The sequence below is a fragment of the Dolichospermum sp. UHCC 0259 genome, assembly GCF_009711935.1.
Taxonomy (GTDB): Bacteria; Cyanobacteriota; Cyanobacteriia; order Cyanobacteriales; family Nostocaceae; genus Dolichospermum.
In genome coordinates this window covers 1-42,033 of sequence record NZ_VIKX01000220.1, presented here as the reverse complement: position 1 = coordinate 42,033, position 42,033 = coordinate 1, and the positions used below count along the sequence as shown (strand labels likewise).

General features: G+C 37.7%; 41 protein-coding genes and 2 tRNA genes. 28 read left to right on the top strand and 15 right to left on the bottom strand.

The features are described from left to right. Positions 1-10: 10 nt before the first annotated feature. The 5 genes from FJR05_RS18750 to bioB all read right to left on the bottom strand — a co-directional run bounded on the left by FJR05_RS18750 (position 11) and on the right by bioB (position 4,157). Positions 11-136: an Rpn family recombination-promoting nuclease/putative transposase gene (locus FJR05_RS18750; RefSeq protein ID WP_254446978.1), complete on the bottom strand. Its 126-nt coding sequence runs from the start codon at positions 134-136 to the stop codon at positions 11-13. Positions 137-165: 29 nt separating this feature from the next. Beyond that, complete coding sequence (locus tag FJR05_RS18745; protein WP_168645519.1) at positions 166-1,173, bottom strand: DUF4435 domain-containing protein; 1,008 nt, start codon at positions 1,171-1,173, stop codon at positions 166-168. A gap of 1 nt (position 1,174) precedes the next feature. Then, positions 1,175-2,596, bottom strand: a complete 1,422-nt coding sequence (locus FJR05_RS18740) for an AAA family ATPase (protein ID WP_168645518.1) — start codon at positions 2,594-2,596, stop codon at positions 1,175-1,177. A 160-nt stretch (positions 2,597-2,756) separates the two neighbouring features. Next, positions 2,757-3,074 carry a hypothetical protein gene (locus FJR05_RS18735; RefSeq protein ID WP_168645523.1) on the bottom strand — a complete coding sequence of 106 codons (318 nt, stop codon included), beginning with the start codon at positions 3,072-3,074 and terminating at the stop codon, positions 2,757-2,759. An 81-nt stretch (positions 3,075-3,155) separates the two neighbouring features. Continuing rightward, positions 3,156-4,157 carry a biotin synthase BioB gene (bioB, locus tag FJR05_RS18730; RefSeq protein ID WP_371416913.1) on the bottom strand — a complete coding sequence of 334 codons (1,002 nt, stop codon included), beginning with the start codon at positions 4,155-4,157 and terminating at the stop codon, positions 3,156-3,158. 77 nt (positions 4,158-4,234) lie between these two features. Here bioB and FJR05_RS18725 point away from each other — a divergent pair, with 77 nt between their 5' ends. From FJR05_RS18725 to FJR05_RS18710, 4 genes are all read left to right on the top strand, one after another. Then, entirely contained in the window at positions 4,235-4,807 is a 573-nt protein-coding gene (locus FJR05_RS18725) for a GNAT family N-acetyltransferase (protein WP_168645517.1), read from the top strand. 70 nt (positions 4,808-4,877) lie between these two features. Further along, positions 4,878-5,729: a DUF6671 family protein gene (locus FJR05_RS18720; protein ID WP_168645516.1), complete on the top strand. Its 852-nt coding sequence runs from the start codon at positions 4,878-4,880 to the stop codon at positions 5,727-5,729. Positions 5,730-6,019: 290 nt separating this feature from the next. Beyond that, positions 6,020-7,477: a YdiU family protein gene (locus FJR05_RS18715; protein WP_168645515.1), complete on the top strand. Its 1,458-nt coding sequence runs from the start codon at positions 6,020-6,022 to the stop codon at positions 7,475-7,477. Between the two features lie 81 nt (positions 7,478-7,558). Further along, entirely contained in the window at positions 7,559-7,768 is a 210-nt protein-coding gene (locus FJR05_RS18710; protein WP_168645514.1) for a type II toxin-antitoxin system HicB family antitoxin, read from the top strand. A gap of 68 nt (positions 7,769-7,836) precedes the next feature. On the opposite strand, the gene FJR05_RS18705 is transcribed toward FJR05_RS18710, so the two are convergent. Together FJR05_RS18705 and FJR05_RS18700 are read right to left on the bottom strand one after the other, a co-directional pair. Next, a complete protein-coding gene (locus FJR05_RS18705) occupies positions 7,837-8,874 on the bottom strand; it encodes a glycerate kinase (protein WP_168645513.1) in 1,038 nt (345 codons plus the stop codon). Positions 8,875-8,878: 4 nt separating this feature from the next. Further along, the gene (locus FJR05_RS18700; protein WP_168645512.1) at positions 8,879-9,211 is read right to left on the bottom strand and encodes a DUF565 domain-containing protein; all 333 of its coding nucleotides are present in this window, start codon (positions 9,209-9,211) and stop codon (positions 8,879-8,881) included. A gap of 229 nt (positions 9,212-9,440) precedes the next feature. On the opposite strand from FJR05_RS18700, the gene FJR05_RS18695 reads away from it, so the two are divergent. Both FJR05_RS18695 and FJR05_RS18690 read left to right on the top strand, forming a co-directional pair. Next, entirely contained in the window at positions 9,441-9,908 is a 468-nt protein-coding gene (locus FJR05_RS18695; protein WP_371416912.1) for a hypothetical protein, read from the top strand. 184 nt (positions 9,909-10,092) lie between these two features. Next, entirely contained in the window at positions 10,093-11,928 is a 1,836-nt protein-coding gene (locus FJR05_RS18690) for a glycosyltransferase family 39 protein (protein ID WP_168645510.1), read from the top strand. A gap of 158 nt (positions 11,929-12,086) precedes the next feature. On the opposite strand, the gene FJR05_RS18685 is transcribed toward FJR05_RS18690, so the two are convergent. Beyond that, a complete protein-coding gene (locus FJR05_RS18685) occupies positions 12,087-15,263 on the bottom strand; it encodes an ATP-binding protein (RefSeq protein WP_168645509.1) in 3,177 nt (1,058 codons plus the stop codon). Positions 15,264-15,891: 628 nt separating this feature from the next. On the opposite strand from FJR05_RS18685, the gene FJR05_RS18680 reads away from it, so the two are divergent. The 8 genes from FJR05_RS18680 to FJR05_RS18645 all read left to right on the top strand — a co-directional run bounded on the left by FJR05_RS18680 (position 15,892) and on the right by FJR05_RS18645 (position 22,853). After that, complete coding sequence (locus FJR05_RS18680; protein ID WP_168645508.1) at positions 15,892-16,467, top strand: KaiA family protein; 576 nt, start codon at positions 15,892-15,894, stop codon at positions 16,465-16,467. Between the two features lie 112 nt (positions 16,468-16,579). Beyond that, positions 16,580-16,894 (top strand): circadian clock protein KaiB, encoded by a 315-nt coding sequence (kaiB, locus tag FJR05_RS18675; RefSeq protein WP_168645507.1) that lies wholly within the window; start codon positions 16,580-16,582, stop codon positions 16,892-16,894. Between the two features lie 186 nt (positions 16,895-17,080). Continuing rightward, on the top strand, positions 17,081-18,637 hold the full coding sequence (gene kaiC, locus FJR05_RS18670) for a circadian clock protein KaiC (RefSeq protein ID WP_168645506.1): 1,557 nt from the start codon (positions 17,081-17,083) through the stop codon (positions 18,635-18,637). A gap of 109 nt (positions 18,638-18,746) precedes the next feature. Further along, entirely contained in the window at positions 18,747-20,753 is a 2,007-nt protein-coding gene (locus FJR05_RS18665) for a TolC family protein (RefSeq protein WP_168645505.1), read from the top strand. A 165-nt stretch (positions 20,754-20,918) separates the two neighbouring features. After that, the gene (locus FJR05_RS18660) at positions 20,919-21,302 is read left to right on the top strand and encodes a hypothetical protein (RefSeq protein ID WP_168645504.1); all 384 of its coding nucleotides are present in this window, start codon (positions 20,919-20,921) and stop codon (positions 21,300-21,302) included. Positions 21,303-21,320: 18 nt separating this feature from the next. Next, positions 21,321-21,821 carry a hypothetical protein gene (locus tag FJR05_RS18655; protein WP_168645503.1) on the top strand — a complete coding sequence of 167 codons (501 nt, stop codon included), beginning with the start codon at positions 21,321-21,323 and terminating at the stop codon, positions 21,819-21,821. Between the two features lie 109 nt (positions 21,822-21,930). Next, positions 21,931-22,710, top strand: coding sequence for a photosystem II S4 domain protein (locus FJR05_RS18650; RefSeq protein WP_168645502.1), 780 nt, complete (start codon positions 21,931-21,933; stop codon positions 22,708-22,710). Positions 22,711-22,779: 69 nt separating this feature from the next. Next, positions 22,780-22,853 (top strand) — tRNA-Val (locus FJR05_RS18645). A 298-nt stretch (positions 22,854-23,151) separates the two neighbouring features. On the opposite strand, the gene FJR05_RS18635 is transcribed toward FJR05_RS18645, so the two are convergent. Further along, complete coding sequence (locus tag FJR05_RS18635) at positions 23,152-25,872, bottom strand: CBS domain-containing protein (RefSeq protein WP_168645501.1); 2,721 nt, start codon at positions 25,870-25,872, stop codon at positions 23,152-23,154. Positions 25,873-26,211: 339 nt separating this feature from the next. On the opposite strand from FJR05_RS18635, the gene psbZ reads away from it, so the two are divergent. The 9 genes from psbZ (at position 26,212) to FJR05_RS18590 (ending at position 32,298) form a co-directional block, all read left to right on the top strand. After that, the gene (gene psbZ / locus FJR05_RS18630; RefSeq protein WP_168645500.1) at positions 26,212-26,400 is read left to right on the top strand and encodes a photosystem II reaction center protein PsbZ; all 189 of its coding nucleotides are present in this window, start codon (positions 26,212-26,214) and stop codon (positions 26,398-26,400) included. 325 nt (positions 26,401-26,725) lie between these two features. Next, positions 26,726-27,217 carry a 6,7-dimethyl-8-ribityllumazine synthase gene (gene ribH, locus FJR05_RS18625; protein ID WP_168645499.1) on the top strand — a complete coding sequence of 164 codons (492 nt, stop codon included), beginning with the start codon at positions 26,726-26,728 and terminating at the stop codon, positions 27,215-27,217. A 245-nt stretch (positions 27,218-27,462) separates the two neighbouring features. After that, a tRNA-Gly gene (locus tag FJR05_RS18620) sits at positions 27,463-27,534 on the top strand. Between the two features lie 202 nt (positions 27,535-27,736). After that, on the top strand, positions 27,737-28,144 hold the full coding sequence (locus tag FJR05_RS18615; RefSeq protein WP_168645498.1) for a hypothetical protein: 408 nt from the start codon (positions 27,737-27,739) through the stop codon (positions 28,142-28,144). Positions 28,145-28,148: 4 nt separating this feature from the next. Then, positions 28,149-29,414 carry a glutamate-5-semialdehyde dehydrogenase gene (locus FJR05_RS18610; protein ID WP_168645497.1) on the top strand — a complete coding sequence of 422 codons (1,266 nt, stop codon included), beginning with the start codon at positions 28,149-28,151 and terminating at the stop codon, positions 29,412-29,414. 140 nt (positions 29,415-29,554) lie between these two features. Continuing rightward, positions 29,555-30,685 carry a hypothetical protein gene (locus FJR05_RS18605; protein WP_217385629.1) on the top strand — a complete coding sequence of 377 codons (1,131 nt, stop codon included), beginning with the start codon at positions 29,555-29,557 and terminating at the stop codon, positions 30,683-30,685. Between the two features lie 31 nt (positions 30,686-30,716). Beyond that, positions 30,717-31,310, top strand: a complete 594-nt coding sequence (locus tag FJR05_RS18600; protein ID WP_168645495.1) for an ABC transporter permease — start codon at positions 30,717-30,719, stop codon at positions 31,308-31,310. Continuing rightward, positions 31,307-31,867 carry a hypothetical protein gene (locus FJR05_RS18595; protein ID WP_168645494.1) on the top strand — a complete coding sequence of 187 codons (561 nt, stop codon included), beginning with the start codon at positions 31,307-31,309 and terminating at the stop codon, positions 31,865-31,867. The genes FJR05_RS18600 and FJR05_RS18595 overlap by 4 nt, the downstream gene beginning before the upstream one ends. A 140-nt stretch (positions 31,868-32,007) precedes the next feature. Then, positions 32,008-32,298: a 4a-hydroxytetrahydrobiopterin dehydratase gene (locus tag FJR05_RS18590; RefSeq protein ID WP_168645493.1), complete on the top strand. Its 291-nt coding sequence runs from the start codon at positions 32,008-32,010 to the stop codon at positions 32,296-32,298. A 117-nt stretch (positions 32,299-32,415) separates the two neighbouring features. Here FJR05_RS18590 and FJR05_RS18585 read toward each other — a convergent pair whose 3' ends face one another. After that, complete coding sequence (locus FJR05_RS18585; RefSeq protein ID WP_168645492.1) at positions 32,416-33,447, bottom strand: hypothetical protein; 1,032 nt, start codon at positions 33,445-33,447, stop codon at positions 32,416-32,418. Positions 33,448-33,679: 232 nt separating this feature from the next. Here FJR05_RS18585 and folD point away from each other — a divergent pair, with 232 nt between their 5' ends. From folD to FJR05_RS18570, 3 genes are all read left to right on the top strand, one after another. After that, on the top strand, positions 33,680-34,555 hold the full coding sequence (gene folD / locus FJR05_RS18580; RefSeq protein WP_168645491.1) for a bifunctional methylenetetrahydrofolate dehydrogenase/methenyltetrahydrofolate cyclohydrolase FolD: 876 nt from the start codon (positions 33,680-33,682) through the stop codon (positions 34,553-34,555). Positions 34,556-34,809: 254 nt separating this feature from the next. Further along, positions 34,810-35,748 carry a geranylgeranyl diphosphate synthase CrtE gene (crtE, locus tag FJR05_RS18575; RefSeq protein WP_168645490.1) on the top strand — a complete coding sequence of 313 codons (939 nt, stop codon included), beginning with the start codon at positions 34,810-34,812 and terminating at the stop codon, positions 35,746-35,748. Between the two features lie 92 nt (positions 35,749-35,840). Next, positions 35,841-36,296: a divergent PAP2 family protein gene (locus tag FJR05_RS18570; protein ID WP_168645489.1), complete on the top strand. Its 456-nt coding sequence runs from the start codon at positions 35,841-35,843 to the stop codon at positions 36,294-36,296. A 32-nt stretch (positions 36,297-36,328) separates the two neighbouring features. Here FJR05_RS18570 and FJR05_RS18565 read toward each other — a convergent pair whose 3' ends face one another. The 4 genes from FJR05_RS18565 to FJR05_RS18550 all read right to left on the bottom strand — a co-directional run bounded on the left by FJR05_RS18565 (position 36,329) and on the right by FJR05_RS18550 (position 39,405). Beyond that, the gene (locus tag FJR05_RS18565) at positions 36,329-37,018 is read right to left on the bottom strand and encodes a hypothetical protein (RefSeq protein ID WP_168645488.1); all 690 of its coding nucleotides are present in this window, start codon (positions 37,016-37,018) and stop codon (positions 36,329-36,331) included. Positions 37,019-37,148: 130 nt separating this feature from the next. Next, positions 37,149-37,478 carry an MgPME-cyclase complex family protein gene (locus FJR05_RS18560; protein WP_168645487.1) on the bottom strand — a complete coding sequence of 110 codons (330 nt, stop codon included), beginning with the start codon at positions 37,476-37,478 and terminating at the stop codon, positions 37,149-37,151. Positions 37,479-37,834: 356 nt separating this feature from the next. After that, entirely contained in the window at positions 37,835-38,554 is a 720-nt protein-coding gene (locus FJR05_RS18555) for an ester cyclase (protein WP_168645486.1), read from the bottom strand. 128 nt (positions 38,555-38,682) lie between these two features. After that, positions 38,683-39,405 (bottom strand): pyridoxine 5'-phosphate synthase, encoded by a 723-nt coding sequence (locus FJR05_RS18550; RefSeq protein ID WP_168645521.1) that lies wholly within the window; start codon positions 39,403-39,405, stop codon positions 38,683-38,685. A 124-nt stretch (positions 39,406-39,529) separates the two neighbouring features. Between FJR05_RS18550 and FJR05_RS18545 the strand changes: the two genes are divergently transcribed. Together FJR05_RS18545 and FJR05_RS18540 are read left to right on the top strand one after the other, a co-directional pair. Next, a complete protein-coding gene (locus FJR05_RS18545) occupies positions 39,530-40,168 on the top strand; it encodes a Uma2 family endonuclease (RefSeq protein WP_168645485.1) in 639 nt (212 codons plus the stop codon). Between the two features lie 192 nt (positions 40,169-40,360). Further along, positions 40,361-41,158 (top strand): Uma2 family endonuclease, encoded by a 798-nt coding sequence (locus FJR05_RS18540; RefSeq protein ID WP_174783773.1) that lies wholly within the window; start codon positions 40,361-40,363, stop codon positions 41,156-41,158. Positions 41,159-41,257: 99 nt separating this feature from the next. On the opposite strand, the gene FJR05_RS18535 is transcribed toward FJR05_RS18540, so the two are convergent. After that, positions 41,258-41,983, bottom strand: coding sequence for an ABC transporter permease (locus tag FJR05_RS18535; RefSeq protein WP_168645484.1), 726 nt, complete (start codon positions 41,981-41,983; stop codon positions 41,258-41,260). Between the last annotated feature and the right edge of the window lie 50 nt (positions 41,984-42,033).

Genomic DNA, 42,033 nt, shown 5'->3' with positions numbered 1-42,033 from the left:
AATAGCCCCCCTATTCTCTCTCAAATTCACAATTTTTTGCTTGACAGACCACTAGTGTGGGGGGCTGTTCTAGCAGTTCAAATAATACACTGGGGAGATTTTGTAGTAATGTGTAAAATATCGTGTCTGTCTTCATTCTATAACAGTAACAAAACTAAAACAAAACTAATTCAGTTCTTTAGCTAATTTTTCTTTAATTTTTTCCATATTCTGATCAATATTACGATCAATAAGATATTTAAAACTGTCACTTAATTTAGTGTCAATATCTTTTCTTGCAATATTTTCAATCCGACTAATTGTTTCATTAATAACTTTTTCTGGTGCTGCACTTAGAGTCTGCTTTACTTCCTCTATTTTTCTATTCTTCAATATTTCAATAATTTTTATCATAAAAGGTTGAACAAATTCTTCTAATACACTATGTCCATAATAAAAGTCTAAAATTCTTTCTTCCTGTATGGAAGATTTTTCTTTTAATCGTTCTCTTATTTCAGGAATATCATTTTCAAAAGTTGCGTCATACCAACCTTCACCCATTAAAATTTTAAGATTTTGCAATTCAGCTTTCACTCTATCCTCAATACTCTGATATAAAAGGTTCTCATCTCCAAGAGTCTCAAATTGAGTACCTTTAAAACTTAAAATAGTTGCAAATTTTTCATTGCTTATAAGATTATCAAAATCTTTGAAGTTATTTTCTTTAAAATAGAACCAAAAATAAAATATTGGAGAAATCATCAGAGAAATCTTTTCCAACAAACTCTTGAAATCATACCGTTCATTGGTCAAATCCTTTGGTATTTGATGTAATGATAAATGATGACATTGGAAATTTTCTTTACTATAAACAACTGTGTGGTAAATATATTTATCAATATACCAGACGTTATGATCATACAAGTATTCGCAATCACTGTCAACGCAAATAATAATTTTCTTACTGACGCAATTTTTAAACTTTTTCAAAATACTTTTTCCGCGAGTTCCCTCTGGAGTAGGATTTGGGAAATCAACTTTATCTTTTAAATCTGGTTTGACATTTTCAATAATACATTCCCAAAATCTTTGATCATAAACATCTTCAACTAATACAGAAAGATCGCAATCTTTCATAAAGGCATCTTCTACCATTCGGTCAGCAAACATTTGATAATCTTGATCTCTCATCATATTACTTTTTAAATTTTAATTTATTTAAGTATCTATAATTTGGTTTTATTTTATAATATTCTCGCATTTCTTCTAGTAAATTAATTTCATCTGTGTTTTTAGCTTTACCTAGTAAAGTGCTGAAAGTAATTATATCAGGATATAATTGCAATTTTTCGTGATTACTTACATTTTGAATAAGTTCCAGACCTTCTTCCACTGTATTAACTTTTTTTATCAAAGTGTTAAGTGTTATATCATTAGGCTTGACGTGAGATGCTTTAGTATAAGTTTCTGCTTCTATTAAATCAAAAATACATTTTGCATCAGGATAATTATTCAGTTTAGAAATAAGAGTAGTAAAAGTGATTACATCAGGATCAATCTGATTTTCTTGGAGAAAATTCAATAATTCCAGACATTCATCTTTTGTAAATGAAGTATATGCTTTTACGCGGCGATTAAATTGATAAATTTTAGCAAATCTACTACCAGAAAAACTTCTAAAATCATTTTTTATTTTTTCTACACGACCTTGTGATTGTGTATTTTTTTCTATAATTGTCGTAATTTCTGTTGAATTATCAACAGCAGATTTAATTTCTTCAATTCTTGTTGTTTTTTCAATCCAGCCTTGATAAAAAATAGTAGGTGAATGGGTTGTAATAATAATTTGACAATTTGGATTTATTTGTCTGATGTGTTCTATCAAACTTCTTTGCCAGTCAATGTGTAATGATATTTCTGGTTCGTCCATTAATAATATATAAGGTTGTTTATCTTGTAATAATGTTTGTAATAAAATAATCAGTATTTGTTTTTCCCCAGATGACAAATCTTGGGGTAATATTGGAGTTTGGATAGCTTTCTTAATAAAATGAAATTCCTTTTCATCAAATTTTTTATCTGTATGAAAAAATAGTTTATTTATTATTTCAATAAATTTTTTTTTCGGTTCATATATAGCTTCAATTTTAGCTAATTGATTTAATCTAGTTTCTCCGTCATCTTCTTTTAAGGCTGCTTCAACTTTATTTGATAAATCCCTTTGATAAGTCACAAATTCTAGTTTTAGCTTATCTAATTGGTAATCAAGTAATGTGAGAGTTGGGTCTATACTTTTTTCAATCACATCAAAAGTATTAATAAATGATGTATTTAATGTATAGTTTATGCCTTCTTTGTTACCAGTGATACTTCTGTTTTCACTATCAACTCTGATGACAATATCCTCTTCTAAAGCAATAATCATTTCATCAATAGGATCAAATAATCTAAAATTAAGTTGACTGTCTTCAATTGGCTGAACTGCTGCGTTAAGCATTTTGAATATTGTTGATTTCCCTGAACCGTTTTTACCGATCAAAACATTCACGTCTTGATTGAGTGTCCATGAATAATTATTTCCCCACAAATTTTTAATTTCAACTTTTCGTATATACATAGTCTTTTCGTTTACGAAGTTATTTAAAATTTTGGTTAAGAACTTTAAGCGAGTATTCTTTACAGAAGGTGGTTTAATCCTAATATTCAATGATACATTACAGACCCAATTAAATCAATTTCAAAATAAACTTGTCCATTTTCTCCAAATCTTCCCTCAATCATATTCTGCCACTAACTCCCGTTTCATTAATGCCATAAATATGATGAATAACATGAGGATACTTTTCTCTGGCCATTTTACTGGCTACTTCCTTATCTTGATCAAGAAAATAATCACCACTATCAGGTTCAATAGCAATATACCAACCATAATATTTATCTAATATTTCTGGTTTTAAACGCTCAAAAATTACCCAACAACGATCAGAAAATGCCTTTCTTCTAGCTCTATCTTGAGCTTTTTGTTCATCAGTCCACTGAATTTCGGGAAATACTCGACCACGACGGACAACTCTTTGGGGTGTGGATTGTGTCATCTTCATCACCTGCTTAAAATTCATCCTAAATTCTAGCATATTCGAGTCCTCTCCCAGTCAGGGAGAGGTAATTTTCAATTGTTATATCATCGCTAGATTAGGTGTTTTTTCCTGCTTTTGAAACGGTGGACGCATTTCTAAACCTAGCAAGTTCAACATTTCTTTATCTGCGTCATAATCGGGACAAGGAGTAGTCACCGTCAACATTTTATTATCATCGCTGGAGAAGATGGAATTTGCACCAGCCATGAAGCATAAAGCCTGTTCTACTTGGGAAAGTCTCGCCCTACCTGCACTCAAACGCACGTCAGATTTAGGCATAATAATTCTAGCAGTTGCAATCATCCGCACTACATCCCAAATGGGGACATCTGGTTGATTTTCCAAAGGTGTACCGGGAACTTGGGAAAGAATATTGATGGGTACAGATTCGGGGTGAGGTTGTAAATTTGAGAGAGTATGTAACATTCCCACCCGATCGCTCACATTTTCCCCTAAACCGAGAATACCGCCCGAACATACGGTAACATTAGTTTGGCGAACATTGGCAATTGTATTCAGGCGATCGCTATAAGTTCGAGTTGTAATTACAGTGCTGTAGTATTCCTCTGAGGTGTCAAGATTATGGTTATAAGCATATAATCCTGCATCCTCTAACCGCTTGGCTTGATTTTCTGTCAACATTCCCAAGGTACAGCATACCTCTAAACCCATCCCAGTTACGTCCTTAACCATATCCAGGACTTCCTCAAATTGGGAATTGTCCCGAACTTCTCGCCAAGCAGCACCCATACAAACGCGACTTACACCGCTTTCTTTAGCTGTTTTGGCAATATTTATCACCGTTTCTTTTTCTAACAGTGCTTCGGGTTTTACCTCGGTTTTGTAGCGAGAAGATTGAGCGCAATAACCGCAATCTTCTGGACAAGCACCAGTTTTAATAGAGATAAGCTTACAAACTTGTATTTGTTCAGGTTTGTGATATTGACGATGCACTGTTGCGGCTTGATAAATTAGCTCTAGAAATGGTGTATTATATATTGTCAATATTTCTGCTGGTTGCCAATCGTAGCGTATTCCCACTGTTATTATCCTTTTTACAGTCTTGTGGTTTAATTTTTAATTAGTATAGCTGATACAAAATATTGAAATTTGAGGATATGACATCAGAGCCACCAATTCTGACAAGCGATCGCCTAATATTAAGAATGGCAGTGATGGAGGATATTCCTCACATACTCAAATATTTTACGGAAAACAAAGAATATCTCACACCATTTTATCCTAAATGGGATGAAAACTTTTTCACCGATGAATATTGGGAGTATCAAGTAGAAACAAGTTTTTGGGAATTTGTTAACAAATATTCATTAAAACTATTTATTTATCGAAAACACCAACCGATAAAAGTTCTGGGAACTGCTAATTTTAGCAACTTTGTTTATAGTGCTGCTCAATTTTGTCATTTAGGATATAGTTTGGCGGAATCAGCCCAAGGTTATGGTTACATGACAGAAGCTTTATCTATTTCCACAGAGTATGTTTTTCAAGAATTAAATCTGCACCGCATTATGGCTAATTATATGCCACATAATCGCCGTAGTGGTAATGTTCTTAAAAGGGCTGGTTTTGTCGTTGAAGGATATGCTAGAGATTATTTAATGATTAATGGTAAATGGGAAGATCATATTTTCACAAGTTTAACAAATCCTCACTGGCGACCAAATTTATAATAACTCAATAACTCAGATCCCCAACTTCTTAGAGAAGTCGGGGAGCTAATAGATAATAAGGGAGAGAATTATGTCAATATATAATAATCGCGTGGCTATTTTGGCGACAATGCACAATAAAGAAAAAGTAATTTCTCCTTTATTAAAAGAACATTTGGGAATTAATGTGATAGTTCCTGAAGGCTTAAATACTGATGTTTTTGGAACTTTTACTAGGGAAATTCAACGTCCAGACACACAGGTTATTACTGCGAGGTTAAAAGCTCAAAAAGCCTTGGAAATGTATGAGGAAAAAATAGTAATTGCTAGTGAAGGAAGTTTTACACCTCATCCTCTAATTCCCTATATTTATGCTAACAGAGAAATCATTATTTTTCTGGATCAAGAAAATAATTTAGAAATTATTGGTGAAATATTTTCTATGGAAACTAATTTTAATCATCAAACTATCTCCTGCTTAGAAGAAGCTGAAGAATTTGCTCAAAAAATTGGTTTTCCTGAACATAGTTTAATCATTTCATTTGATAATGTATCACTAGGAAAAACAGAATTTATTAAAGGTATTAACAGCAAAGAAAACCTGATCAATTCAGTAGAAATTGCCATAAAAAGCACAAACGGTAAATTTAATATAGAAACAGACATGAGAGCAATGTATAATCCTACCAGAATGAAAAATATTGCTCTGGCTACTCAAGACTTAATTAATAAAATTAATAGTTTATGTCCCCAATGTCATACGCCTGGTTTTATTATCAATCAAAAAATACCTGGACTACCCTGTGAACTTTGTCATCAGCCAACTTCATTAATTAAAGCAGTAATTTTTCAATGTCAAAAATGCAACTTTAGCCAACAACAATTATTTCCTAACAATCAAGAATTTGCTGATCCTAGTTTATGTGAATATTGTAATCCTTAAAGAATGTTTTGAAAGCATTTGACGAATATAAATAATAGAACTTACGCAAATGTCACACTAAAAATCTGTTACAGGGTGTGCGAGATATCAAAAATCTGCTTATTTGCATGATTTATGCAGTCTGACTCACTCTACCAATGTGTTAGTTGCGTAAGTTCTGAATAATTTTCATAAGCTTCTCTTTGCGACTGAAGCGCCTCTGAGTAAGAAAAAACTATCAGGCTATTAAATAGAAAGATGGTAAGCTTTTTTGTCTATTATTAAAGAAATATCAATTAAGCGTAATTTTTATGGCTTTGGATGAAACTCCCAATCACACTCATGCTACTAATCCTTTACTTACCCTCAACTATGAATCAGCCTTAGAATCTCTAGGTGATGATTACTATGATCAAGTTGTCGCCGAGGAATTTCCCCAACTTATGTTGCGTTGGCGCAATGATGCACTGCTACCACGCTTAGGAGTTGATCCCCAAGTAGTTAAAGACGAAGATTTTATTAACGCTTTTGGTAAATTTGAGGGACGAGAACCCCTGTTAGCGCTACGTTATCACGGTTATCAATTTGGACAATATAACTCCCAATTAGGTGACGGTAGAGGCTTTCTCTATGGACAAGTGCGGGGTATTGATGGGGAATTATACGATTTTGGCACAAAAGGTTCGGGAAGAACCCCCTACTCGCGTGGTGGTGACGGAATGTTAACCCTTAAAGGTGGAGTGCGGGAAGTTCTCGCCGCTGAAGCACTTCATCGTTTAGGAGTTCGTACTTCTCGCTGTCTGAGCATGATTGAAACGGGTTTAGGACTGTGGCGAGGTGATGAACCTTCGCCAACTCGTTCTTCTGTCATGATTCGCATGAGTAAATCTCATATTCGTTTTGGTACTTTTGAACGATTAAACTATTTCAAAAGACCTGATTTAACTCAAAAGCTGTTAGATCATGTTATTGAACAGTATTATCCCCATTTACAGGCTGAAAATGATAAGTATGCTTTATTTTATGCTGAATTAGTGCAGCGTGTTGCTGAATTAGTAGCCCAATGGATGGCTGCGGGTTTTTGTCATGCAGTTTTGAATACTGATAATATGTCTATTACTGGAGAAAGTTTTGACTATGGACCTTATGCGTTTATTCCTACTTACGATCTCCAATTTACAGCGGCATATTTTGATTATTATAAACGTTATTGTTACAGTCAGCAACCAGGGATTTGTAAGTTGAATTTAGAACTATTGCAAGAACCTTTAAAGGCGATAATTGATCAAGGTGATTTGGATATTGCTTTATCTAAGTTTGCTGAATATTACCAAGCTGAATATCGGGCTTTGATGTTGAGAAAATTGGGTTTTGAAAATTTACAGTTAAAGGAAGCTGATGAATTTTTGCGGTTAACTATTACCTTTTTACGTGATAGTCAAGTTGGTTATCATCAGTTCTTTGCTGATATAGCTGCTACCTTTTCTATTAAATGGCGAGATGATCCAGCTTTGGTGATGGATGGTTCAGAAATTATTCCCCCATTAGGAACATCAGCAACTTTTGATAATTGGTGTTTTCTTTATCATAAAATTCTCAATCATTTCGATCTTGAGCAAATGGATAAAATTGGTAAAACTCTAACTGCATCCAATCCGAAAACAGCTTTATTAAGACCTGTAATTGAGTCCGTTTGGGAACGAATCACTGAAGAGGATAATTGGCAACCTTTTTATGATTTAGTAGAAACACTACAGACAGGAAAGTAATTTATCCGTAGGGGCGGGGTTTCCCCGCCCACGAGTCAGGAAAATCGCTTTTTAATCACAAGTATTTAACAAGGAAATAATATGATAAACAAAAAACTAGTTGACTATACAATTATTTTACGCCCCGATGATAATGGCACATTTGTTGCTTACGTTCCAGCAATTAAAGGATGTCATGCTTGGGGAAAAACCCATGAAGAAGCTCGTTCAGAGTTAAACCATGTTTTTGAAATGCTATCGGAAGAATATTTAGAGGCTGGTAAATCCTTGCCTAATGATTGGAAATGCTGAAATCGGCGGTTGGCTATTTCAGGAAATTCTTAAACAATTAGAAATTACAGAGGATGAATTTAATAACCTCAGATAGTTTTTCTGATTTTTCCAAAACTGTGATCAGCATTAATTTCAATTACTAAGTCAACTTCTGATGATTTGACTAAAGGATTAATGAATAATTCAGGATGTAAAGAACGCCAAAAATAATTCACAAATTCTTCTATTTGTGCGTCAGACATTCCTGATTTACCAGCAGTAATCATTTGTCTTTCTGCTTGCTTGCGCCATGCTAAAGAATAACGGTAATCTGTGGGATAAAGAACTATCAAACTATCTAATTTTTCCCAAAGTGGTAAATAACTTTTCAGTTGATGATTCATATCAGAGGCAAATTGTCTATCTGCGTCTGTAAGAATAGGTGGCGGAGGAGTCAATAATGCTTGGGGAGGAATTGGTTTTATGCCCACAAACCAACCTTCAAACAGAACAATATCTATGGGATTTGTGATAATCTCAGAAGTAGTGCGATCGCCTGCACCGCCATGAGCAGATTTATCAAATCTAGGAACTATCACAGGACTCTTGCTTTGAGCAATCTGATCGAGTACACTGAAAGCTAGGTGAATATCGTGGGTTCCGGGCGGACCTCGCCAAACTAAACGGGGATCTTGCTGCATTAAAGCCAAGCGATCGCTATAAGTTTTATATAAGTCATCCAAAGACAAGCTTAAGGTCCTGTATCCCAACTGCTGGAGAATCAAACCCAGTACCCTGGACATTGTGGTTTTACCCGTGCCTTGTGCGCCTAAAATTCCCTGAATAAAAGGTTTACCTGACTCTCGACGCTGTGCTGCAATTTTTATTCCCAAAGGTAGCCATACATCCCACAATACCTCCAGCATTCCTTGAGGATCAGTTTTTAGGCTAGTTTGACAAAATTGACTAAAATCAGGGAAAACTAACTTCAGTAAATCCCCTCTATTTTGCATAACTTCAGCCACATTATCAGAAGTAATATTAAACACCTTAGCTTGCAAAGGATCTGCCAATGCTGCGGCTTGTGCTAATACTTGCCAAGATGTGTCCGTTGTCAAAATTTTACTTAGCCATTCACTGCTCATAACATCACGAACCCAGCTTAAACGCTTCTAGAAATAGACTGTAAATAAAACCAACCTTGAGATAGTTGAGTGTTTCCACCCAAAATGCTTGCCGAGCAAAAAAACTGCGACTGTAAAATATCCTACTGGTAATTTCCGTGAATAGCACTAAAAATGCAGCTACCACAATGTCTAATTCTGCCTTCTGTCCAGTGGTTGTTGATACTGCCGATCCCAAAAAAAAACCAAACAAAAAACTAATTAGTAGTAATGATAACCGTCGCCAAGGATTCAGAAACCATTCACTCAAGCTTCTATAAATTGTTTCTAATAGGTTGTTTAGACGAGTATTTTGCATGAAGAAAGAAACAGGGAATAGGGACAGAAAACAATAACCAATCACCAATTATTTGGGTTTAGCTGACAAAAAATCTTATTTCTAAATCTATATCATTATGAAAAACTTGGCTCTTCGGTATCGTAACTTCATTATAGGTTTTTCTGTATTAGGATTCATGGGGATCATAACTGGATGCTTAGACATGAGAGTATCCTTTGAGTCTACAAATCCAGAAAAAAATTCACCTATGGTGACAAACACGGTTAATAGCACTGATGCAATCAATTTAGATAGTACACCAAGTGAATCAGTAGAATCAAGTTCACAAAAAAATCAATCTACGGTTGTAGCCTATCGGTTTGATTCAGATAGTAAAACCAAGACTACTGGATCACTTCGTATGAGCAACAAAACTACTCAACCTGTACGTCTAGCATTATTAGCCAGACAATCATCTCAAAAAAGTGCCACTGCCAATAAAAATAAATCTGGTATTCCGGCTCATTGGGATTTTGCTCCCCAAGAAGGAAATGAGAATGGGTTAGTTTTATCCTTGCCTCAAGGTAATTTAAAGCTAGAGAAAGGTGATATTTTAGTGGCTTTTGCTCAAGATGGTTCTCGGCGCTATTGGGGACCCTATGTTGTGGGAGAAACTTCTTCTCCACAATGGAATCCTCAAACTCAAGAATGGCAGTTGGTGTTAGAAAATAGGTGATGGGGGAGGAGTCAGGAGTCAGGAGTCAGGAGTCAGGAGTCAGGAGTCAGGAGTCAGGAGTCAGGATGAAGAAAGAAGGAGTTGTTTGAATTTTGATAGGGAAGCTCCTCGAAAGAGGTATTTTGAATTGTAAACTGTTGTGTATTGGTAAGGACAGGATTTCCGTGTCTTTGAGTATGAATTCATGAGTATGAAATTGGGTGTTCCTCGGCAAGTGGTTGATAAGTGGTTGAATAATTTAGAACAGCGTCCAGTCCTATTTGTGGCTGTTTCGTCCCTGTGGTTGTTGGTGATTGGTTGGATAGCTTTTGGCTGGAATTTGGGAAATGTGGGCTTAATTGATGAAACTGAGCCGCTGTTTGCTGAAGCTTCCCGGCAAATGCTGGTAACTGGTGATTGGATTACGCCGTTTTTTAATGGTGAAACTCGTTTTGATAAACCCGCTTTGATTTATTGGTGTCAGGCGATCGCCTACTCTATTATGGGAGTAAATGAATGGGCTGTCCGTATCCCTTCAGCATTGGCAGCAATGGGTGTAATTGCTTTGGCGTTTTATACTGTGCAGTGGTGTTTTGCTCAAAAAGACGAATTGGAACAAGTTACTAATTTGCCCAGACGTTACTTTACAGCCGCCATAGCCGCAGCCTTAATGGCACTTAACGCAGAAATGATTGTTTGGGGAAGAACTGGTGTTTCCGATATGTTACTTAACGGCTGCATAGGTTCAAGCTTGTTATGTTTCTTCCTGGGATATGCTCAAAATCAAGCTCCTATAGTAATTGCTAATTGGCGACTGCCGAATAAATGGTATTTAGCTTGTTATATGTTAATTGCTGGGGCAATATTAACGAAGGGTCCGGTAGGTATTGTTTTACCAGGACTGATTATGATTGCGTTTGGCGTATATGTCGGGAAATTCTGGGAACTGTGGCGGGAAATGCGGCCGATTTTGGGAATGGGGATCGTTTTAGTTATCTCACTTCCCTGGTATGTTTTAGTAACTTGGCGCAACGGCTGGAATTTTATTAATGCCTTTTTTATCTATCACAATATAGACCGTTTTACCGAAGTAGTGAATGGTCATTCAGCCCCTTGGTATTTTTACTTTTTAGTCGTTTTATTGGGGTTTGCACCTTATTCAGTGTACATCCCTGCGGCTCTAGTGAGAGTGAATCTTTTGCAGCGATCGCACTGGTTAAACCAAGAACGATCTCAACAACTAGGTTTATTTACTTGTATATGGTTTCTGGGTGTCTTTGGATTTTTCACAATTTCCGTCACCAAACTGCCCAGCTATGTATTGCCCTTAATGCCAGCAGCGGCAATGCTTGTGGCATTATTTTGGAGTGATCTTTTCCCCAGTTCACCTACTATTACCCCAACGCCTCCCAAATTTTTACGCATCAGTGCTTGGATAAACGTAGGATTTTTGACTATTTTAGCGATCGCTCTCTTTAATCTTACCCGAATTGCTGGACCTGATCCCGCTGCTCCTGAATTATATCTACAAATGGAGAAATCAGGCATTCTCAAATTTGGAGGCATAATTTGGTTCTTATCTACAATTACCACCGCCATCTTCATCTTAAATCACCGTTACCGACAGATAATTACGATTAACTTATTAGGATTTATTGCCTTTATTGCGATCGTTTTAATGCCTGCTGTTTCCATCATGGATCAACAGCGTCAACTTCCTCTCAGAGAATTATCCGCCCTCATTGTTGAATCAAAACAACCCAATGAAGAATTAATTATGGTTGGTTTCAAAAAGCCTACCGTGACTTTCTACACGCACAAAAATGTTAATTACATCAAATTTGCTCAACAGGCTCTTGAATATATTCAAAAGCAAGCATCCCAACCAACTAAACCACCATCATTATTACTCTTAGTTGAACAGGGAAAACTTCAAGAAATGGACTTACCACCCGATAATTACAAAAGTCTAGCCATCAAAGGTGCTTATCATCTGATTCGCGTTCCTTTGAAAACATCCAAATCAGATAACTTGTCTTAAACTATGATTTTCTTGATTGATGTGATTTATGTGATCATCTATTATTTTGATTGATTATTGTCATCATCACAATCAAATAAATCAAACAAATCATAGTTTTGATTGATTATTGTCATTGTTACAATCATCTTAATCAAATGAATCAAATAAATCATAGTCTAATTTGTTAAAGATTGATTGATCTGAATTAATAACTCTTCCATTGAAATAGAACGAGGTAAGATTTGGGTAGCAATTCCTCGAACCGCAGTTTCCACAGAAGATGTATATCTTTGTTTTCGAGATTTTGCCATATTTCCATAATTAGGTTCATTTAATTTTTGGTCAAGTACCAAAATTGGTGGCAAATTTAATTGTAAATTCCCCAACGATTCTATAGCTTTTTGCACTTCCTTATTAATTGCCGTTTCATGCCAGCAAATTAACAGTAAATCAACACTTTCATTACTAACTTGTTGCACAACCTCCGACCAACAACTGGCAATAGAAGCTCTAAAACCAGCAGTTTGTAAGTATTGAATTAAAGCTTGAAACCACTCATATCCGCGATTAGTTTGCTCATCTTCAAAATTGAGAAAACAATTTTTGACTGACTGATCATCCTTGATTGGTTTGCGTTTTCCTTTGGGTAAATCACTCAGCATACTTATATCTACCACTAAAATATTGATTGGGCAACAAATACCAGCAGCAATTTGTAATACAGATGACAAAGCACTTTGTTGATAATTTTGATTATTATTTTCCTGAGTCAAAGGACTTAAACAAGGAAATACAGACAATCCCGGTATTTGAGAAGCAGCTAAAGTAGTCGCAACATCACAAGTTACCAATGGCAAAGTTGCCAATCTTTGGTGTTTAGTTAATTGTTGTAGATAAGTGCGAGCAGTAGAAATTCCCATATCTAGTAAAATTACATCAAACTGCCAAACTCGCGCTAACAAATCTGCTTGATCTAAATCATCTACTTCAATCACCCGATGTTCTCGCAGAGAAGGATAGAGATTAATTACCTCTAATTCTGGATGTACTAATCTGAGAATTCGCAAAGGAATATTTTGAGAATTGATACTATTATTTTCCAGTTCTGAATGCTGAAATTCGCTCGATATTGATATTTTTTCTAACAATGATGCTAAGGCTTGATGCTTAATTGGTAAGCTTAAAAAACCATCAGCTTGTTTAGTAAATGCTTGGTCTTTTTCTGCCGCTGTGGCTGTGACAATCACATGAATATTACGAGTTAAAACATCAGATTTCAGTAAAGTCATCACATCCCAACCAGAAAGTAAAGGCAGTAAAGGATTTAAAAATATCGCTTTTGGTTGTAAGCGGCGAGCCTTTTCTAGTGCCTCTGTGCCTGATCTAGCAATAACAACACGATAACCTAAACCTTTGAGTTGTTCAGTTAATTCCTCAATATATTGAGCTACTGCTTCCACTACTAAAACCAATCTTTGGGAAGAACTGTTGAGATTTTGAGAGGAAGAATTAATGACATTGCCTATTTCTATCTTAGAAACTATATCTTCAAACTCATTAAAACTAGATTTTGGTGGACTGGGAGGTAAAAGTAGGGTAAACTGACTGCCTTTACCCTCACGAGATAAGAAACTGACATCTCCACCATGCAAACGAGCTAAAGCTCTCGTTAATACTAATCCTAAACCCGTTCCTTCAAACTGGCGAGTGAGAGGATTTTCTAATTGCTGGAATTTTTGAAAGATTAAATGTTGTTGTTGTTCAGGAATACCAATCCCTGTATCCCAAACAGTAAAGGCAATCCAACCTTCCCAACGGCTTACCCGTAAGCCAATTTCTCCAGATATTTCTGTGAATTTAAAGGCATTGGAAAGTAAATGGACTAACATCTGTCGCAAGCGTAATTCATCTGCCACCATTTCTTCTAAACCTGGTTCAATTGCTAGGCTAAATTGGTGATTAGATAAAGTTTGATTGTCTGGTGGAGATACTTGTTTAGCTTTGTTAGTTTGATGATGAATGTTTTTAACGTCTGAAAAAGCCCTTTCACATACTACTTGAATTTGGACTGGAGTCAGGGTGAGTTCCATCTGTCCTGTTTCCATGCGAGTTAAATCTAAAATATCATTGACCACACTCATCAAATGTCTGCCACTTTGATGAATTAATCCAGCATAACGGGCTTGACGCTCATTTAGTTGTCCCAACTGTTGATCTACCAAAAGGCGAGATAGTCCCAAAACTGCTGTTAATGGTGTTTTTAATTCATGACTAATGCAAGCTAAAAATTCATCTTTTAAGCGATTGAGTTGAATCAAATCAGCATTTTTTGCTGCTAATTCTTTACAAAGTTGTTGTTGTTCAGTTACATCTGTGGCTAATATTAACCATAGTTCCTCAGAATTTTCTGGTAATTCTGATTCGGAAACCCAAATTTTTAACTCGTTACTATCTAAAGGAATTTTTGCAAACTGCCAAATCCGTTCCTGACCAGTTTTAATTTCAACCACACAAGTACAAATACCCAATTGCGTATCTAAAACGCAGTGGTTAGAACCGTCTTTTACAGATAGAGGTGATTCTTGTAAAAAAGGGAAAGCTGATAGTGAGGTTCTTTGTCTGTGCGTTGTGAAATTATCGGTTTTCTGATTTTCTTGAGGATTGGCATAAATATATTTGGGAGTAAGTATAGTCTCTACCTGTTTTCTAATGCCTTCAGGATCTTTTAATACTCCTAGTTGTTGCCACCAAGCGATATTTTGCGTAATTACTTCGCCTTGACTAGTTTGTAACATCATTGGCCAGGGTAATTTAGCCAATAAGTGGACTATGGATTTGTGTATTTTGGGTTGGTGTTTATTGGCTGTATAAGTTTTGGTGCTTGTCGTATACTTGTGACTTTCTTCTTCTTTGGTTGAGCTAAGGGAAATTTTCTTCTGAGCTAACAGTGTTAATAGGCGTAAAGTATTGAGGATTCCCAAATATTTACCATCTGAATCAACTAGCGCCCAATCTAAGTTACTTTGTTGTTGGGTTTCTTGATGCTTGAGAACCAAACTGAATTTTTCCAGATTTGCTGCTGCTGGTATGATCTGTATTGGTTCTATGAGAGATTTATCCACCTGTGAGAGTGGTTGTTGTAAATTTAAGAGATAGTTATCAGTTTCCGCTGCTAAGAGTTGTGGTAGTAATTGAGCAGAATACAATACACCAATTGGACGTTGTTGGGAATTGACTATTACCAAGCGATCGCACTGTTCTTTAACAAAAATAGCCAACGCTGCTGCCAGAGTATTTGTTTCCCAGCACATTGGCACAGTTGCTATAAATTCATCAAGTGGGTACTGTAGCATTAAAATAAGTCCTCAGTGGTCTTTCTTCTTGTGATCAACTTAGGCATTACCATCAGCACTTGGTTTAGATGGTCTTCAAGCCTGAAGCAATATCCTCCAAGAATATTTAGAATGGCTACGCCACGCTATCAGCGATTTTGGTTACAATTGACAGACCTCTTCAAACTAGCCATTTTAGCTATGACTTCCGGTCACACTCCGTCATAGACATCCATTGTCTCGCCGCCAATTACCAATATTTTTACCTTTGGGGTGCAAGATGTGAGTTTATCTCCTCAGCAAGCAACTATCTTCAGCAACTTGCTACTGGTATTGAAAGTCGTCATTTTTTATTTAGTGACAACTACAACAATAATTATGGCTCTAAAGATTCGTTTTAGAACCTTGAGGAATTATAATGATTTAAAATGCGACAATTCTTTAAGTTCGTTTAAGTATCTTATCAATAAGTGAAATAATGTAATCTATCTGCCGCTAGATATGCGATCGCCCACTATCCATCAGTCATAACTCTCCCTGAGTTTAATGCGTCATCAAAGAATTTGTCAGTCATCCTACTTAGTGTAAGTATCATTCATTATAGACCGATATATCTCCCACTCAAAAATTCATGATCTATAAACAGTAGATGTTATTACCTATATTGCTTTTACAAACAAATATAAAACAAATTCTCGATAGAACATTTAGAACAAAGAAGTATAAAAGTTTAGTTTTGCAAATTTGGAATTTTCTGGAGGGGATAATAACTCAATGGGACTGGCAGCCGATACCTTGTCCGATATACTATTTGTCCCATTTTCAGCCACAAAACCCTCTGCCAAAATTAGATATTCAAGATCATCATATCTTGGCTTTTAGCAAACAAAAAAAGAACCAAACTTTTCAAGATATGACTGCTACTGAAAAACAAGAACTGTTAGCAGAACTTAAAGCAGATTACCGTCAAATTGTTATAAATTATTTTATCAGTGACAAAACATTACAAGAAAAACTTGATAAATTTATTAATGCTTTATTTTACACCAGTATTCCCATACCACAAATTATAGAAATGCACATGGAAATCATTGATGAATTTGCCAAGCAATTACGAATAGAAGGCAGAAGTGATGAAACACTGCTCGATTATCGTTTAACCTTAATAGATATTTTGGCACATCTTTGTGAAGTTTATCGCTGTTCTGTTGCTAAAATCAGTTGAATGCCACAAAGTAGAATTTTTATTTACATTTATGGTTTAATTATACTTAAATGTGTATGTAATTCTACGACTTTTGAACTTTTACCTCTATATTTTTAGGAGTTGATATTGTATGAATGAAGCTAAAAAAACCTATGTTCTCAAGCTATATGTAGCAGGAAATACCCCTAACTCAATGCGGGCTTTGAAAACACTCAAAAATATTTTAGAAGAAGAATTTCAAGGAGTTTATGCTTTAAAAGTAATTGATGTCCTGAAAAACCCCCAGTTAGCCGAAGAAGATAAAATACTCGCTACACCAACACTATCAAAAATTCTGCCTCCTCCAGTGCGGAAAATTATTGGTGATTTAACAGATAGAGAAAGAGTATTAATTGGGTTGGATCTGCTTTATGAAGAATTGAACGAAGAATATGGGAAAGAATAATACAAAATGTAGGACTTAGAAAGCAAAAAGTAATAATTCCGAGTAAAGTCGTGGCGTTAGCCACTTTTTGATGAAAATTTGGGAATTTATTTACCTGCAATTTGGTATATTTATTTAGTTATTAAAAATAATTAAAAACCTTCTTGATTTTAAAAACCTGGGTTGAATATCCATATTAGATAAACCATGAATAAAAAAGAGCAACCTGAACAAAAAAAAATACCTATTGGTGTCGAAAAAATTCGCACAATGATCGAAGGCTTTGACGATATTAGTCATGGCGGTTTGCCTGTTGGTCGAACTACTCTAGTTAGTGGAACTTCAGGAACTGGCAAAACTTTATTATCATTGCAATTCCTTTATAATGGCATCACCTACTTCGACGAACCAGGAGTATTTGTCACCTTTGAAGAATCACCCAGTGACATTATTAAAAATGCCCATATTTTTGATTGGAATTTACAACGTTTAATTGACGAAGGTAAATTATTTATTCTCGACGCATCTCCTGACCCTGAAGGTCAAGACATAGTAGGTAATTTTGATTTATCTGCCCTGATTGAACGTTTACAATATGCCATTCGTAAATATAAAGCAAAAAGGGTTTCCATTGATTCCATGACAGCCATATTCCAACAATATGAAGCTATCGGAGTCGTCCGGCGAGAAATTTTTCGTTTAGTAGCACGGCTGAAACAATTGCACGTCACCACTATCATTACCACTGAACGGGGTGAAGAATATGGACCGGTAGCATCTTTTGGAGTTGAAGAATTTGTTTCTGATAATGTAGTAATTTCTCGTAACGTCTTAGAAGGAGAACGCCGCCGTCGAACCATTGAAATTCTCAAGTTACGGGGAACAACTCACATGAAAGGTGAATATCCCTTCACAATTACCAATGAAGGAGTTAATATATTCCCCTTAGGAGCAATGCGGTTAACACAACGATCTTCCAATGTGCGCGTGTCTTCGGGCGTGAAAGTTCTGGATGAAATGTGTGGTGGTGGTTTCTTTAAAGATTCCATTATTTTAGCCACAGGAGCTACAGGGACTGGGAAAACTTTATTAGTTAGTAAGTTTATTCAAGATGGCTGCATTAATGGTGAACGAGCCATATTATTTGCTTATGAAGAATCTCGCGCCCAACTTTCCCGAAATGCCCATTCTTGGGGCATAGATTTTGAAGAATTAGAACATCAAGGGTTACTGAAAATTATTTGTACCTATCCTGAATCAACTGGTTTGGAGGATCACTTACAAATTATTAAATCAGAAATCTCCCATTTTAAACCTGCTCGAATTGCCATTGATTCACTTTCGGCAATGGCTAGAGGTGTTAGTAATAACGCTTTTCGTCAGTTTGTAATTGGGGTAACAGGTTATGCTAAACAAGAAGAAATTACTGGTTTTTTTACCAATACCACAGACCAATTTCTGGGTTCTAATTCCATTACTGATTCCCACATTTCTACAATTACAGACACGATTTTGATGTTACAATATGTGGAAATTCGGGGAGAAATGTCGCGGGCAATTAACGTATTCAAAATGCGTGGCTCATGGCACGATAAAGGCATTCGTGAATACAATATTACGGCAGATGGCCCTGATATTAAAGATTCATTCCGTAATTATGAGCGCATTATTAGTGGTGCGCCTACCCGCGTTAGTATAGACGAAAAAGCAGAACTTTCTCGGATTGTTAAACGTTTTGAAGACAAACCGAGTTCTGATCTCTAACATGAGTGATAGTGCGATATTCCTGCCTAAATCTCCAGATCGTGCTATATTTTGTGTTGAAGACAAGTATTCTGCCGCTAAATTAATATTTTTTGTGTGAGGGGATGCGGTGAAAGGACAGCAATTATTCCATTGTTTCTTACCTGGTGTAACAGTAGCAGTATTAACAACTCAGCCCGCTTGGGCTACTGTTATTAATAAAGTGAATGAGTTACAGCTAAAGTCTGCTTCTAGTGTATTGGTTTCTACTGATAATAGAAATTTATTCCCAGACAATAGCCTACTATCTAAAAGTAAAGTTAACAGTAACCCAGGATTATTACCTGCTAGTTATTTTAGTCAAGGTAGTATCAAGCCTATTGGCAACCGCAGTCTACCTATAATCATGGCTGACAACTATCTCAGCACTGAGGGAGAAAAAAATTCTCTCAAATATGAGAGTAGATTTGTAGGTTTTTCTGATTTATCAAATTCAAATAATACTTTACTGTTTGCGAGTAATTCTCAGTTAGGTAACTTAAGTAACTCTGATCAGCAAGTGATCAATGGTGATGTTGAGGTATCAAAGTTGCTAGGGTCTAGTAATTGTCCACAATTACAGCCCCAGGGTCAGGCAGCTTTGCTACTTACTGCTAACACCTGCTTACCTCAAAATAATGCTTTGATAGCACAAACAACTGTTCCGACTACGACAGAAACCAGTCCACCTCCTCCAGAAGAAAATGTCAATCCTGTACCTAGTCAACCTGTAGATTTTCCTAATGTTTCTAATGAGTTGAATCCTAGTCCTAATCCGCTGTTATATCCGACGCAAGCAGAGGAAGTGAAGGTTCAAGGAACTCAGTCAATTAGTTTGTCACAGGCGCTAGAACTAGCCAAGCGGAATAATAATGATTTACAGGTGTCTGTATTGCAACTGGAACGGAGTAAGTCGGTTCTGCGTGAAGCTCAAGCGGCTTTAATGCCTACTGTGGATTTGAGTGGTGATGTGACAAATAGTCGCAGTGCTAGTAGTACACTACAGTTTGATCAAGCTAGACAGACTAATCCTTTGGTTGGTGATGCTCCTTCGACTACTACATTTATTGGTACTGCACAGATAAGGTATGATCTTTACACCTCTGGTAGACGTAATGCAGCGATTAAAGAGGCAGAAGCAAGGATACGGGTGCAAGAGTTGGATGTAGAAAGGCAATCTGAGGAAATTCGCCTGAATGTGGCTAGGGCATATTATGATTTGCAACAAGCTGATGAAAATGTGAGAATTTCTCAGTCAGCGGTTACAAATGCTCAAGCGAGTTTGAAGGATGCAGTGGCTTTAGAACGGGCGGGTGTGGGGACTCGTTTCGATGTGTTGCGATCGCAGGTAAATTTAGCCAACTCCCAACAGGACTTAACTAGCGCCTTTTCTCAACAACAAATTGCCCGCCGTAGGTTAGCACCACTGTTGAATTTACCCCAATCAGTGAGTATTACTGCTGCCGATCCTGTAAAATTGGCAGGTTTATGGCAACAACCACTAGAACAAAGTATTGTTTTAGCTTATCAAAACCGTCCTGAACTCCAACAGAACTTAGCACAGCGCAATATTAGCGAGGCTCAAAGAAAACAGGCATTAGCAGCGTTGGGACCCCAGGTTAGCTTAATAGGCAGATATAACTTGTTAGATCAGTTTGATGATGGAACAAGCATGAGTGATGGTTATTCTTTGGGAGTGCAAGCCACCTTTAGTTTATATGATGGCGGGGTAGCAAAAGCCAGAGCCGCCCAATCTAAGACCAATATTGCGATCGCTGAAACTCAATTTTCTGAACAGCGCAACCAAATCCGCTTCCAAGTAGAACAGGCATATTCTACCCAAGCATCAAATTTGGAGAATGTGCAAACTTCTAATGTGGCTTTAGAACAAGCTAAAGAGTCTTTGCGGTTAGCGCGGTTAAGATTCCAAGCTGGTGTAGGCACTCAAACCGATGTAATTAACGCATTAAATGATCTTACTCGTTCTGAAGGTAATCGTGTTAGAGCAATTTTGGATTACAACCGAGCTTTAACAGAATTACAAAGATATGTCACCACGAGGGGTTTGAACCAGTTACAGGAATCAGGAGTTAAGTAAGAGGCAGGGGGATAGGGGAGGTAGGGGAGTTAGGGGAGGTAGGGGAGGTAGGGAGGTAGGGGAGGTAGGGGAGGAAATTCTTCACCAATCACCAATCACCAATCCTCAATCCCCAGTCCCCAATACTGTAAAATAGGTTTTAAATCCTGGTTTAGTCAAAAACTCATGACTACAGTTACATCACAAGAGATTGCAAAATTTCGCTCTCATTTGGTAGATGATCCGCAAGCAATGGAAGCATTAGACTTGATAGAGGATTGCGATGGAGATTTAGAAGATGCGGTAATGACACTGGCCATTCGGGCTGGACAAGAACCAGAACAAACCAATTCCGACTGGTTAGATGCTTTAGCCAAAAAATGGCGGGCGGTAATTTGTGAACAAGAATATCGAGAAGACTTGTTAAATGAGTCAATTCAAGGGATGATAGTACATCTGAGGACAATACCGAGTTTTCCCAAAAGTCTGGCTACACCCGTTTTAATTTATATTCTTAAACAAGGTGTGAATAATTTTTGTGAGCCTTTGGATTTGCTAAAGTCACATTAATCCTGAATTTTAAAATTGATGAATTATCTTGTTGCTGTATTATCAGATCGCATCCAGGCTGAAGCCGCTGATTTAGCTTTAGAAAGAGAAGGGATAAATGGCACTATTCTCGGTAGAGGATACAAAAGTGCTGATGAGTTTGGTTTAATTGACCCCAAAGAACAGGCGAAAAAACAAGTAAAGCTCATGGCGATTTGGTTAGTACCATTTGGCTTTTTTTCCGGTTTTACCTTTAGTTTGATTACTGGTTTAGATACCTTTGCTTGGGCTGGAGAAATTGGTAATCATGTAGTTGGCGGCATTCTGGGCGCTGGTAGTGGTGCAATGGGTAGCGTATTTGTCGGTGGTGGGGTGGGTTTATTTGAGGGTGGTGGTGATGCTTTACCCTATCGCAATCGTTTAGATGCAGGTAAGTATTTAATTGTGGTACAGGGTTCGGAAACTCTAACTCGTCAAGCTACTCGCATTCTCCGCCAGTTTGAACCAGAAAATATTCAAGGTTATGCGGAAAATAATTAATTGGTGATTGGTAATTGGTAATTGGTAATTGGTAATTGGGTAATTTTTTTCTTCTTTCTTCCTTCTTCCTCCTGACTCCTGACTCCTGACTCCTGACTCCTAAAAATTCATGCTACCTAGAGAAGAACTTTTAAAAGGTGTTGAAAACCGCGATACTATTGCCCGTGTAATTGATCAAGCAGATCAAGCTATAAAGACATGGGAAGTGGTATTTACAGATTTTTTGTCTCCGCCGGAGTTGGCGGAAATTCAACGGGTATTTAGCCGTTTAACGGAGGTGCATTCGGTAGCGTGGGGTGGATATCCACAGGCAGAAAGACAAAGGTTAGCGATCGCTCGTGCTGATTTACCATTAGATCAGTCTCAAGTGGCGATAGTGGCTTTAGAAATTGCTGGTAATTTCTTGTTTGATACAGCAAATCACCGGGATTTTTTAGGTGCAATGCTGGGAACGGGGATTGTGCGGGAAAAAACGGGAGATGTGATTGTATTGGGGGAAAGAGGGGCGCAGGTGATTGTCGTGCCTGAATTGGTAGAATTTTTAGAGATGAGTTTACAACAGGTGCGTTCTGTGCCTGTGAAAACCCGACGGATTGAGATTAATGAGTTAAAAATCCGCGAACCGAAGAAGAAGGAAATGACGACTGTGGAAGCTTCTTTGCGTTTAGATGCGGTGGCTTCGGCTGGGTTTGGGATGTCCCGCAGTAAAATGGTAGATTTGATTGACTCTAATGATGTGCGTGTCAATTGGAAGGAAGTCACCCAAGCAAGTTCCCACGTTAAAACAGGGGATTTAATCGCTATTCGCGGGAAAGGGCGGTTGGAAGTTGGGGAAATTGCCGTTACGAAAAAGGATCGCTATCGGGTGCAGTTGACTAGATATATGTAGAATATTATTTTGGTTTTATGTATTGACAGATTATATTTTATATGCTAACTTAATAATCTATGTCATTAAGGACGGTTAGCTCAGGTGGTTAGAGTACATCGTTGACATCGATGGGGTCGTTGGTTCGAGTCCAATACCGTCCATATTTTTAACGAAAAATTCAGTACTTATCGTTTCGCAGATTATAAAGAACAGGTAATTGATTTATTAATGAGAGTTTGTACAGTTAGCGTCGAAACAATGAATATAATGAACAAAATGGAATAATCATGTATTCATGTAGGTTGGGTTAAGCGACAGCGCGACCCAACAAAAGATTTAATAATTTTAGGTTTCATTCCATTGCTTTGTAACGCTGACGCGAACAACCCAACCTACTGGAAATTTACTAACGCCACGCTACGCGAACAGGATTAATGAATAAAACATCCTGTAAATCCTTTAATTCTCTAAATCCTGATTCAGACAATAATAATGCTGGGCTAAAAATTCTTGTGCTTCTGCTTTATCCCTAATTATACCATCTACAGTCGCAGTCAATAAATCATCAAGCATTTGTTTATATTGGGGACTAGGTTTATAACCCAATTGTTTTAAATCATTTCCATTTAATAGCGGTTGAATAGTTCCCCAATTTGTTAAATATTGCCAAATGCGTCTTCTGATTTTGCGGGGACTGTGTAAAGCAATTAAAATTAAAGTTTGCAAATCATATTTTCTGAGTAAATAGAGAGTTTGACTAGGTTTTTCAAAAGTCGGTAATAATGTAATTACTTCAAATTCAATTTGAGATAATTTATCTAATCTGATAATACTATCATCAGTTAATTGGAGATTTTTAGCTACTTTCCTGCGATATTCTGGTTGTAAATAGGCAATTAATACTTCTAAACGCATTTGCCAATTTATTAAAGTTTGTTTTTGGTCAAATTTCCTTAAACAGTGTTTTAATAAATTAAATTGTCGGCTAAGTTCTGAATCTAATTTTAAGGTAGGGTGAATACATTGTAAAGCTCCTAAATTATCCAGTAATTCTAAAGCTGATTGCCAATAATCTGCTGCTAATATATATTTTAATTCGGTTTTTAACCGAGTTTGCAAAGCTGGAGTTTTACTATTTTCTTGACTTGTTCGATCATAAACTCCGCTATTTATAGCATAACGAATATATGTTTCTGTTTGTGGTTCTATATCAAATCCAAAGCGCACTGCAAACCGCACACCGCGATAAATCCGAGTTGGATCTTCAATAAAACTATTAGCGTGTAAAATCCGAACTTGCTGATTTTGTAAATCTATAAAACCACCAAAAAAATCTAATAATTCACCAGCACGAGGAGAAGTTAACCTCAAAGCCATCGCATTAATCGTAAAATCTCGCCGATATAAATCTTGCCGAATAGAACTAGCCTCAACCTCTGGATTTGCTGCTGGATAAGGATAAAACTCAGTTCTGGCTGTGGCAATATCTACCCATAATGAGTCTAATACTAAATCTTTATGCCATAATAAAGCCGCAGTTTGAAATGCACCATGAATTTCTAATCTGGCATTTGGATAAATTTGCTGTAAGGCTTTAGCTAATTCTACACCTGCACCCACATCTGCGGTTTTATGAAAACCATCAACTACTAAATCAATATCATTAATCATCAAGTTGCGAGTTTCCGCTTCTGCTAATAGCAAATCACGGACAGCACCACCAACTAAATAAAGATGCCAACCTCGTTTTTCTGCTTCTTGAGATGCAATACTAAGTAATTGCCAAAGTTGAGGAGTCAGCCGTTTTTCTAATTCATTATTAAGTCCTAAATTTCGAGAATTATTTTCAATTGTTGATTCTAAATTTTTAATTGTCAGTTGATGTAATTCTCTTAAAATATCGGTGCGGGTGACAATACCAACTAATTGCCCATGATCTAATACTGGTAATCTGCCAATATCATAAGTCACCATTAAAGACTCAATTTCTGGTAAAGAAGTATCGGGGGTAATTGTCTTTAAATTATTTGTCATATAACCTTTAACTGGTGCATGACTAAACCCATGATGTAAAGCAATATCTAAATCCCGTCGGGAAATAATTCCAATTAATAAATCTTGGTTATTAACTATAGATAAACCTGAATGTCCATAACGTAATAAAATCCGCTGTGCTTCGGCTATGGTAGTTTCGGGGCGAATTGTTCGCACTGGCGAAGACATCAAATCTCTAGCTGTAGGCGGATGGGGAATTTGGGCTTTTAAACTATCTAATAATTGTTGTAAAATTGGTTGGGAATCTGTGGTGCGGAGGTTAAGAGATGCTGCTTGGGAATGTCCTCCACCACCATGAGGTTGAAATAAGGAATTAAGATTGGTTTGGGGAATTTGTGTTCTCCCAATTATTGTTAATCGCCAATCATCTTCACCTAAAGGATATTCATTTGCTAATAGTACAGCATCGGTTTCTGTTAAATCAATAATTTCGGAGGCTAAACTTGATAAACCTGGGATAAAACCATCGGTTTTTAGTGTTACCCAAGCAATGGTATATCCTCGTAAACAAAGATATTCTAAATTTTCTAAAGCTTCAGTTAATAATTGTTGTAGTTGTGGTGATAAACCAGGATCACGATAAGTAGAAATAACTGATAAATTTGCCCCTTGCTGCATTAACCAAGCTAAAGCTAAAGCGTCTCTGGCTGTAGATTGTTTATAGGTTAATGAACCTGTATCAACATGAATACCCAAAGCCATTACGGTTGCTTGGGCAGAATTTAAAGAAATATTATTTTTTTGTAATTCTTCTACCATTAAGGTAGTTGTAGCGCCCACTTCGTCAATATATAACTGGGTGCTGGGAATGTCTCTATTTTGTCCAAGATGATGATCATAAACGATGATTTCTTGGATATGGGGTAAATCAAACCAGATAGCGGCTTTACCGAGGCGATCGCGCTTTTGAGTATCCACAACCATTAAAGAGCGAATCTTTTCAGGATTTACCGAACGTCTTTCAATCAACGGGTACTCATCACGATGTAACGCTAGAAAGTCCCGCACAGGAGGATGTGCGCCCCCAGTCAAGACGATTTTACTCCCTGGTTTAAGACAAGTTAACCCCACCGCTGCCCCTAAAGCGTCAAAATCCGCAGTTGTGTGACAAAGAATTAAATCCATATATTTTAAGATAGGAGTCAGGAGTCAGGAGTCAGGAGTCAGGAGTCAGGAGTCAGAAGGAAGAAGGAAGGAAGTAGAAGTCAGAGAATATAATTTCTATCTTAATCATTTTCCCAGTCCCCAGTCCCCAGTCCCCAGTCCCCAATCCCCAGTCCCCAATCCCTGAAAGAAAAAAACAGATTGGAAGATCAGAAGTGAGCAACTGTTACAAACCAGACGTAAAATATTAATTGATCAGGCGATGCTTTATGAGTTCATAAGGTTCACTGAAAACCCTAAACTGTTTATACAGCGGCAGTTCTGGGAAAACTAAGATTTAGTTATGTTGGGAAAAACAAAATGAGCATAGTATTTCAAATCGCTTTAATATCATTAGTCCTGTTCTCCTTCGTGCTTGTGATTGGTGTACCTGTTGTTTACGCTACTCCTCAAAACTGGGTAGAATCTAAAAAACTACTCTGGGTTGGTTCAGGAATTTGGACGGCGTTAGTTGTGTTGGTTGCTATATTAAACTTCTTTGTGGTTTAGTTGAATGTTTTAACCGTTCACTAGCACCTACCATACACAGTAAATGAGCAGAAAAGCTCAGTAAAGAGTCAAAAAGCAAAAACTTTGTTTTTTCAATATCTTCGCCATTTTTTGTAGGTTGGATTAAGCGACAGCGCAAACCAAAGCATTTGTTGGGTTTCCTTACGTCAACCCAACCTACTAATCAGGGCTTTTTTTCAGTTTTGTGAAGGTATTGTTTTCTCAACGACTTTTTCCTGATTGTGCTTTCCTGCTCTTCTGTTTTGCTGGCAGAAAAGTATATTAGTAAAGCAGTTATTCTATCTAAATTTATTTAGAGGCAGTTATGGCAGTTTTTGAAGGAAATTTTCAGCACACCGAGTCTTTGCGCTTTGCATTGATCATCGCTCGCTTCAATGATCTTGTTACCTTGAAATTAGTAGAAGGATGTAAAGATTGCTTGAAACGTCATGGTATAGATCCTGAACCCGAAGGACAGCAGGTAGACTATGTTTGGGTTCCTGGTAGTTTTGAAGTTCCTAATGTAGCCCGTCAGTTAGCAATGTCTGGCCGTTATGATGCCATAATTTGCCTCGGCGCAGTCATTAAAGGACAAACACCGCATTTTGATTATGTATCGTCAGAAGTTTCTAAAGGTATTGCTGCGGCTAGTTTCCAAACAGGTGTGCCGGTGATTTTCGGCATTTTAACCACAGATACCATGCAGCAAGCCCTAGAACGAGCCGGAATCAAGAGTAATCATGGTTGGGAATATGCTATGAATGCTATAGAAATGGCTAGTCTCATGCGCCAATTACGCCCGAATTTAGCAAGTTAATTGGGTGGTGGGTAATGGGTAATAGGTGATGGGTAATAAGTGATTGGTAATTGGTAATTGGTAATTGGTAATTGGTAATTGGTAATAGGCAAAAGAATATTTCTCTCCCCCGCTCCCCTGCACCCCTGCACCCCTCCTGCTCCCCCGCTCCTCTGCACCCCTGCTCTCTGCCCCTCTAAAAATAATTTAATTCAGGGGTTGACAACTGAGAATATATCTGGAATAATAAGTTTATTGGTGATTTCGCGGGTGTAGCTCAGTGGTAGAGCGCAACCTTGCCAAGGTTGATGTCGTGGGTTCGAATCCCATCACCCGCTTTCTAGTTAAAGTTGATATGTTAAAATAAAACTAAAGATTTTCCATCTCTACTAGATTGGTAGATGATGGATTTTTAGGTTGGGAGTTTGTGAGAAAATTTCCCCGGCTATATCATTAGACGTAATTTTCAGGTTTCCCATGCTGATTTTCAGGAAAATTGGGGAATAATGTAAAAAACCGCCCAAGTTATTTATCTCGCTTGTGCAACCTCAAAAACCAGATAAAATTGATTTAAATACGGAATACGCTTGTCCTTGTCGTCGCAAGGGACAGTTAGTTCCCATTACACTTACAGAAGCGTTTGGATGCGATCGCTGTCAGCAGATTTTTGTTGTCGAAGAAAATGGATATGTATTGGAACAACTTTCTACTACTTATCCTTACAAGCGTGCTTGGCGCTGGAAAGGCAATAATTGGCAAATTGTTCAACCCCGATTAGGACAAAACTATTTGCCCATAGCACTCAGCATTATTTTTGTGTTAGTGATTATATGGCTACCATTAGCCCTACGATTAGCTAATAGTTCCAACATCATAGCTTGGGCAATTGTAGCAGTGCTATTGGTAATTCTGCCAGCACTAATGGTCTGGCTTACTTACAGACGTTAACTCCATGACAGGTGAAGTGATTGATGATTACCCCGAACCTATGACAAGTGCTAACCGCGCTTTTCAGGCTTCCTTAAAATTGGGAACGACTAAGGGGATAGATAGGAGTCGCGCTGTGTTAGCAATGGCACAAGCGATAGAAAGTGATTTTGATGAGATTCTCGAAGCTAATACTCTGGATTTAGAAGCAAGTCGAGAAATGGCAGTTCCCGAATTAATTTTGGACTGGTTGAAGCTAACTCCCTCTCGGTTGGAGAATACGATTAAGATTCTGCAACGATTGGGAGAATTATCTGATCCTTTACGACGGGTGAGAACTGCTGATTATCAACAGGAAGACTCTCAAAGCTATACTCAATTGATGCCTTTGGGGGTAATTGCCTTTATTTATGAGGCTTTCCCGGATTTGGGGGCGATCGCTGCTGGTTTTTGCATAAAAACGGGCAATAGTATTATTCTTAAAGGTAGTACGGAAGCTAGTAATTCTAATACGGCGATCGCTAACGCCCTGCAAACAGCCATTACAAAAGTCGGATTACCCGCAGGTTGTGTAGAATTAATCACCGCTGAACATGGTGCTTCAGTGCGAGATTTAGTTACCCAAGATCAGTATTTAAGTTTAGTTATTCCCTATGGACGTTCCAGTTTAATTCAACAGGTAGTTAGACAAGCAACCTGCCCAGTATTAAAATCAGCAATGGGTAATTGTTACTTATATTGGTCGCTTAATAGTAGCTTAGAAATGATTCGCTGGATGATTATGGATAGCCATGAAGGCGAACCAGATCAAGTCAATGCCATTGAAAAAGTTTTAGTGCATCGTCAAGCCTTGCCATCTTCCTTATCAGTGCTGTGGGGTAGTTTAAAAGAAAAAGGTTTTCAACTCAAAGGAGATGCAGAATTAGTTGCAGCATTTCCTCAATTGCAATTAGCCAAAGATGAAGAATGGGGAACACCTTATTTAACCAAAACAGTAGCTTTTAAGTTAGTAGATAGTTTAGAAAGTGCGATCGCTTGGATTAATCAATATAGTAGCAGTCATGCGGATAGTATTGTCACAGAATCCTACCAAGAAAGTCGCCAATTTGCATTAGGAGTAAATAGTGCTTCCACCTACATAAATGCTTCCCCTCGTTTTTTCCGTCACTCCTCACGGGGAGAAGCTGTATTTTTAGGAATGTCCAATCAAAAAGGACATCGCCGGGGATTTATCAGTTTGGAGACTTTGACGACGGTGAAGCACATTGTTCAGGGAAATGGACGGTTTTAATAGTGAGTTGTGAGAAATAAAACTGTTATATATTTATAATAGTCATTAAAGATATTCAGCTATTTCTCACAGTACACACAATTTCGTAAACAGAGAGTTTAAGTTATATGTCAAACCGACTAAAGCTTTTTCGGGAAAGGATGGCAGCTTTTGAGGGTGCAGCAAATCCATCAGAAGCAATTAAAAGTGGTTATTATGTCCACGCACCAGGAAAATTACTTGTAGATAATATCTCAAATCGTATAGCTTTGCGCCCGTCTTCTTCACATCTTCTTTTAGGAGGAATTGGATCTGGGAAAACCACTCAATTATTAGTTGCTTGTCAGCAAATTAATGAGATAGAAGATATTCATGCAATATATCTAGATGTTAGTTTTTATCCAGATGTATCAAAAATAACTAGTGGAGTTCTAACTACAATGGCAGGTCTACAACTTGCTGAACTTCTAAAAGATAGTGAAGATGAAAATATCCAGAAATATATCAGAGAAATTCGTGAACTAGCCTATGGCTATGAAGAAAATATATTCATAAATCTGCCGTTTAAAACTGTAAAACATAAAGGTATTATTACAGATATATCTGAACTATACGGCATCAATATACGGTTGCTAGAAATATTTAATAATTTGGTTAAAGCTACATCAGAAATATATGGAAATATTGTTTTTCTAATTGATGGTCTAGACAGATTATATGATTCTAAAACTTTTATACAACTTGTGTCTACGGATGTCAAATCTATATCATCTGCGGGTACTGGAATAGTCGTAGTCGGTCCATTAACTATAATTTATGGTGACTACCGTGATACTGTAAGTGAACAGTTAGATTATTTTTGCTATCAGCCATTTTTTGATGTAGAGAATGATTCTGAATCTTATAGTTTTTTTGAAAACATTATTAAAGCTAGAACATCTGAAAATTTTATAGAAGAATCAGCAATTCAATCGTTGATTTACTTTTCTGGTGGAGTTTTACGAGATTTCATTAATTTGATACAAACCTCAATTGAGGAAACATACTTGTCAGGTGAAGATGAGGTAAGAGAAAAACAACTCGTCAAGGCTGTTGAGTCTTTTAGTAGCAATCAGTTGCGTGGTGTTTCCGATGCAGAGTTGAATATTCTTAAGCAAATTATTAAGCAAGAAATATTTATTCCCAGAACTGAAGAAGACTTAAGATTACTTGTAAGAAGACTAATTCTTGAATATAGAGATCCAAAAATACGCTATGCAGTTCATCCAGCTATTAAACCACTACTAACATAAATAAACAAATATTTAGTTTAAAAAAATTAAAATGATTAATTTAAGTAAATCAGTTTCTATTGATGAATTTTTACAGAGAATTGGTTCACAGCCAATTGAAGGAAATACTTGGTCAGCACTCATTACTTCAAATTTAGATGGTCAGCAATTAGTTGATGATTTACAAGAAACACTTAGCATTTTTGCAGAATGTGAAGTGGGATGCTTTTCTGCAAATTCTGAAACTAATACTTTAGTAGACAAAATTATTAATGCAACTGAAGATTATTTAATTCTGTGGAACTTTGAAGAATGGAATAAAAATAATTGGTATGAATTTGATTGTATGAGAAGTTCCTTGATGAGAAAACGTGGATTAGTGCTGATTTTATCACCAGAATCAGCAAAAACTATGTTTTCTTATGCTCCAAATATTGTTAGTTGGCTCGGTTTTAGGGTATATTCATTTTTAAAAGATACAGAATTACTCAGTTTTGAAGAAATTCAGGAAAGACTAGCGACACTTCAAGAATGGTCAGGTTACACTGACTCTCAAATAATTGAAATGGCTGAAACGCAAACTTTACCACCTGAATCTGAATATGCTGAATGGCTTGTCCTTCTGGAAAGGGGAGATTTAATTTGAGCAGTAAGAGTGACTGGGAGCAAATTTGTGAGAATGTACAAGCACGATTATTAGAAAAGACTCCCCTAACAGTGAAAAGTGCTAACTTCTTGCGAAGTGAGATTTTGAGATGTTTAACAAAAGCCTGTGATGATAAACTTTTAAACAAAGAATATTATTCTAAAATTCATGCACTACTCAAAAAGACACCAAAGAGTAAAGGACTTATTGAAATAACTGGAGGACAAAGAAACTTTAAGCGACTTAAAGAAATTCCCCATTTTGAAAGATTTGATGGTTGCTGGTTTGATTTTGCAATTTTAGTGGATGAAAATATTAGACCCGCTGAAATTATTGCTTTTGACTTTGAGATTAGATTTTTAGAAGATAACCCAACTAAATTTTTACGCTTTGATCTAAATTTACCAGAACACAATAATGACAATCAAGGAAAACGATTTCATTTACATCCAGGTAATGATGACTTAATGATTCATGCTTCCCCAATGTCACCACTAGAAATTCTGCATTTATTTTTATATGACTTAAAAATGCCTGAACGTCCACGCAGTTCATAGGAACTTGTAATTGTCAGAATCAGGATCTTATGAATCTGCTATATCTACGAATATTACTCAAAAGATAGAAGCTCAAACACACAAAAAAGATGATAATCAAATAGGATTAGTATCTATAAATCTCTGTGTAGGTGAGAAAAATGGCAGCACAAAAATTAAGCGAAACTGAACTATCATTAGCCCTGAATAGTTTACCAGGATGGCAAATCAAAGAAGGCAAATTATACAAAGAATATAAATTTAGCTCTTTTGCAACGGCGTTAGGTTGGATGGTTAGTGCGGGTGTTCACGCGGAAAAACTTGGGCATCACCCGGAATGGTTCAATGTTTATAATACTGTTCAGGTTAATCTTATTACCCACGATATCGGTAATGCTATCAGCAATTTGGATGTGGAATTGGCGAAGAAAATGGAGGAATTAGCACAGTAAGACTGGGGATTGGGGACTGGGGACTGGGGACTGGGGACTGGGGACTGGGGACTGGGAAGGAGTTTGATTAATTACCAATCACCAATCACCAATCACCAATCACCCATTACCAATTACTTAACTCGTTTCCTGAATCTGTAATCTAATTGTGTGTTCTATTGTCCCGCTTAATTGCAGTTCCATGATTTCTCCTCCTAGTGGTTCTATGCAGGTGAGGAGCGATCGCAAATTGGGTGTACTTGCACCAGTATCTACATATAATCTATCTGCTAAACTACTGATTTTTTTCCAGGTCATATACAATTTGCCAATGGTTTGTTCAATTTGTGATGCCTGATTTACCAAGTCAGCAGCAATACTTAAACAACCGACTCTCTGGGCTTCTTCTAATGCGGTTTCAATATCTACGTCTTCAGCGATTAAGGCTTGCACTTGGGCGGCAGATTTGAGGTACTTGGCTAATTGACGGGCTTCTGATGTGGCTTGTTTAACTGTATCAACGTCAGGATTGGCGGCTATATCCCTTTGTAATGCCTTTTGGTGCAATTCGGGCAGTTTTTCCATTTCCTTGACCAGAGGGGCAATGTAGCGCGGAGGCAGACTGTTATCTGCGGCTTTTTCCCTGACTTCTTCTGGTAATAACTCTGAGGACATGGCTGTCCATTCGTCGCTGAGTTGGCGGACTTCTCTGCGGGTAATGCGATCGCCTTTTTCTGCGGCTTCACTGACCATCTGTTGCACTTCTGGTGAGGCTTTGGCGGTTTCTACAAATGCCCGTTTACTGAAGTTATTAACTGTATCTGGGTTGAGTTTGCCATCGGATATCAAAGTATCAGCACTATTGGCTAATTGAATCCAACTGTATGCCTGGGTTTTGCTGATTTCTCGTTCTTTAAGCCATTTGAGAAAGCCTGTACCACGTCCATCTCCGCCTTTTTTCTCACGGTCACGAATAGAGCGTAAAATGCGACCACGCCAAATTTCTGTTTGCAAGTCAAAGCGATCGCATACCTGCCATGCTACATCAAGTTGTTGTAAAAAATCGGACTCAGGAATTTGTTCATCTTCTGGATCAGGCAATGCAAAGTCTAAATCTGCCGGCTGTTGGAGTGCAGCAGCAATATCATTCATAGAGTCGGTATCTTGCACGATGGTAGCTGGTTGGGGGTATGCGATTTAGCTTATGTTCACACAATTTGTCTCTAGAAAATTGGTGAGATAAAGCAATTAAGTATTTTACTTTAAAAATTAAATTTTAGGTGACTGGGAAAATGAGAAAATGGAGTTGTCATTGGTCAGTTGTCAGTTGTCAGTGGTCATTGGTCATTGGTCAGTTGTCAGTTGTCAGTGGTGAATATTATTCACCTGTCCTCTATTCCTTATGAAACAAATTGCGAAAATCCTTGATGGTAAAGCATTAGCCGATAAAATTCAGCAAGAACTTAGTGAGACAATTGCCAAATTACAAGGTAAAATTGGGCGATCGCCTGGATTAGCGGTATTAATGGTGGGAGATAACCCAGCATCAGCCGCTTATGTTCGTAACAAAGAGAAATCCTGTGCTAAAGTTGGGATTACCTCTTTTGGTAAACACTTTCCTGCCCAAACCAGCCAAACTGAATTAGAGGAAGTAATTGCCCAACTCAACGAAGATGATCAAGTAGACGGGATTTTGGTTCAGTTACCCCTTCCCAATCATTTAGATGCCGTCAGTCTATTACATAAAATTGCCCCGGATAAAGACGCTGATGGACTCCACCCCGTGAACTTAGGACGACTGGTACGAGGTGAAACCGGTTTACGCAGTTGTACTCCTGCTGGTGTGATGCGATTGTTAGCAGAATATAAAATTCCTTTAGAAGGCAAAAAAGCCGTAGTTGTCGGCCGGAGTATTTTAGTAGGCAAACCTATGGCTTTGATGTTACTAGAAGCTAATGCTACAGTTACCATTGCCCATTCTAAAACCCAGGATTTACAAGATATTACCAAAGATGCTGATATTCTCATTGCTGCTACTGGCATTCCGGGAATGATTAATGCCCAGATGGTAAAACCGGGCGCAATTGTGGTAGATGTGGGAATAAATCGGGTGACAGATAGCAATGGCAAAAGCCGATTAGTTGGTGATATTCAGTTTGAAGCGATCGCTAATGTGGCAGAATATATTACCCCTGTTCCCGGTGGTATTGGTCCAATGACAGTAGCCATGTTATTGCAAAATACTGTTTCTAGCTATTTACAAACAACAAGCAACTGAGAAATAATTTTTATGAATATTCATGATTCCTCACCAAAACAGGTAATCAATTTGGGATTTTAGATGAATCCACAAATGAGTTCGGAGGCGTTAAAACCATTTGAGAGTTTAAATTTTAACTCTTCAATCCAAAATCTAAAATCCTGTGAGTGTTTCCGCCCCAAACCCCCGTAAAATTGGTACACAGATAGCGAAGCGCTCCGCCGGAACCACAAACAACCCAATATTTTCAAAAGTCAAGAGGAATACAAAGCATGGTAGCAACGGATAAAAGATTGGAAACCCCCAAAAAATCAGAATCAGCTAGTTTTAACCTCGCTACCTATCTCAAAGAACGACAACAGCTTTGCGAACAGGCTTTGGATAATTCCATTACCGTCGTCTATCCAGAAAAGATTTATGAAGCCATGCGCTACTCACTCTTAGCTGGAGGTAAACGAGTTCGTCCTATTCTCTGTCTCGCTACTGCCGACATGATTGGTGGCACAATAGAAATGGCCATGCCTACAGCTTGTGCCGTAGAAATGATTCATACCATGTCATTGATTCATGATGATTTACCCGCAATGGATAACGATGATTATCGTCGCGGTAAACTCACAAATCATAAAGTCTATGGTGAAGATGTTGCTATTTTGGCAGGAGATGGTTTATTAGCTTTAGCCTTTGAACACGTAGCAGCCCAAACTCCTACAAATGTACCCAGAGATAGAGTATTACAAGTCATCATTCGTCTGGGTAAAGCACTAGGCGCGGCTGGCTTAGTCGGTGGTCAAGTGGTAGATTTAGAATCCGAAGGTAAACCCGATATTTCCTTAGAAACCCTGAATTTTATTCATAATCATAAAACAGCAGCCCTGTTAGAAGCTTGCGTAGTTTGTGGGGGAATTATTGCTGGTGCATCCGCTGAAGATGTGCAAAAATTAACTCGTTATTCTCAAAATATTGGTCTGGCTTTCCAAATCATTGATGATATTCTAGATATCACCGCTACCCAAGAGCAGTTGGGTAAAACCGCGGGGAAAGACCTCACAGCCCAGAAAGTTACCTATCCTAGTCTGTGGGGAATTGACGAATCTCGCGCCAAAGCCCAACAACTGGTTGCTGAAGCTTGTGCTGAATTAGAATCCTATGGTGAAAAAGCCATTCCTTTGCAAGCGCTCGCCCACTTTATCACCAGTCGTAATCACTAAGCCTAATTTGGGATTTTGGCTAAATTTTGGCTTCTCCTGACGTTTTCCTCCATACAACCACTACTCACACTTACTAACTTCACCAAAATACCATGCAGGACATAGGCGAAATTATCAACAACCGCGTGCTGCTGGTTGCTCTTGTAGCTTGTTTTGTAGCTCAAGGATTAAAGCTTATCGTTGAGCTAGTTAAACATCGCAAGTTCAACGTGCGTGTTTTAGTGACTACTGGAGGTATGCCCAGCGCCCATTCAGCCCTAGTAACAGCCCTAGCAGACGGTTTAGGTCAAACTTTAGGTTGGGCATCCCCAGAATTTGCTCTAGCTACAGTTTTTGCTATCATCGTTATGTACGATGCCGCTGGAGTGCGTCAAGCTGCCGGCAAGCAAGCAAAAATACTCAATCAAATGATTGATGAATTATTCCATGAAAAACCGGACTTTTTTCAAGACCGTCTCAAGGAATTATTAGGACATACACCAGTTCAAGTTATCGCTGGTTCGGTTTTAGGTATAGCTATTTCTTGGTTAGCACGGGCTGTATATTAATCAGTTGTCAGTTGTCAGTTGTTAAATAACTTTTAACGGACATTTGAGCGTAGTAATACTACTTTACGACTATCAACTAAAATAGCTACAAATCCGCTTTCGCTAAGTTTTTTTAATGTATTGTATGCTTCTTTTTGGTTGGTAGTATAAACTGCCAATAGGTAAGGGCGTTGTCCATAGGAAACAAAACCTACATCACCTCCTACGGATTTTTGCAAACTACTAACCATTTCTGGACGGTTGAAATAATCAACCAGAATTGCATAACCTTCCCCTAATATTTTGGGGTTGTAGCTGATTTTTGCAGTTGTTACTTTTGCAGTTGTCTGTGGTATTTGTTGAGGTGCTTGTTGAGGCGTTTGTTGAGGTGCTTGTTGAGGTGCTTGTTGTGTAGCGCGAGTGGTAATAATGGCAGACAAACCAACTATATTCTGAATATACCTTGCCCAACGATTGGCATCATCAATCTTTTTAAAACCACCAATCCGGGTTACTGTTTGATTGTTATATTTACAAATAACTGTTTTTAATTCAGTCGGTAATGCACTACGCAACTGTTTTTGATTTTCAGTTGTGGGACTTATCACTAATAATAGATATTCCCCCTGATTTGGTTGTTGACAATTAGCAAGATTTTGTTGAGCAATCACAGGATTAATATTGCTAATTAAAGGGAATACTGATAGTAATAACACACTTGGCAAGATTTTTAATATTTGCATAAATTGGTAATTGGTAATTGGTAATTGGTGATTGGTAATTGGTAATTGGTAATTGGTAATTGGTAATTGGTAATTGGTAATTGGTAAACTCTTTCTTCCCTGTTCCCTATTCCCTGTTCCCTGTTCCCTATTAAGAAACTGTACTGAGAGATGCTAAGGGATTGGGTATGCTATCAGAAGGGGCGGAAAATTCACCAGTAATCACATACTCTAAGCGCAGTTTTAGCCAGGTAATAAATTGGGCATTGGTGGAAATAATCGCTGCCGCAGGTTGGGGACATTTCTTTTTAATATCTTTCATTTCTACTGCTTCTAAAAAAGCGGGTTGCTTAATCAACCAAAAATCAATTTCTTTTTCTTGTTCATGATAGTTACGAGTCCGTTCTTTGAGAACTTCTTCTATCGGTTCTTCTTCCATAAGAAAGTGTTGACTGGCCAAAACGTAATAGTATGTTTTCATTGTCTTTGCTTGCTGACTAATCTATAATTTTAGGGTACGGCGGTAAGATCCCCGACTTCTAGTATTAATTCATCATTTATAAGACTTACGCAAGTGTCACACTAAAAATCTGTTGTAGGGTGCGTCAGATTGCATAAATCCCGCAAACAAACAGATTACTGATATCTGACGCACCTAAAAATCTGTTGTAGAGTGCGTCAGACTGCATAAATACTGCAAATAAACAGATTGTTGATATCTGACGCACCCTACCAATGTGCCAGTTGCGTAAGTCCTAATTTCTGGAAATCATGAAAGCAGAAGTCGGGGATCTGCTATAATTTTAAGCTAGAGTGTTGAATCTGTACCCTGAGTAATTAACTTTTCTTCAATCCCTTAAACCAAGAACCAAAAGGACAACCACTGCCCTTATTTTCACTATTTTCTAGTTTGCCACCTGCTGTCAGGCTTTCTAAGAATAGGGCATTATCAAAATAGTGTTCTAAGGAAACAATTTTTAAATCTTCGGTGACATGAGCAACACTCATACCGATAATTTCTACTGTTTTCCCTGTGGGTGCATAATCTTTATATTTACCCTGAAAATGTCCCCAGTGTCTCCATTTAAATGTAACATTCGGTGGACCAGAATAAACCGCTAACACTTCCCAGGGGAAACCTTGGGGGAAGGTACTATGAAAGATATCATGGGAAGATTCAAAACTTTCCTCTGAAGCTTTGTAATGTTCGGAATCAGCCATAAATAAATTATAAGTACCTGATTTACCTAACTCAGCAGCGGTGTATTCTGGACTACCATTGCTTGTTACCCGGAATTTGTCATTGACGATAGATAACCACTGTGCGGGGTTAGTTTTCCATGACACTTCCATTTCAAAGGTTCTTACGAGATTTTCCACTATAGCTTCTAGTGTACCTTCGAGATGATGGTGAATACTCTCTTTCGCTAGGTTTTGCTGAGAACAGCTATAGTCAGGGGGTTTTTGATTACGCCATTGAGCATCAGTGCTGGCTGCGATTACTTTAGCTCTATCTTGTACCCATAAGGGTAGGTTGTTAGACTGTTGAGAGGTCATAGTAGTTTGAAGTTTCCAAATTTGACTCTAATTTTCTGGAATTACGCAGCTACAACCCCTCTAGGAATGGAGATTGGGGACTGGGGACTGGGGACTGGGGACTGGGGAGTAATTTTTATAATCACCAATTACCAATTACCCCGCATTGCCTCTTTCATTTCCCGGACTGCTCTTTCCATACCGACTAAAGCTGCCCGACTGATGATAGTATGACCAATATTAAGTTCTTCCATGCCTGGAAGGGCGGCAATGGGGTAAACGTTCCAGTAAGTGAGTCCATGACCGGCATTCACGCGCAACCCAGCTTTAATGGCTTGTTCACAGCCTTGGGCTAATAAAGCTAGTTCTTTTTGGCGAGTTGTTTCGTCTTTGGCTTCCGCATATTGTCCTGTATGTAGTTCAATAAATTTGGCTTTTACCTTGACAGATGCCTCAATTTGTGGTGGTTCGGCATCAATAAACAAACTGACGGGAATGCCGGCGTTTTGCAATTTATCAACTATCTCCCCTATTCTAGCAATTTGTCCGACAATATTTAAACCACCTTCTGTTGTTACCTCTTCCCGTTTTTCTGGGACTAGGGTAACATAATCGGGTTTGATATCGAGAGCGATCGCTAACATTTCTGAGGTTGCTGCCATTTCTAAGTTTAAATGGGTTCTCACTGTTTGCCGCAATAGCCGCACGTCTCGATCTTGAATATGTCTTCTATCTTCGCGTAAATGGGCGGTAATGCCATCAGCACCTGCTAATTCTGCTAATACTGCTGCTGCTATGGGGTCTGGTTCTACTGTCCGCCGTGCTTGACGAATGGTAGCGATATGGTCAATATTAACACCGAGTGTAGGCACGCCTGGTTTCTCCTGTTTAACGGTTCTTTTGATGTTAATTTTACAGGAAATATCAATTGTGCGGTGAATGGTCATATTATAAAGAAAGATAATTCTTAAAAACTTGGATAATCTTTGAGGCGATATGCTTTTAGAACTGCAACAAATTATTGTCAATCCAGGTCAACAAATGTTACTCAAGGATATTAGTTGGCAGCAGTTAGAAAAGATTTTGGAGGAAATGGGAGAAAGACGTGCAGCGCGTATTTCTTATAGTGATGGTTGGTTAGAAATTATGGTTCCTTTACCTGAACATGAAAAAGATAAAGAACTTCTTGGTGATTTAGTTAAACTTTTATTAGATAAACTCCAAATTGATTGTGAACCTTTTGGTTCGACGACACTTAAAAATGAAAGAATGCGGCAAGCTGTAGAACCAGATACCAGTTTTTATATTCAAAATCAAGCTGCTGTAATTGGCAAAAATCGGATTGATTTAAATATAGATCCACCACCAGATTTAGCCATTGAAATTGATATTACTTCTCGGACTCGATTTGAGAATTATGAAATTTTGGGAGTTCCTGAACTGTGGCGATATCAACAACAAGGTTTGGAGATTTTCTTGTTACAGTCAGGAAAATATATAAAATCTTCATTTAGTCCTAATTTTCCGAATATTCCCATTATTGAATTAGTTAATGAATATGTACGGCAGTGTTTAACTATTGGGAGAAGTCAGGCTATGCGGAATTTTAGGAGTTGGGTTAAGGAGAATTTGTAACTATAGCGGTTATCGTTCGGACTCAATACAATTGAGGGCGGGGTTTCCCCGCCCCTGCAGGTTTTAAGATTTGCTGATTGTATCTCACTCAAGTGCATACCGCTATATTTCTTATTTGTACATTTTAATTTACTAAGCTCCAAGAAGATTATTATAGAAGTTTAGGCTTGATGAAAAAGGCGATAATCACTCATGACTACCGAAAAGAATCTAGCCATTGTTGACAGGGAAGACTCATCCACACATTTTGTGTTTGACGATGGTGAAACCCATAACCCGCCAACAGATTTAATATTTGATGATGGTGAACCCTTGGAATCATATAGACACCGGACTGGAATGAATGTCCTTATCCGATCATTGCAGCAGCTTTGGTGCGATCGCAATGATTATTTTACTGGGGGTAATATGTTTATTTATTACAGCAGCGCCCAGGTTCGCAATCGTGATTTTCGTGGTCCTGATTTCTTTGTTGTTCTCAATGTTGATGGTACTAACACTCGACAAGGTTGGGTGGTTTGGGACGAAAATGGTCGCTATCCTGATGTAATTGTGGAATTAATGTCACCTTCTACAGCAGCAATAGATAAAGGCATTAAAAAAGACCTTTATGAACAGACTTTTCGTACCTCGGATTATTTTGTCTATGATCCATTTAATCCTCATTCTTTACAAGGATGGCATTTAGATGATAACCAAAAGTACCAGCCGTTAATTCCCAATGAACATGGTTGGCTATGGAGTAGACGTTTAGGTTTATGGTTGGGAACTTGGGAAGGAACGGTAGAAAGGGAAACTACAATTTGGGTGCGGTTTTATGATGCTGCTGGTAATTTAGTTTTATTGCCAGAGGAAGCAGCTAAATCTCAAGCAGAAGCAGCTAAATCCCAAGCAGAAATAGCTAAATCTCAAGCAGAAGCAGCTAAGGCAAAAGCAGATAGGTTGGCTGCTAGATTACGAGAATTGGGTGAAAATCCAGATATGTTGTAATCGTTAGGTTTCCCAAATCCCTGGCTTCTAAGGATAAGTCACAATTTCTGGAGACGATGACAACAGAAGTCGGGGATCTTAATTCTTGCTGGTGTCCAATTAACTGGAAGCACTAGTATAAAAACGGAGAGCAAACCGCCAAAACTGAGTAGAAATGAAAAACAAGATCAAAGCTAATAGTCCTGCACCCAATAACCAGGTAAATTGAATTTGACCTAACATAGCTTGGGCGGGAATTGTAGTTAAAAAAGCTACTGGTACTACGAAGGTAAAGAAAAAACGATAAGCAGCAGGATAACCCGTTATTGGGTATCTTCCAGCCTCTAAAACTCCTCGTAATACTTCAGTAATATTATATATTTTCACGAACCAAATGCTAGTCGCTCCTAGTATAAACCACAAGCTATAAAGAATAACTAAACCGCAAGTCAACGGAAAGATCGTCAGTAAGTATTTGTCAATTCCTAAGTTAAGTTTTGTACCAGCATAGGCAATGATCAATAGTCCAAAGATTAAATCTGGTATTCCCCAGGGGGAAATGGTATGAAGAGATAACCAAAACTGACTACGAATAGGTTTTAATAATACAAAGTCTAAAGTCCCTTCTTGGACATGGCGCACAATCTGATTTAAGTTAGGAGCTAGGAAAGTAGCAGAAAAGCCTTGTAATAGGGTAAAAAAGCCTAAAACTACTAAAGCTGCATTCCATGACCAGCCTGTAAAAGTGTAACCTGTCCGGTAAAATAGGAATAAACTGAAAATACTACCAATTAAGTTACCTAAGCTACTGATAGCATAAATGATAAAATTAATACGATACTCCATTTCTGCGGAAATGGCAGCACTCTAGTGTGTTAATTCTGTGAATCCTTTAC

What these genes read in the sequence shown, in the direction of transcription:
- FJR05_RS18750 (WP_254446978.1), bottom strand. Translation starts at nt 136, where the DNA reads ATGAAGACAGACACGATATTTTACACATTACTACAAAATCTCCCCAGT.
- FJR05_RS18745 (WP_168645519.1), bottom strand. Translation starts at nt 1,173, where the DNA reads ATGATGAGAGATCAAGATTATCAAATGTTTGCTGACCGAATGGTAGAA.
- FJR05_RS18740 (WP_168645518.1), bottom strand. Translation starts at nt 2,596, where the DNA reads ATGTATATACGAAAAGTTGAAATTAAAAATTTGTGGGGAAATAATTAT.
- FJR05_RS18735 (WP_168645523.1), bottom strand. Translation starts at nt 3,074, where the DNA reads ATGACACAATCCACACCCCAAAGAGTTGTCCGTCGTGGTCGAGTATTT.
- FJR05_RS18725 (WP_168645517.1), top strand. Translation starts at nt 4,235, where the DNA reads ATGACATCAGAGCCACCAATTCTGACAAGCGATCGCCTAATATTAAGA.
- FJR05_RS18720 (WP_168645516.1), top strand. Translation starts at nt 4,878, where the DNA reads ATGTCAATATATAATAATCGCGTGGCTATTTTGGCGACAATGCACAAT.
- FJR05_RS18715 (WP_168645515.1), top strand. Translation starts at nt 6,020, where the DNA reads ATGGCTTTGGATGAAACTCCCAATCACACTCATGCTACTAATCCTTTA.
- FJR05_RS18710 (WP_168645514.1), top strand. Translation starts at nt 7,559, where the DNA reads ATGATAAACAAAAAACTAGTTGACTATACAATTATTTTACGCCCCGAT.
- FJR05_RS18705 (WP_168645513.1), bottom strand. Translation starts at nt 8,874, where the DNA reads ATGAGCAGTGAATGGCTAAGTAAAATTTTGACAACGGACACATCTTGG.
- FJR05_RS18700 (WP_168645512.1), bottom strand. Translation starts at nt 9,211, where the DNA reads ATGCAAAATACTCGTCTAAACAACCTATTAGAAACAATTTATAGAAGC.
- FJR05_RS18695 (WP_371416912.1), top strand. Translation starts at nt 9,441, where the DNA reads ATGGTGACAAACACGGTTAATAGCACTGATGCAATCAATTTAGATAGT.
- FJR05_RS18690 (WP_168645510.1), top strand. Translation starts at nt 10,093, where the DNA reads ATGAGTATGAAATTGGGTGTTCCTCGGCAAGTGGTTGATAAGTGGTTG.
- FJR05_RS18685 (WP_168645509.1), bottom strand. Translation starts at nt 15,263, where the DNA reads ATGCTACAGTACCCACTTGATGAATTTATAGCAACTGTGCCAATGTGC.
- FJR05_RS18680 (WP_168645508.1), top strand. Translation starts at nt 15,892, where the DNA reads ATGTTATTACCTATATTGCTTTTACAAACAAATATAAAACAAATTCTC.
- kaiB (WP_168645507.1), top strand. Translation starts at nt 16,580, where the DNA reads ATGAATGAAGCTAAAAAAACCTATGTTCTCAAGCTATATGTAGCAGGA.
- kaiC (WP_168645506.1), top strand. Translation starts at nt 17,081, where the DNA reads ATGAATAAAAAAGAGCAACCTGAACAAAAAAAAATACCTATTGGTGTC.
- FJR05_RS18660 (WP_168645504.1), top strand. Translation starts at nt 20,919, where the DNA reads ATGACTACAGTTACATCACAAGAGATTGCAAAATTTCGCTCTCATTTG.
- FJR05_RS18655 (WP_168645503.1), top strand. Translation starts at nt 21,321, where the DNA reads ATGAATTATCTTGTTGCTGTATTATCAGATCGCATCCAGGCTGAAGCC.
- FJR05_RS18650 (WP_168645502.1), top strand. Translation starts at nt 21,931, where the DNA reads ATGCTACCTAGAGAAGAACTTTTAAAAGGTGTTGAAAACCGCGATACT.
- FJR05_RS18635 (WP_168645501.1), bottom strand. Translation starts at nt 25,872, where the DNA reads ATGGATTTAATTCTTTGTCACACAACTGCGGATTTTGACGCTTTAGGG.
- psbZ (WP_168645500.1), top strand. Translation starts at nt 26,212, where the DNA reads ATGAGCATAGTATTTCAAATCGCTTTAATATCATTAGTCCTGTTCTCC.
- ribH (WP_168645499.1), top strand. Translation starts at nt 26,726, where the DNA reads ATGGCAGTTTTTGAAGGAAATTTTCAGCACACCGAGTCTTTGCGCTTT.
- FJR05_RS18610 (WP_168645497.1), top strand. Translation starts at nt 28,149, where the DNA reads ATGACAGGTGAAGTGATTGATGATTACCCCGAACCTATGACAAGTGCT.
- FJR05_RS18605 (WP_217385629.1), top strand. Translation starts at nt 29,555, where the DNA reads ATGGCAGCTTTTGAGGGTGCAGCAAATCCATCAGAAGCAATTAAAAGT.
- FJR05_RS18600 (WP_168645495.1), top strand. Translation starts at nt 30,717, where the DNA reads ATGATTAATTTAAGTAAATCAGTTTCTATTGATGAATTTTTACAGAGA.
- FJR05_RS18590 (WP_168645493.1), top strand. Translation starts at nt 32,008, where the DNA reads ATGGCAGCACAAAAATTAAGCGAAACTGAACTATCATTAGCCCTGAAT.
- folD (WP_168645491.1), top strand. Translation starts at nt 33,680, where the DNA reads ATGAAACAAATTGCGAAAATCCTTGATGGTAAAGCATTAGCCGATAAA.
- crtE (WP_168645490.1), top strand. Translation starts at nt 34,810, where the DNA reads ATGGTAGCAACGGATAAAAGATTGGAAACCCCCAAAAAATCAGAATCA.
- FJR05_RS18570 (WP_168645489.1), top strand. Translation starts at nt 35,841, where the DNA reads ATGCAGGACATAGGCGAAATTATCAACAACCGCGTGCTGCTGGTTGCT.
- FJR05_RS18565 (WP_168645488.1), bottom strand. Translation starts at nt 37,018, where the DNA reads ATGCAAATATTAAAAATCTTGCCAAGTGTGTTATTACTATCAGTATTC.
- FJR05_RS18560 (WP_168645487.1), bottom strand. Translation starts at nt 37,478, where the DNA reads ATGAAAACATACTATTACGTTTTGGCCAGTCAACACTTTCTTATGGAA.
- FJR05_RS18555 (WP_168645486.1), bottom strand. Translation starts at nt 38,554, where the DNA reads ATGACCTCTCAACAGTCTAACAACCTACCCTTATGGGTACAAGATAGA.
- FJR05_RS18545 (WP_168645485.1), top strand. Translation starts at nt 39,530, where the DNA reads ATGCTTTTAGAACTGCAACAAATTATTGTCAATCCAGGTCAACAAATG.
- FJR05_RS18540 (WP_174783773.1), top strand. Translation starts at nt 40,361, where the DNA reads ATGACTACCGAAAAGAATCTAGCCATTGTTGACAGGGAAGACTCATCC.
- FJR05_RS18535 (WP_168645484.1), bottom strand. Translation starts at nt 41,983, where the DNA reads ATGGAGTATCGTATTAATTTTATCATTTATGCTATCAGTAGCTTAGGT.